Below are 57,671 nucleotides of genomic sequence, written 5' to 3'. Positions count from 1 at the left end.
TCATAACCAACAAGTTGCCTTATTTCATAAACTAGAAAAGTTACGTGACGAATTGATTGAAACAGGTGATGCAGAAAACATTATCGAACTCTTTCCAATAGCAGACAGACAACAACTGCGTACGCTTGCCCGTCAGGCTAAAAAAGAACGAGAATCCAATAAACCACCAAAAACAGCCAAACAGATTTTTCAATACTTAAAAGAATTGAGCAACGCCGAATAATCTTTATAATGTTCGCTCATTTCATATCAGAAACAATATTGTAAATTATTAACCAAGATAGAGGATACAAAAATGGGACTTTTAAATGTACCAGCAGGTAAAGAATTACCGGATGATATTTATGTAGTAATTGAAATTCCAGCAAATTCGGATCCAATTAAATATGAAGTAGACAAAGATACAGGTGCAGTTTTTGTTGACCGTTTTATGGCAACAGCAATGTTTTATCCATGTAACTATGGTTATATTAATAACACATTATCGCTTGATGGCGATCCTGTTGACGTTTTAGTTCCAACACCGTATCCATTACAACCTGGTTCAGTGATTCGTTGCCGTCCTGTTGGTGTATTAAAAATGACTGATGAAGCCGGTCAAGATGCTAAATTGGTTGCCGTACCACATACTAAATTATCTAAAGAGTATGATCACATCAAAGATGTGGATGATTTACCTGAATTACTAAAATCTCAAATTAAACACTTTTTCGAACAATACAAAGCATTAGAAAAAGGAAAATGGGTAAAAGTTGACGGTTGGGAAAATGCCGATGCTGCTCGCAAAGAAATTATTGAATCTTTTGAGAGAGCTAAAAAATAATTAATATTTGCTATCAATTTTCATAATAATGGTTAATTAAAAGCTATAAGTCTTTACTTATAGCTTTTATTTTTAAATAAAGAATAGCAGAAAGTAATTAAATCAATAACAATGCCTTTTTAACAGATGAGATGAAAAATAAGTGAATATCCAATTTAGTGCTATTTAGCTTAGATAATTTGCGCTGGCAATCTTATCTCATAAGGCAAGTTGCAAGCCTTATATGACATAAATGACATAATTAATCACATTGTGATTCACATCTTTAACAGTAAGTTGTAAACCTATAGTTAAAACGTATGTAAACGTTTGATATAAAGAAACGATAAAACAATGTATTCAAAAGAAACCTAAAAGTAATCGTTAATACTAATTTTTAAATTTACATCTTACATGCCTTAATCTGCTTAAATAATCTTTACTTTCGAAATAAATTTAAATCAAAAACCCTTCAATAATTTGCTATTTATCAAATTTAACCATTATATCTAAAAATTTTATAAAAAACTTCATCCTAAGATGAAAAAATTGTCATTAATATCTTGCTTTCGATTATAAATTATGCGGTAATAGTAACAGACTTATGAAGCAATATTTTTTTATGAAAACGTTTAACAATTAGGGGGTGTTTTTAACGCATCATCTAGTTTGTAAGTTGATTAATTTATATTGCATAAAAGTCTATACGTGCCTTAAAGGCAAAATATTAATTATTGTTAGGATATCTAGTAAATGAATAAGAAAACAGGCCAAGTAAAATGGTTTAACGAGAGTAAAGGTTTTGGATTTATCACACCAACCGATGGGAGCAAAGACGTATTTGTTCACTTTTCAGCAATCTCGGGGGAAGGTTTTAAAACTCTAGCTGAAGGTCAACAAGTCGAATTTGCTATTCAAGATAGCCCTCGCGGACCAGCGGCATCAGAAGTTGTCGTAATCTAATTAATATCGTAGTATATATATTAGTGAAAACGCTCATTTTTTAAAAATGAGCGTTTTTATTTTGTAAAGCTATAAGATTTTAGCGAAAAAAAAGTGACCATTTGGTCACTTTTTAGAAAACTAAAAATTAGTCATTATTTTTTAGATACAACCGCAATTAAATCTAAAACTTTATTTGAATAGCCAACTTCGTTATCGTACCAAGAAACTAATTTAACGAAAGTATCGCTGATTTGGATACCCGCTTTTGCATCAAATACAGAAGTACAAACTTCACCTAAGAAATCAGTTGAAACAACATCATCTTCAGTGTAACCAAGAACGCCTTTCATTGGGCCTTCTGAAGCCGCTTTGATCACTTTACAGATATCTTCATATTTAGCAGGTTTTGCTAAACGAGCAGTTAAGTCAACAACAGAAACATCCGGAGTTGGAACACGGAAAGCCATACCAGTTAATTTACCGTTTAATTCAGGAATAACTTTACCTACTGCTTTAGCTGCACCAGTTGATGAAGGGATGATGTTTTGTGCTGCACCACGACCACCACGCCAATCTTTGTGAGATGGACCATCTACGGTTTTTTGAGTAGCTGTAGTTGCATGAACAGTTGTCATTAAGCCTTCAACGATACCAAAGTTATCATTGATTACTTTAGCTAAAGGCGCTAAACAGTTAGTGGTACATGACGCATTAGATACGATATCTTGACCAGCATAATCTTTATCATTAACACCCATAACAAACATAGGCGTGCTATCTTTAGAAGGACCAGTTAAAACAACTTTTTTAGCACCCGCTTGGATGTGTTTACGAGCAGTTGCATCATCTAAGAATAAACCGGTTGCTTCAGCAACAACATCAACACCCACTTCGTTCCATTTTAAGTTTGCAGGATCTCTTTCAGCTGTAACGCGGATTGTTTTACCGTTAACGATTAATTTGCCATCTTTAACTTCAACAGTACCATCAAAACGACCGTGAGTTGAATCATATTTAAGCATGTACGCCATATACTCAACGTCTAATAAATCATTGATAGCAACGATTTCAATATCAGAGCGTTTTTGTGCAGCACGGAAAACAATACGACCAATACGGCCAAATCCATTAATACCTACTTTGATTGTCATAAAAATTACCTTCTTTATTTGTGTTAAATGATAAAATAACTAACAGTAAACTACCAAATTTTTAAGGTTTATTCAAGCTGATTCAGAATAATTGGCAAGAATAAATTAAAATGAAAATTATCTTAATAATCATAGGATATAGGTTAGTTATATTTTATATAAGACTGTGATTGGATTGAACAATGACAATGATAATTTTTAACTAAATTGTCAGAGTTAAATTGATCATAATTAAGGTGCTAAATTTTAGATAATCGCACGATTACATTTAATAGATTAAAAGGTATCAATTAATCCATAGCAGACGTTAAGTTACACTAAAAGACGATTAAAATAAAAAATCCCACATTATCAATTTTGTGGGATTATATTTTGGCGTGATAATTAACAATTATTATAAAGAACTCATCTTATCAATAAATTGTTTTAAATGGTTTCTGATATCCTCACCTTGCGTATAATGTGCTTCAGATTTTAACGTTGATTTGGACTTCCACTCGCCTGCTTGTGAGTTATGAAATTTACTTGGAACATCGCCCGAATAGATATAATCCGTTTTAGAAGAGATGGCTTCGCTTATCAAACGTTTAGAATTACTGATTTCTCCGGTTATTTCGATATCAGTAGTAAAAATGTATTTTTTTGAATTAGTGATAGTCTTTAAGTTGAATTTTTGCTCTTTATAAATTGGAACTTTAATTTTATTACCCTTATCATCGGTTTTTTCGCTCATTCTTTCTACATATTTTTCTGTTTTTACTTCATTTTTTTCATACGGTTTCATATGAATATAGTCAGATTTGGCACTAATATCTATAATGATATTAGCTTGTGAACTATGATCAACAAAGTATATATAATCAGCGTTAAAAACTTGTTTTACCCAGCTAAGATAGTCGGAATCTTTAACATACACATTAACGCGTCCCTTTAATTTACAACGACTCGCTCTAGCGCTGGCATCACGGTATGAACCGAACTGTTCATAGGCTGAATTGGCTGCCTCATAAAATTTAGCCGCTTCACGATAAATTTCGCGTTTATAAGCTATTTTTTCAAGTGACGAGGCTTTTTCATAATACTCTTTTGCTAGCGCAGTAACATGTTTTCTTTTATTATCCTCATAGAGTTTAAAACTATCTTTATATTCGCCTATTGGCTTATAAACTTCCCAAGCTTTAAGATATTCTAGGGATGCTTCATGATAACTACCCTGTTGCGAAAACGTTTTACCTAAATCATAGTGTTGTTTTGCTTCAATATCCAGATGTTGCTTTTTAGCATTTTTATATAACGTAAAAATATCTTTATATTTATACCGTTCTGAACCTTTTAAATATAAGTCAGCTTTTATTTTGTAACTTTCACTATCCGTACCTTTTATCGAATTACCATAATCGTAATACTCTTTTGCAATAAGTTGATCTAATTTACTCACTGGATATTTATTGTTAAAAAATGCGACAGTTTGACTATAAAAACGATTAACTAACACCAAATTGATTTTTCGAAGCGATTCATAACTATCAATACGTGCTTGATAATCTGTACTAGCACTACTATTAATGATTGTCTCGTAATGTTTCATCACATTACTAACCAATCCCCGTAATTTTTCGGCACTTTCTTCATTAAATTTTGCTTCGCCTTTTTCACCAATAGTAGCCGTTAATAAACTAATACTTTCTACATATTTCCCTTCGTTATAAGCTTGATCAGCCGTACGAACATGGCAAGCCGTTAAACAAAACACCAACAAAATCGCTAAAACTATCCGCATATTATTTCCTTTCTCTATTTATTAATTAATTATCAGACAGTTAGAATAAAAACAGTTTGATTTAGTGATCTTATGAAAAAAATTAATCTTATTTTTTTCATTTAATGCTAAATTTTTAAACAATAAAGATGATTAATTTAAGAAATAATAAGACTTTTAAAGCAAATTCTTTATCATTATTAATATTTTTGAAAAGTCATATTATAAATTGAAGAAGTCAATTTTATTGTCAATATTTGCTTCTTTTGCAATCGTTAACTAACGTGATTGAGACAAATTATCCAATTTTTTTGGTTCATGTGTTACCCTTTTAATGACAATGACTAAATATTGCCGTGAGATATAAAACCATCATTTAATCAGTTAATTAAATAAAGAATTCGCTATTTTAGAATATAATTAAACTAGTCTTTTTAAACCTAATTTATAAATAATCTAATATTACTCACATCAAATCCCCTCATTTTCAATACAGCCTATAAAGTGATACAATCATTTAATATTAAACAATGCCTAATACAATAATAAGTTTCACCGATTTATAAGGTTTTAAGACAGTTACCTTGTTACTTAAAAGCAAAATCAAAGATTTTGCGATAAGTGAGTAAGAGTAGATATATAGTAATCGCCTGAGTTTTAGATAAAAAAGAATTGATAATATGACCGAATACGACAACTTCACCGACCACACACCAATGATGCGACAATACCTGAAATTGAAAGCAGAAAATCCGGATATTTTACTGTTTTATCGTATGGGTGATTTTTATGAGATGTTTTATGATGATGCCAAACGGGCTTCGCAACTTCTTGATATCTCGTTAACAAAAAGAGGCTCTTCAAATGGTGAACCTATTCCAATGGCAGGCGTGCCTTATCATGCGGTTGAAAGTTATTTAGCAAAACTCATTGCGTTGGGTGAGTCGGTCGCAATTTGTGAGCAGATTGGCGATCCTGCTACCAGTAAAGGGCCTGTTGAGCGTAAGGTTGTTCGTATAGTCACCCCTGGCACAGTAAGTGATGAATTACTTTTAGAAGATCGAAAAGATAATTTGCTGGCTTCCATTTGGCAGCACAAAAATCATTTTGGTTATGCAACCCTTGATATCAGTTCTGGTCGTTTTTTTGTATTCGAATGTGATAACGTTGAAGCAATGCAAGCTGAACTACAGCGGACAAATCCGGTTGAACTTCTTTATCCTGAAGATTTCGAATCCATGTCATTAATTGACAATCGTAATGGCTTAAGACGGCGCCCATTGTGGGACTTCGATCTTGAAACAGCGAAACAACAGCTTAAGTTACAATTTGGAACGAATGATTTAGTCGGATTTGGGGTTGAGGATTGTTGTTATGCATTATCTGCCGCAGGTTGTTTATTACAATATGTTAAAGATACTCAGCGCACAGCCCTGCCCCATATTCGCTCTATCATTAAAGAGTCAGCCTATGATTTTGTTGTTTTAGATGCAGCTACTCGCCGAAACTTAGAAATCACCGAAAATTTATGTGGTGGCACTGAAAATACGGTTGCCGATATATTAGACAAAACGCAAACCGCTATGGGAAGCCGAATGTTAAAACGTTGGTTGCATTCGCCTATCCGTAATGTGGTTATTTTGCAAAATAGACAAGAAGCCATAAGCGAATTACAACAAGATCTTGGTGATATTCAACCGATCTTAAAGCAAATTGGTGATCTGGAACGAATTTTAGCCAGATTAGCGTTAAGAACAGCACGCCCACGTGATTTTGCTCGTTTACGTGATGCTTATAATATATTGCCAGAATTACAACAATTGTTAAATCATCACTCATCACCTTATTTAATTGCTTTACGAGCTAAAATCAATCAATTTGATCAGATAGCCGATCTTTTAAATCAAGCGATTGTTGAAGCCCCACCCGTTATTATTCGTGATGGAGGGGTGATTGCAACTGGCTATAATGCCGAATTAGATGAACTTCGTAATCTTGCTGACGGTGCAACGAATTATCTGGAACAACTCGAGATTCGCGAGCGTGAAACGCTAGGTATCGATACCTTAAAAGTCGGATTTAATGCGGTACATGGTTACTATATTCAAATCAGTCGAGGGCAAAGCCATTTAGCGCCGATTCACTATACCAGACGGCAAACGTTGAAAAATGTTGAACGTTATATTATTCCAGAATTAAAAGAATATGAAGATAAAGTGTTAACCTCTAAAGGTCGTGCATTAGCTTTAGAAAAACAACTTTACGATCAACTTTTTGAGTTACTATTGCCTGATTTAGCGAATATGCAAATGAGTGCTGATGCAATAGCTGAACTTGATGTACTAACTAACCTTGCTGAACGTGCTTTAACACTTAATTATCAGTGCCCGACATTATCTAATAGTGCAGGAATTGAAATTAAAGATGGTCGACATGTGGTTATAGAACAAGTATTAAAAACACCATTTATTGCGAACTCGCTTTTGCTATCACCAAACCGAAGAATGCTTATTATTACGGGCCCAAATATGGGCGGGAAAAGCACCTATATGCGTCAAGCTGCATTGATTATTTTACTGACTTATATTGGTAGCTTTGTTCCTGCATCTAAAGCCGTGATTGGGCCTGTTGATCGCATCTTTACGCGGATAGGTGCATCAGATGATTTAGCATCCGGGCGTTCTACTTTTATGGTTGAAATGACCGAAACAGCCAATATTATGCATAACGCAACTGAACAAAGTTTGGTACTTATGGATGAAATTGGTCGTGGCACCTCAACCTATGATGGGCTTTCATTGGCTTGGGCATGTGCAGAAAATTTAGCTAATCACATTAAGGCAATGACCCTATTTGCTACTCATTACTTTGAATTAACTCAACTACCTGAACATATGCAAGGTGTCTATAACATCCATTTTGATGCTATTGAACATGATAATACCGTTGCATTTATTCATGAAGTTTCTGAAGGTGCAGCAAGCAAAAGTTTCGGTATCGCCGTTGCGGGTTTAGCGGGTGTGCCTAAAACGGTTTTAAAAAGGGCCAAACAGAAATTAAAAGAGCTTGAAATGATTTCAAAACAGACAGCGAACAGCCATGTTGATAGCTCGCAACTTTCGTTTGAAACTGAATCAGAACCGTCTGAAGTTGAAGAGGCTTTAAAACGTATAGATCCTGATGCATTAACACCGAAACAGGCATTAGAAATGTTATATCAATTAAAAAAATTACTTTGATATACAAATGATTTTCAAGACAATATATTAATCAATTTATTGAACAATATGATTATTTAGTCATATCAACATAACACCGCCAGTTTATCAATACTGGCGGTTTTCGTTTAAGGTCAAATTACTGCCAATATTTCTTTTTCGATGTCTTACCAATACCCGGATTGAGACTGTTAGTCGGATCTAATTGTTGATAGAATTTTTTCAAATCAGCGTTAGCTTGATATAAATGACCAACATTATGTTCAGCAGGATATTGTGCCCCACGCTGATCTAAAATGGCTAACATCGCTTCTTTCACTTTGTGGCAATCTGTTCCTTTTTTGGCAATATAATCTTGGTGAAAAACAGAACAAAAGAAATGCCCATAATATAATTTATGAATAAAATGCTGACTTATATTTTCCGGTAATGTTTCAAACCAATCTTTATCATTACGTCGTAAAGCAATATCCAGTGCAACCAAATCTTCAACTGTATCCGAATGGACACTACGATAAACAGTTGCAGCACCAGCTGTCGCAAAACGATGCAACATCGCCGCTTCTGCTTCTTTCTCATTACAATGAAAATAGTCGCTTTGTTTGTTTTGAAAAAATGTTTGCAAAAATGCCTGAGCTTCCGCTATACCATCATCGGCCATTTTTAAAATAAGATGATGTTCAAAACGATCACGATAATCACGAATAGATTTAGGTAAGTGGTTAGGAAGTAATTTACTCACAGACACCGCAAATCGATCTGAAAAATTATTGGGGAAGAATGGAATTTTTGTACTGACACGATCAACGAAATTTTTAAATGCATATAAGCGAGGAATCACATTTGTCCCTAATTTTTGTATGGCTAAATAGATATGTTTACCATATACAGCAGCGATATCAAATGCATCACGATGAATATATTCGCCCGATACCGGCAAATTTTTAAAGTGAGCTAAAATATGACGTCGGATTTCATCAAGATCATCAGTATTATTAGTACCGATATAAAATACTGCACTATTTTTTTCAAGTGGAAATGTATCTAATCGTACAGCAAATACCATTAACCGACCTGCACTACCCGAAGCTTCGTAATGTCTAGTTGGATCGGCATTAAAACGCGCTGGCGTATCGGCATCAATCTCACGAACATGATCGCAATAATGATGATCGTGTCCTAAACCTGCATCATGATTAATGTCTTTTTCAGTATAAGTATGATTTTGAAGATTTTGTAAGATCGTCTCTGGATCATCACCTAATTCAATCCCTAAATGGTTAACCAGATGCAATTGTCCTTGATCATCTAATTGAGCAAATACGGCCATTTGTGTATAGGCAGGCCCATGCTGGATTAAAGCACCACCAGAATTATTACACACCCCACCCATAACGGATGCGCCAATACAAGATGAACCTATTACCGAATGTGGCCCACGATTATATTTTTTTAACTCTTTTTCAAGTTTAAATAGCGTACTGCCTGGCAAACAAACCACTTGCTCACCATTTTCAATCACTTGAATACCTTCAAGTCGACGAGTACTGACAATTACCACAGGTCTATCATAATCATTACCGTCAGGTGTAGAACCACCGGTTAATCCTGTATTTGCCGATTGAGTAATCACAATGACATCGGCTTCAACACACGCTTTTAAAACTAGCCACTGTTCAACTAACGTACCGGGTAAAACTACTGCAATAGCATCACCTTCCCCAAAACGAATACCTTTACGATAAAGTAAAGTACGGGAAGGATCAGTTAATGTGTGCTTTTTGCCCACAATAGTTTCTAACTTTTCAATCAGTTCTGCCGTCGTATTCTTACTCATATTATCTTCCTTATACCTAAATGGATATCGCTTCAGTATTGATTATATTATAACCATTACTGTTTATTGCAAAGCATTTTAATTATCGTTAATTTTTTATAAGAAAAATAATAATTTTTAGTTATAACAAAGAATTATATAATTAATGAATACCCATTTTTAATATTAAACATTGATTACATATCATTTTTTATATATGTATAAAATAGCATGTTGATTAAACATCTGATTAGATAAAACAAGAAAAGGTCAATTAACAACACAAAAATTATTGAATACTATTTGCAGGACATCTTGGGTGATTAATCACTCGCCTTTGTAGTACTTAAATATCAGTCTGTTTGAGATATTTTACTAAACATTAATAATTTGCTAGAAGCTGTTGACGATCCGCTTTATTAAAGTAAGTCCATGCGACAAAACGGCTAATTTTTTGTCCTTGTGCCATAGGCACAATTTTTGTCTCAATAGCTTTAACGGCTTTTAAGTGTTTTCTAATTACCGGTAATGATTCTTTTTTTGAAACCAATGTCGTAAACCATAAACACTGAGTTTTATAATTGGCACTCTCTTTTATCATATTACTGATAAATGTACTTTCGCCACCTTGACACCATAACTCCATATGTTGCCCACCAAAATTCAGTACTGTTTTTTGTTTTGAATCACCCAATTTTCCTAGATTTTTAAGTTTCTTCTGGGTACTGGTCAAGGCAGCTTGCGCTGACGCATGAAAAGGAGGATTACAAAGGGTAAGCATATAAAACTCTTTAGGCTGAATAATCCCATCAAAAATCGCCAAACAATTTTTTTGCAATCGACATTGAACAGATCCCTTGAGTAACAAATTAGCCTTTGTGATTAATGATGTAACTTTGATGGCTGTTGGATTGATATCACTGCCCACAAATGACCAACCATACTCAGCTCGACCAATGATAGGATAGATCATATTGGCTCCCATACCGATATCCAACACCTGAACTTTTTTACCCGTAATCATGATATGTTGATTATCTTCTGCCAGTAAGTCAGCCAAATAATGCATATAATCGGCTCGTCCGGGTATTGGTGGACACAAATAATCGTTAGGAATATCCCAATAAGAAAGTTGGTAATAGGTCAATAGTAGTGCTTTATTTAACATTCTGACAGCGTTAGGATCAGCAAAATCAATCGATAAATTCCCGTATTGATTCCGTTTAACAAAAGCTGAAAATTCTGGCACAGCTTTAATTAATTGTGCAAAGTCATATCCATGGCGATGTTTATTGCGAATATGTAAAGGCGATGTGTTGATAGTTGGTGATCGGTTTGGCATGTTTATTCCAGAAATATGTACTATTATTTATTATAATGGCGTTTTGCATTGAGAAAAATACAAACATGATGAATTAGGCATCATTCACATAGGTTACTAGCAAATTGCAACTATTAACATAGCAAATATTCAAACTTTTCAGAACTGTAACGGATACAACAATCAGCAATCATTATTACCTTTAAAATATTTGTTATAATAGGTGATAAATAAATAATTAAAATAGATCTAATGAAACAATTAATTAAAATATCACTCGCACCACTGATTATATTAACCTTCATCCCTTTCGACTTGTATGCTGATGATTTTAGTGGTCAACATCTATCACTCTGTTGGGGTATCCCATTTGTTGGTATTTTGTTGTCGATAGCATTGTTACCATTATTGATCCCCCGAATTTGGCATCATCATTATGGCAAGATCACCATTTTTTGGACGTTGCTCTTTATGGGATCAGCATGTTATTTTTTTGGGTGGCAATCAACTCTTGAGCTAACTACTCATGCAATATTCGCTGAATATCTTCCTTTTATTCTGTTATTGCTGGCGCTGTTTACCGTATCAGGTGGTATTTTAATTAAAAGTGAAATAGTCAGTACCCCAAAATTAAATGTATGCTTATTAGCAGTGGGCACTTTATTAGCTTCAATCATGGGAACAACTGGAGCTGCCATGCTAATGATACGCCCCCTTATCAGAGCCAATCGCAATCGAAAACAAGCCGTTCACATTATTATCTTCTTCATTTTTTTAGTGGCTAATATAGGAGGAGGATTGACACCACTTGGTGATCCGCCACTATTTATCGGTTTTTTAAAAGGTGTCGATTTTTTCTGGACAATGAGCCATATGTTATTACCAGTATTGTTAACCTCGACATTATTACTCACGATTTTTTATTTCATTGATCGCCACTATTTCCAATTACAATACGGAAAGCAACATTTAGCCACAATGCCCAAAAATAACAATTCCATAAAGTTTTATGGATTAAATAATGTGTTACTGTTAATCCTGATTATTGCAATGGTTCTATTATCTGGAATATGGCATTCTTCTATAGAGATAACGCTATTCGGGACGCATCTAAGTTTACCTAACCTTGTCCGAGATGGCGTTTTTATCATTATCACCCTAATTTCTATTTGCATAACTCCGAAAAACATTCGCACAGCTAATGAGTTTAATTGGGAACCTATTATTGAAGTAGCTAAACTATTCATTGGTATATTTATTACAATCGTACCAGTTCTGGCCATTTTAAAAGCAGGCAGTGACGGAGCGTTATCGCCACTAGTTTCGTTAGTCAATAATCAACAAGCGCACCCCATTAATAGTATGTATTTTTGGCTTTCCGGGCTCCTATCAGGCTTTTTAGACAATGCACCAACTTACCTTGTCTTTTTTAATTTAGCATCGGGTGATGCAACAATATTAATGACTTCGCTTGAAAAGACCTTGTTAGCCGTATCTATGGGGTCTGTTTTTATGGGGGCTTTAAGCTATATTGGTAATGCACCTAACTTTATGGTTAAAAGTATTGCGACCCAAAATCAAATCGAGATGCCTAGTTTTTTTGGGTATATGAAATGGTCAATTAGCATATTAATCCCTGTTTTTATTGTTAATAATTTATTATTTTTTATTTGACAACGTAAAAATAGAATGGGGTCAGTCAGTGACATCAGATGAATATTGCCTGTTAATAAATCCTAAAAGAACTTTAAATATTTCTTTTTTACTAGTTGAAAACACTTCACTTAATTTTATTTCATCGGGATTAGCATTATTTTTTAATGTTAACCCGATGCCTATCGAAATAATATTAATCCCTAATCACGGGTCGAAATGCACACTTACACATTTTAACAAAAATTTAATTTTTGATTTTAACCACTAATTTCACTGATCAAATTATGATCATAAAAAGATGATTTTTATATATACTTATTAATCGAATAAGAATAGAATTAATCGCCTTTAACGAGTTCCTGACAATAAAATCAATTTAGATACATAATTCACATCAAATTATTATTTAAATGTAAATATTGTTAGGATAATTTTTACGCAACCCGTTAAAGACAAGTAATAAGATCTAATTATAAAAAAAACTTTGTTGGCTTGATTTCTAACAAAGTTGACTAAGAAATACCTTAAAAGGATGAAAATATGAATAAAGTTTACAAAATAGTCTGGCACACCTCTAAACGACAATGGGTTGTTGTTTCAGAGCTGGCAAAAAAAGGGAAAACGAAAAGTTCAAAATTGTTAGCAGTAACAGCATTGGCTTCGCTTTCCGCTAATGCATTAGCTGGTCCTTGCTCAATCAATGTTCAAAACCAAATAAATGTCAATGGTAGTAACTGTGAACTTACTGATGACAGCTATACGGGCATTGAAACTAAAGGGCAAGATAATAAAGTCATTACTGTTGATAACGGCGGTAAACTGACTTTTAATCCAACTAACGGTAAAGTGACCATTACCAGCAAAAACCAAAATCATGCTTTGGTCGTTGGGACGACAGAACCTTATCCTAAGCAAGACCCAGTAAATAATCGTCCAAATTTAGGCGGAACGGTGACCGTTGACGGCGATTTAACGATTAATCTTAACGCTCAAACTTTACCACCAGATGCTACAAAAAAACAATACCGACCAAGTAGTATTTTATTAGGGGACAATAGTGAATTAGTGGTTAATGGTAATTTAAACATCAATCACACCGATTTCTGGCCCGATAAAAATGATCAGTCACAAACCGAATTTGAAACGGGTGCCCCGATCGACGTGTCTTTGACGAAGGCAAACTCAGCACGCATCACGGTAAAAGGAGAAACCAATATAAAATCGAATGGTGACGGTATTCGTAATGGTTCGGAATTAAATGATACCCAATTAGGGGGAATCTTAAATTTTGAGAAAAACGTCAATATTGAAGCAAATTATGTTGGTTTAAAAAACAGCGCAGGTGACACTACATTTCATAATGATCTAAATATTAATATGAAAGAAGGAAAAGGAATTGTTCAAACTTCTGGTTCGATTCATGTGAAAGGTAATCTGGGTGTAGAATCAAATAAATTAAGCGGTGCTAGCCATAACGCCATCGATATTTATGGTGGTGAAATGAATATTGATGGTATAACCACAATTGAATCATATGGTGCAGGGAATCAACATTATGCATCAGGCACTTCATTATATGTCTCAGGACAAGGGAAAGCGTCTTTTGGTTCCGAACTTAACGCAACCACCAATAGCGTCAATTCCAATAATACGGATACCGGTAACGGTGATGTCATAAAACTGCAAGATCTGGGAGAAATTAATTTAGCGAGCAAAACATCCCTTACTGCAAAAGGCGCCGGTAATGGTATAACTATGGGTGGTAATAGTAAATTAAACCTTAACCGAGAAACGACTATTTTTACCGAATTGGGCGATGGTCTCAATATTAATGGTGGCACAATCAATAGTGATAAAGCCGACCAATTAAATATCAGTTCAAATGCGAATAATGGTAATTTAATTAAAGTTACAAACGGTACTGTCAACTTAGCCAAAAATACCACGCTTAATGCTAAACATGCTACTCACGGTATTCATGTTGAAAATGGTACAGTTAATTTGAATCAACAAACCACTATCAATACCCAATCGGGCAACGGTATTCATCTTAGCGGAGGAAACATCATTGCCGCAGATGATTCACAGTTAGACATAACCACGACAGAATCAAGCGCTATTTATCAAACAGGTGGAAATTTAATATTAAAAAATACAAATATTAAATCTCCGCAAGGTTATAAAGCCATTATTCTTGACGGTGGTTCACTATCTAATTTAGGTAAATTGACTATTGAATCCGTGACGGATACGGCAGCGATACATAGTACTGTCGAATCTGGCAAAAAAGCGGTATTTAATAATGCTGGAACATTAGATACCAGTAAAATTGATAATATTCAATCTATTGTTAGTCATGATAAAACAGGTATGTTAGAAATTAACAATGCGAAAACGGGTGTATTGAATGCTAACAATGGTAATCTTTTTACCAACACATCTACAGGAACTATCGTCGTTAATAATGCTGGTAATTTGTATGGCAAGATAGAAACTGGAAATGGTAGCATTAATTTAAATAACTCTGGCCTTTGGGAAATCACTGAACATTCTACTCTAACCAATGTCAAAAATGCCGGAACCATTCACTTTAAACACCCAACATCGCTTAACCGCAGCGCAAGCGAATTCTATTCAATTGATATTGCCGGTGATTATGTTGGTGATCAAGGTACAGTGAAAATGCATACTATATGGAATGCTTCAGACGACCCAAATAATAGTAGCATCAAGTCAGATGTTTTAAATATAAGTGGAACAGCTAAAGGAACAACGACCATCGTTCCATTATCTGCTGATGGTACAGAACGCATTATTGATGGTAATATAAAGCAAATTGAAAAAAGTTTGAATAGTGTTTTAGTTGTCAATGTTGCTAATAGCGGATCAGAAGTTGCCTTTACGGGTAAAGCTCAAACGACCGGATTGACAGAAGTTCAGTTAGCTAAACGTACCGTCGATAATCGAGATGAATACTATTGGACAATGAAAGCAAGAACCAAATCACTTGTCGAAACCAATAAAACTATTTATGCCGATCCAATTGCGGCTTATGCACTTATGCCGAGTGTCAACTTTGAACAAGGATACACAACGTTAGCTAATTTAAGGGAACGTCGTGGAGATATCTATTGCTTGGACTGTGCTACTGACGATAGTCAAAATACTTGGGCTCGAATTTTTGGTAAACATCAAAAACAAGATGGTGAACATCGCCTCAATTTTGAGACCAATATCTATGGTTTCCAAATTGGGCACGACTTCGCCATCACATCGTTGGAAAATAATGGTCTGAATTTATTTGGTGGTTATCTGTCTTACAACAGAGCTAAAACTGATTTTTCTGATAAATATCGTACTAAAGACGGTATCCTTATCAGTAACAAAAAAACAGGGAAAGGCGAATCAGATAACTTCAGCTTGGGTATCACTAATACCTACTATACCGGTACTGGCACTTATGTTGACTTAGTGGGTCAATTATCTTATCTACGCAACAAATATAATGCTCGCACAGGTAAAAATCCATCCACTCAAGATGGTTGGGGTGTAGCGCTATCGGCTGAAGCAGGTCATTCAATTCCATTAAGTGGAACGAATTGGTCTATTGAACCTCAAGCACAACTGACATATCAGTATTTGAAACTTGACAGTTTTAATGATCATATTCGCCATGTCGATCAGAATAATCCTGATACATTACGTGGTCGTGTTGGTGTCATGTTTGCGTATAATGCAACAGATACAGAAGACCAAAAAACGTCAGTATATGGTATTGTAAATATCTTGCATGATTTCTTTAGCCCTGATGATGTAAAAATTGGACGTGATAAACTTAGCGAGAAGTTCAATAAAACTTGGGGAGAAATTGGTTTAGGTTTAAATATTCCAATTACTACCCAAAGTGAACTATATGGTGATGTCCGCTACGAACACAATTTTGGTGGCAGTAAACATCAAAGTTTTCGAGGTAACATCGGTTTAAAAATAAACTGGTAATTATCATCAATCTATTCTGCCACATGAAAGTAATGTTGAATTTATGTGGCAGAATATTCAACGCTTAATTTACTATAATTAATTGAACTAAGATTAGCCTTAAAAAATGGCTTATTGACGTCATCAAAATTGGTTAACAATGACCAATAATGACAGACAAAACGATGTAATATTAAAAATTGTCAATTTAACCTAAGTTATAGGCTATGCAATCGGTAAGAGTAATCTATTTATACTGTTGTTTAGGATATGAAGGATAGAAGACAAATTTAGCGGTGTTAAATCGTTTTAAATTTTACTTTACTGGATCGTACAACATTATAAAACCAATGATGTACGATCCTTTTTATTATTAATCGTTAATATTCCATACTACCAACGGATCATCATTCCAACATTCCCTGATAGACCTTGACGATGAGTACTACCAAAGTTATGTTCATATCGAACATCACTATACAGATTCATGTTGGTCACTATAGGTAACTGCATACCGATACCCATTTCTCCCCAAGTTCGTGCAAACTTTTCGTTGATATGATTACGACCGATATTGGTTTTTTCTGGATTCACGAAATCATGCCATAAATTTCCAATAACATAAAAAGATTTGCGTTGACTAAATTGGTTATCATCATGATAGGATAACTTTAAGCCTAAACGACTACGTAAACCGTCTTGTCCATTTTGATCAACATGACGAATACCATCTTTAAAGTGACTTAAATTGATATGTTGGTAAATCAATTGTGCTTGTGGTTCTATTGACCAATTTTTATCAAACACTGAAATAGCGTGCCCAACTTCAGCAGAAACAGCAGCAGCCCAACCATGTTGACTATCTGGATTATGGCTATTTTTAGCATGATATTTGTTAGTTAAATAAGATAATTGACCTACTAAATCTAAGTAACTCCCACCTTGGGTATAGTAAGTGTTCGTTAAGCCAAAACTAAAGCTTTCTGATTTACCATTACCTGTTTTTTTATCATGTGTGATAACGCCATCTTTTGCATGATATTTATCTGAAAAATCAGTATTGGCATTACTATAGGCAAAATAAGCACCTAACATCATGACATCTTGACTATCTGTCTGTTTAACAAAAAAATCATGACCAATTTGTAAACCATAAATATTTGTATCAAGATTTAAACGTTGTTTACCATCTTGTTTATGATGTTTCCCAAAAAAACGTCCCCAAGAATGATTTCCATTAATTTCACTACAATCATAACAAGTTATGTCACCTCGACGTTCTCTGAAGCTGGCTATACTAGAATACCCTTGTTCTAAATTGACACGAGGCATCAATGTATAACCTGACACTGGATTTGCGTAAATTAACTTATCAAATTTAGCATTTTGAGCATCTTTGCCTGATTTCGAATTAGCTGCCATAGTCCAAAAGTATTCATCGCCACTCTCTGTTGTGCGTTTGGCTAACTGAAACTCAACAACGCCATTCGTTTTTGCTGTGCCACTAAAGGCTTTTTCGTTATTTTTTTCGGCAACATAAATGACAGGCGTTGTATTTATCGCTTTAGTGATTGATTTTATATCACCATCAATAATATTCTCTTTACCATCATTAGAAACAGGAACAACAACGGTATGCCCTTTAGCTGAACCGGCAATTTTTATTGTATCAGATTGAATATTTTTATCGCTTTCATTATCAGTAGCTCCCCATACAGTACGCATTTTCACGATACCTTTTTTTCCAACATAATCACCCTTCACATCCATAATATGAAATTCAGTTGGCGATTTATGAGCAAATGAAATGAGACCTGAATTGATGACATTATTTAAATTTGAGTCGCCATTAATATACCATTGACCACTATTATCAAGATTTATAATACCTACATTAGCATCCATTGTTCCGCTAAGTTTACCTGCATTATTAATATTAATTGTACCTGGTGTGATATTTTTAAATAATGAACCTTTATCAAAAGAAAGATCCCCATTATTGCTATTATTCACAATAAACGTTCCTGTTCCTTCATGAATAAACATATGTTCAATTGATGTCGAAGCGGGATCAGCTCTAAGTGTTCCATTATTGTTAAATGTTGTCGTATCATCACCCATGACAGCTGCATGGACTATTGACACATCATTATTTGAATTTAAGGTGATAATTCCATTATTCGTTAAGGTTCCGTACCATAAATGGATACCCTTTCCTGCGGTAGTAATTGTCGTATTTTTATTTAATGTTAGATTACCAGAATACTTTTCATTTCCATCTTTGTTGCCTAGGCTGATTCCAATACCACTGACTTGACTGTTATTAATGATTAAATCATTATTAAAGGTAATGTTTCCACCATTACGTATCGCATCTGCTCCATCAGTGTTAAACGTTGCAACACCATTGACCGTTACCACATTGTTATCTTTTACAACTTCCAGTGGTGCACCAGTAGGGGTTTTTTTAGTTATCGTTAAATCACCTTTAATTAAAAGGGTACCCTTATTGTACATATAAATACCACGAGAAACTTTATTACCGGTAATAATTTCCAAATCACCATTAAATATTGTTGTCCCGCCTTCTACTTGTGGTCCGCCATTACCGCCACCTATCGCTAGCGTGTGATTACTTGAATAAGAAGGGCTTATCATTTTTACCTTATCAGCGGTAAATATTGCTGTTGTATTTTCACCTTCAATGCGTGATAAATTAGTTCCGTAGTAATCACCGTTTGAAAATTCACATGTTGAACCTTGGTTAGCATACGCTTTGTTACCGGCATAACAATCAGCATAAGAAATATAGGGAGCGCCCATTAATGCTGTTAATACTAATATTTTTTTAAATTTTGATTTTCCATGTCGTAATACTTCCGAAGTCATAATCCAACGTTGTAGTGCAACATTCCACTTTAATCTATATTTTTGATCCATATTTAAAACAACTCTCATTTAATCCCATCAATTAATTTTGTGTAAAACACAAAATTTCCATCTTGCCTTAAGCTTATTTATATATCGGTCATAACACTTAAATTCTTTATGTTTTTTTTCAACTCACCCCTTAAAACCATAACCAACTGATTAATATTTATTTTTTACTTTGCGCTGAATACTACATTACCTATTTTTATTTACATGATATTTTTAACTCAAATAAAAAAATTTATTGATATTGAGAAAAATGAATCAGTAATGACAACTTAATATCCAAATTTTATATGCTATAAAAAAATATTTACTTTTTTTATAAATAGAATTTAATATCAAACTCTAATGATTGTAAATAATTATTTATTTATGTATAGATTATGTTAATTCATTAACAATTATTTAATTTAGATAATCACAATAATTCCCAAAAATCATTTTAGAAAAGATAAGTTGTTTATATTGACGCATGTCAAAATGAGGTTGCAATTGAATTTATAATAAAAATTTCAGTCATTTTTTTAACTAAATGATGAACGCAAAAAAAGGCATTTTTTAAAAGCATCAACTAAATTAACATGAATATTTTAACCTTTTAACTTTTAACTATTTCATCAATAACTGTTTTAAATTGACAGCGAATTTACCCCAGCATCCATCAACATTCATTAGCAAATTTTTATTTAAATGCGTAATAGCTCATCCTGCTTGAGGCTTTAAATAAAACGTCTGGTTAAGTTCAAATATGTTTTCTTAATCCACGCAAAAACGATCATTTTATTACTCATAATAAAGCGAATAAACAATAAGGCTTCAGTTTTGGTTTTAGTTCGTTTTATACTTTCATAATAATTATTGTTATAATGACCTATTTTTACAATAATTTGAGAGTGACTTATGTTAAATCAGCTTAAAGCAATTATTCAGTATCTTCTTCCAAAACAGTTTTTAACAATTATCTTTGGATGGTTAGCCAAAAAACAGTTGGGAAAAGTCACAACATGGATGATTAAAGGCTTTTGTAAGTTATATCAAGTCGACTTAAGTGAAGCAAAGTTCACTAATGCCGCAGACTATAAAACATTTAATGACTTTTTTGCGCGGGAATTAAAAGAAGATGCTCGCGAAATTGATACGGCTGAAAATTCAATTATCATGCCCGCCGACGGCGTGTTAAGCCAATTTGGTACAATTCAAGATAGCCAATTATTACAAGCAAAAGGACATTTTTATTCACTCGAATCTTTGGTTGCTTGTCATCCAGATATGATTAAGTACTTCCAAAATGGATCTTATGCCACCACCTATCTATCGCCCAAAAATTACCACCGTTTCCATATGCCATGTGACGGTACATTACGCGAGATGATCTATGTGCCTGGTTCACTTTTTTCAGTCAGTAAAGCCACAACAGAAAGCATTCCGAATATTTTTGCGCGTAATGAACGTGTTATATGCCTTTTTGAAACAGAATTGGGGCCAATGGCACAAATATTAGTCGGGGCTACGATCGTCGGAAGTATTGAAGTAGATTGGGCTGGAATAATCACACCACCACGTGAAGGAATCATGAAACGTTGGACATATTCTGATGAAATTAAACTCAGCAAAGGTCAAGACATGGGATGTTTCAAATTAGGTTCAACCGTTATTACATTATTTGCTTCAAATGCGATTGAATTTTCAAACGATCTTAAAGTTGGGGATGTAACACGTGTAGGTCAAAAATTAGCTGAAAGGATTTAACAATATGTGGATGCGTGGATTATTGTGTTTGTTATTAATGGTTTTTTCTTCAACCCTATTCGCTGAAGAAAAAATAACGACTATTGATGATGTTCAACAACTTACTGAAATCGTTGATAAACTCAACGAGACTAATGAAGATCTTCGCCAAAATATGGAAAGCCAAAAGATTCATTTAACCAGTATAATTAACGAACAGACAAATATATCAACGCAAATCTCTCATGTTCAAAATACCCTAGCTACTCTCGATGAACAAGGGGAGTGGCTAAGCTTTTCAACGGCATTAGGTGAAACATTACGTCAACAATTATTACGTTTACCTGAAAAACCAAAATCTTTAGCGCTCGACGCAGAAATAGCCAAAGCAAAAGTTCAACAACTTAATTACAGTAATGTTCTTAAAAATTTGGATAATTATCCAAATTTATCTAATCAAATTAACGCTGGAAAACAAGGCTCGCAATATCGCCGTCTATTACGTGAACAAAGCGAGTTACTTAAGACGTTAATCGCAGGTACAGATACCACGATTTTAGAATTAACCAAATTAAAAATTGCCAATAAGCAATTAATTAATGCTATTGACGAAGTGAATGATGCTGCTCATCGATATTTCTTTTGGGTTGCTGATGTAAATCCCGTATCATTGAGTTTTCCGTTACAATTAGCTAAAGACGTCAATTATGTTATTTTTTCGATCGACTCGCTTTCACAATTATATAAAGCGGGAATCCAAATACTGACGACCCCGAAAACGCTTTTTTTACTGATTTTATCGATATTATTTGTCGTTGTGCATTTTAAAATGCGTAAAAAATATTACGCATTTTTGAATAAATCTGCCTCCCGTGTGGGTAAAGTAACGCAAGATAACTTTTCATTAACTTTAGAAGTCGTCATATATTCTTTAATCATGGCTTTACCGATTCCTATTTTATGGGCAGTCTTTGGCTATGCATTACAACTCAACTGGGATTATCCTGTTGCCGTTGCGTTAGGATACGGTGTTAATGCTGCTGCTCCAATTTTATGGGTATTTATCATCACGGCACATCTGGCATCACAAAACGGCTTGTTTATTAGTCATTTTGGTTGGTCATCTAAAAAAGTCCGTGCAGCCATGAAATATTATCAATTATCGGTATGGCTTGTCATACCATTGGTAATGGTTGTCATGAGCTTTGATCAGTTCAGTAATCGTCAATTTGCCGCAACTATTGGGCGTATTGCGTTTATCATTCTTTGCTTTGCGTTAGTGTTTATGACTAACTCTATCCACCGAGCAGGCGTTCCACTTTATATTGATAAAAAAGGATCGGGCGAAAATTTATTAAGCCGTATCGTTTGGCTAATACTTCTTAGTGCGCCATGGCTTGCCATTATTGCTGCTTGTTTGGGTTATCTATCAACGGCACAAGTTTTATTAGGTCGTCTTGAAGCATCGGTCGTGATTTGGTGTGGACTTCTCGTTATCTATTTTATGATTCGTCGCTGGATGTGGATACAAAAACGGCGTATCGAATTTGAACGAACTAAACAACGCCGTCTTGAACGTCTGCAACGCGCTAAAACACCCGAAGAAGATCTGGCTGACAACGTTGATGAGCCTGTTATCGATTTAGATGTGATTAGTGCACAATCTTTACAACTTGTGCGTTCTATCATCATGTTAATTGCTTTAATTAGTATGATTTTACTTTGGTCTGAATTACATTCAGCATTCGCATTTATGAATAATATCAAACTTTGGGGAACTACCACGATCATCAATGGTACCGAAGTTGAACAATATATTACTTTAGGCGCGGTATGTATTGCTATTTTGGTGATGACAATTACCGTCCAATTAGTTAAAAATCTACCTGCATTACTGGAATTGGGAATATTGCAACACTTAGATTTAGCACCGGGCACCAGTTATGCAATATCAACCTTATCAAAATATATCATTTTAATGATTGGCTCCATGATGGCCTTTTCATTTATTGGGATAGATTGGTCGAAAATACAATGGCTTATAGCGGCACTTGGTGTTGGTTTAGGTTTTGGTTTACAAGAAATATTTGCAAATTTCATTTCGGGATTAATCATTCTTTTCGAAAAACCAGTCCGAATAGGCGATACCGTAACAATCAGGGATCTGACTGGTAATATCACCAAAATTAATACTCGAGCCATCACTATTGTTGATTGGGATCGAAAAGAGATTGTGATGCCGAATAAAGCATTTATCACCGAACAACTCGTTAACTGGTCATTGTCAGATTCTATTACACGAATTGTACTCACTATACCGGCTACAATTGATGCCAATAGTGATCTGGTTATTGAATTACTTCAAAAAGCCTCGGATAAATGTGAATATGTGCTTAAAGACCCTGAACCGCAAGTTTTTTTAGTGGATATTCAAGAAGGTATTCAATTATTTGAACTGCGTGTTTTTGCTGCTGAAATGGGACATCGCATGGTGTTACGAAGTGCAATCCATAAATTAATCCTAGAAGCCTACCGTGAAAACGGTCTGACACTCCCTTTCCCACCATTACAAACCAATTTAGAGGCACTGGGTCGCAAAAGTGGGCGTCGTAGTTATACTGTAGGAACCATTTAACCAAAAAGTGTCTCTAACCAAGGCACGCCAAAGGCGCCTGGCGCTAACAGAACAAATGCCCATATCGGTGCTGAGGTGATGTTAGCTAAATTAAACTTAGTTGTTGGCATATGCATTGCGCCAGCAACTAACGGCACTACGGCTCTTAACGGACCAAAAAAACGCCCGATAAAAACCCCTAACGCACCATAACGTTGAAAAAATTGCTCTGCTCGAAAAACCAATTTAGGATACTTTTTAAGTGGCCAAGAATGGATAACTTGATGATGATAATGTTTACCTAACCAATATGAAATTAAATCACCCAAAATGGCTCCTAGCGAAGCAGCAATCAATACCGGTACGAAAGCGAGTGTACCTGTTCCAATTAATGCACCTACACCTAATAATATAGCCGTTGCTGGAACCACTAAAGAAATAATGGCAAGCGATTCACCAAATGCTAATAAAAATATAATGGGCAAAGCCCAGATTTGATGATTTTCAATAAATTGCATTATGGTGTGTGTAATTTCATTTAATGACATAATTGCATCACAAATTTTCAATTGATTATGGTGACCTATTTTATCATAATAAGTAATTATTAGCGTTAAGTTATCAGTGCATTATGAATTATCTTACAACTATTTTTAAGTATGCTAATACCCTATTTTCAACAAATCCAGATAGCGTATAATAGCTAATCACTTAGCCATAACGTTTTATAAAAGACAGATAGCCAGAGAAAGTCTATGACAATCGGTTTAGAACATATTACCGTTGAAAAATTTAACAGTAATCAACCCATCCATTCAGAACATGATGTTTTAGCTATAGAAACCCCTGTTGCATTGGTATATAACGGTATTTCACATGTTGTCATGATGGCAACCCCTAAAGACCTTGACTATTTTGCTATCGGCTTTTCATTAACAGAAGGTATTATTCAATCCCTAGATGACATCTACAGCATTGACATTATCAAAGTGACAAATGGTTTTGAAGTGCACATTGAGCTATCATCACGGCGATTTTTTGAGTTTAAACAAAAGCGCCGGAACTTAACAGGTCGAACAGGTTGCGGTATTTGTGGTACGGAACAGATTGAACAAGTCTGTAACATCATGCCTACCTTGTCATCCACTCATTGCATTGAGTTATCCTATTTTAATCAAGCATTGTCAGCATTAAAACGTGTTCAAACTGTTGGTGAACAAACGGGTTGTACGCATGCTGCAATATTACTTGATTTAGCAGGTAATTTTATTGCTGGTTTCGAAGATATAGGTCGACATGTCGCATTGGATAAATTGTTAGGCTTTCGAGCGACACAACTTAAAAAAAATCCGAATTTTCCTCAAGGTGTTATTGTTGTTTCAAGTCGAGCCAGTTATGAAATGGTACAAAAAACTATTCATTGTGGAATTGAAATATTGATGGCGGTATCTGCTGCAACCTCGATGGCAGTCGAAATGGCCAAGAAAAGTAATCTAACCTTAATCGGTTTTTTCAAAAATGATAAAGGTGTGATTTATTCAGCTAGTCACCGAATACGTTAAAAGGTGAACAATGCGAGTTTAACGATAAATTTTTATGTGATCTTTTTCGCGTTTTAAAAAAAAGATGATTAATTATTTTTTTAGATATGACATACTACGGCGATTTTAAGAATGTGCCAAAAATAACAACGCCATCACACATTCTCAAAATGAATTTATTAATAATACATTAATCTTGAAAAGATGAATTAGCTTCATCAAAATTTATTCTTACAAACATCTACAGACAATTTAAGGATACATCCATGCATCAAACATCTGATATTCAACAAGCGGTCAGCTATATTCAACAAAAAACCAATAAAAAACCAACTATCGGTATTATATTAGGTTCAGGATTAGGCCCTTTTGCCGATACGCTTGAAGATGCAATCCATATTCCTTATGACACAATCCCTCATTTTGCAAAATCAGCTGCTGTGGGACATTCTAATGAGTTAGTTATTGGTCAAAGCGGCGATAAAACAGTAGTTGCCATGAAAGGACGTTTTCATTACTACGAAGGATTTTCGTTAGATCAAGTGACCTTTCCGGTGCGAGTCATGAAAATGCTGGGCGTTGAAAAACTGATTATCACCAATGCTTGTGGTGCAGTGAATACCAGTTTTAATCCTGGTGATTTAATGCTGATTACTGATCATATTAATTTGACGGCAGATAATCCTTTAATTGGCCCGAACAACGATGAACTAGGTGTACGTTTTTTAGATGTCAGTGAACTTTATAATAAACAATTACGTGCAACCGTTTTAGACGTTGCCAAAGAACTTAATATTACCTTACGCCAAGGCGTTTATGCTTGGTGGACAGGGCCAACTTATGAAACACCAGCAGAAATTAGAATGATTCGGGTATTAGGTGCAGATGCAGTCGGTATGTCCACTGTGCCTGAAGCCATTATTGCTCATCATTCGGGAATTAAAACGATAGGCATATCCTGTTTAACGAATATGGCTTGTGGTATTTTGGATCAACCATTAGGGCATGAAGAAGTGATTGAAACAGCAGAACGTGTAAAATCAACGTTTTTACAATTAATTACCAAAACGATAGCACGCTTTTAATCACTGTTTTATTGTGTTGATGTTGTATTAAGGGTTTACTTTGTAGGTATCTGTAATGAACATAAGCAATAGATTGAAAATAATGTTGTTTTTCCAATACTTTATTTGGGGAAGCTGGCTGGTTACCTTTGGCTCTTATATGAGTCATACTCTCCATTTTTCAGGGACTGAGATAGGATTAGTGTTTAGTTCAAAGGGACTTGCCGCATTAATCATGCCATGCATTATCGGCATTATTGCAGATAAATTTTTACAACCTAAATACCTTTTCATGCTATGTCATACAATCTGTGCCATTGCACTTTTTTATGCAGCATCAATCACTCAACCTAATCCATTATTTTGGGTAATGTTAGCGAATGCTTTAGCATTTATGCCCACTATCGCTTTATCGAATTCGATCAGTTATCACTGTTTAGACAACAATAATATTGATTCATTAAAAGCTTTTCCTAAAATAAGGGTTTTTGGTACCGTAGGCTTTATTATAGCAATGTGGATAATAAGCCTACTTAAATTAGAACAGAGTCATGCACAACTCTATGTAGCCAGTATCGCATCAATCATACTTGTCATTTACAGTTCGACACTACCTAAAATAACGATTCATAAAAAAATAAAACAGTCATGGCATTCTCGATTAGGATTAGACGCATTTGTACTTTTTAAAAAACCGACAATGGCGGTGTTTTTTTTATTTTCGGTATTAGTAGGCGCTATTTTGCAAATAACCAATACTTTTGGTACCACCTTTTTGCGTGATTTTAATAAGATTCCGCAATTTGAAAATAGTCTAATTACACAGTACCCGGCTATTTTATCTTCAGTTTCACAAATGGCAGAGGTTGCCTTTATCTTAACTATCCCATTTTTTCTCAAAAAATTGGGGATAAAAAAGGTCATAATGATAAGCTTAATCGCTTGGACTTTAAGATTCGGACTATTTGCATTTGGTGACCCAACACCATTTGGTTTTGTTATGCTCATGTTATCCATGATTGTTTATGGTTGTGCATTTGATTTCTTTAATATTTCCGGTTCAATTTTTCTTGAAAAAGAGGTTAATGCAAGTATACGAGCCAGCGCACAAGGTTTATTTATGACTATGGTAAACGGTGTCGGGGCTTATTTAGGTTCAATTATCAGTGGTTTAGTTGTCGATATGTGTACCCATAATAATGTAAAAGATTGGCAAGCAATATGGTTAATTTTTGCGTCTTATGCACTCATTTTAGCTATCGTGTTTTACTTTAGTTTTCATGATGACCATATAAGCAATAAACAAATTAAACAATAGGATAGTCAACTCATATAATGGATTATAACAACATGTTTATCTTCTAAATCGAATCAGTTCGTATTCATTATCATCACTCATTTAATGAACTTGAATAAACGACAGGGCTAATCCCCCTGTGATTATGTTTTACATCGAAAATTATCGATGAAGTTTTTTGTTACAAAAGTATTGAGATTCAAATATGAAAGAAAAATTTTTAGGCAGTTTTCTAGTTTTTTTAGGGGCATGTAGTTTTGGTGTCCTCTCTTCTATTGTAAAAACCGCTTATCAAGCTGGATATACATTAGGTGAAGTTACCGGTGTGCAATGTTTTTTGGGTATGCTGATACTATGGGGAAGTCACCTAATCGTTAAAAGCTTAGATAAACCCAAAGCAACCCCTGTTAAACATTCTCCTTCTACCCCAAAATGGAAAGTGTGTGCTGTTGGAATTTTTCCCGGCTTAGTTGGTATCTGCTACTATCAGTGTGTTCAATTAGTTCCGGCATCAATAGCCATTATTCTACTGATGCAATATTTATGGATCAGTATCATTATTGATTTTGTCATATTTAAAAATAAACCCAGTAGCGTTCAACTTTTGACAGTAGGCATTATCATCATCGGTAGTTGCTTAGCAGCAGGCGTTCTTAATCAAGACATTCATTTAAATTTTTCAGGCTGTTTATTTGGATTTTTAGCCGCTTTAATGTATTCCCTTTTTATCACTACCAGTAGTAATGTGGGTAACGATTTACCAAAGCTTGAAAAAAGTGCCTTAATGATAACGGGTGCATGTATTATTACGTTTTTAATTTTTCCACCGTTATTCTTTTTTAAATACAGTATTTCAGACCCACTTTATGTATTAGGATTCTTATTGGCGTTATTAGGAACCGTTTTACCGCCCTTTTTATTTTCGGTTGGTATGCCAAAAATTGGCATTTCATTTAGTGCGATATTATCGGCAGCTGAACTTCCGATAGCCGTGACCTGTTCTTATTTCTATTTGAAAGAATCTGTCTTGTTAACGCAATGGATCGGCGTCATCATTATTCTATCAGCCATTGCATTGTTAAATCTGAAAAATCTTAAGAAAGGCTCATAACGGTGTTATAATTTACGAATAAGACTAATTCGCTTTATATATACAAATTCTGACATCAAGGCTTAAACATAACGTTTAAGCCATTTAATAAAAATATCCGCTTTCGGATTATATTTGGTTTGTGGTCTTAAAATGTAATAACGCTGTTTACATAATAATTCCATATCAGGAAAAGGCATAACCAACTCTTTCGTTTCCAAATATTTACTAATTAACTGTTTTCGTCCCATGGCAATACCGGTATGGTTAATAGCGGCAATAATAGCTAAATCAGAACGATCAAAGATGATTTTGGGGATATCATTAAGTTCAAAAGGTAATGAAAAATTATTTGCCCATGACTTCCACTCTTCTAAGTTGGAGTCATGTCCCCAAGCTTGTCCGTCATGCAACAAAGTACAATTGGTCAATTTATCCACATTACCATATAAATCCTGTTTAAGCGCATAAGCGTGGCTACAGACTGGAATAATGGTTTCATTCATCAAATGGTCATAACGAACTTCTTCATAGCGTAGCGCATCAAAATAGATGGCAAGGTCAATATGATGACGATTAAAATTACTCACTTCATTACCGGACAAAATATTCAAACTGATATACGGATACTGTCGAGTAAATTCAGCAAGTTTAGGGACTAACCAACATTGAGTAAATGACGGTTTTGCATAGACCGTTAATGTTCCAGCTGCCTCTTGATTCGTTATTTCCAGAATTTCTTGATTCAAACTACGAAGCGAATTTTTTACTGCACTAAAAAGATTTTTGCCATTATAAGTCAATTCAATACGACGATGAAAACGCTGAAATAACTTAAAACCTAGCTCATCTTCTAATTTATTGATTTGATGACTGACAGCACTTGGGCTAATACAAAGCTCTTCTGCGGCTAAAGCGAATGATAAATGGCGAGCTGCTGATTCAAAAGTATGTAGTTTAGCTAATTGATAACGATTAACGATACGGCTTTGTGCCAAATATTTATTTTCATCATACATCTGTAATTCTCCTGTACTTCGACGGTCAAACTTCAGTTAGCTGTTTTTCAACTTTCATCTTTACATTTACAAACAATAATATGTAGGACAAGTATTGAAAAGAAGGACTTGCTGGTTTTAAATTACTTTTTTAGATGAATCCAGTTCATGTTAAGTTGTTTATTTATCATTTGTCAAATATTAATCAAAAACATCTAATAATAACAGTATTTAACAGCTTAAAAAGACGGCATTTTTAATTCAAAATTTATAATTTTTACTAAATTAATCATTAGTATAACGTAGATTGAAGTTTTTGTCGTGAATTGTTATTCATTTATCTGGTCTTATTAGCCTATTTAGTGAGTTAAACCGGCTTAAAAGAATGGTGATCGATAAAATTGAGATGAATGTAATGAGTTTGTTGTAGTCAATATTGGTTAGACAACTTAGCCGTTAATTTAAGTTACTGCTATATAGTCATCCTAATATTTTAATAAGAATGTGAGAGTGAATAAGATCGAATAAATATTAAATTTAAATGCGTCTAGCAAAATGTCTTATCCATTTTTTATGTTTAATTTAAACATATTCCTCCACAATCTTTATTGCAATGAACAATTTCTATGCTTTTGTAACCTTAATAGTTTGATTTGTTATACTTGTTTCTACATTTTTATTTTTTAAATCAATAAAATAATATAGAGGAATAGGATTATGATGTTTCAAGACCTTGAAAAACGTCTACTAAGCCACCATTTAGTGATTAGTCTTGTTAAATTGGCAATATTTTCTTGGTCTAAACGAAGAATAACCGTTTTAACTCAAAAATTATTTTTTCAAGTATTAACAAAAATAGGCGTAATGGAATGTGATCAACAACTAGTAAGAAGTACTTCTTATCACGAGAAATCATCTCCAAAAGCGGCTGTAACAAAAGGAATTATTAAGCCAAATAAAATTATCATATCGAACACAACATTATTTCCAGAAAAACACTATCATCTCGACAGTTTAAGTAATTATTTGCTTAACAATATAGTTATTTTCTTAGGAAAGCTTATACCTATGTCGATATTTTCTCATTATGGAGATCAAGCTGAATTTGATTTAAAGAGTGATATGAAAACGAGTTAGCCGAACAGAATTGGTAATTTTATTGGTATTTTTATTCGAAATTAGTGTTAAGTTCTTGGTTAGTTTTATCCATTATAAAGTGTATTAGTAATGACAGGAGGCATTAAATTTTAATTTTCGTCTTGTAAAAATAAAGTAAATAATAATTTTTTAACTTGATTTATTAATTGTTGAATAGCATTTAATCGACTTGTTATAAGGAAATTACAAAAAAACTGGAAGTTAGTTATTTTATACTGATGTAGCGCCGTAACAAGAAGTATCTTAAGAAAACAAGTAACAATCGTTTTTTTCATTGTCCGACACATTGTTATATTATTGTCCTGAAATAGAAAGGAAGTTATAGAATGAAGACACATAAAAAACCATTATTTACCTTAGTACAAAACAGTGAATCAGTAACAAAACAAAATACTTTAAGCTATTTAGACTCTAAACTAAATTATCCGGATTGCGTAGATGAAATCATTGCATTACGTATTAAGGAGCTTAAATTACATCATACTGAGTATAAAGAAAAAGAGTACAACGAAAAAAATACTTTTCGTAAAAATAAAGAGTTTTCATTTATATTTGGGGAAATATTTGAATCCGAACACCATGAGAAACAAATCGGTATGTTAAAAGATGAGATAGCTTTGGCTAAAGAGTCCAATAAAGTAAAGGAATTACTTGGTACTCGATTGAAAGAGATGGCTAAAGTATACCCAGATGTGGAACTTGATCTAAGTGATGTTGATGTGATCCCAACACAAATAAAAGAACATTTGTTTGCTCCACCTTTAATCTTAACTGAAGATAATGCCATTATGCTTTGGGATGATTAAAAAATAGTTTTAACAATAATTAATACTAGGTCTAATAAATTACAGGGTATAAGCCCTGTAATTTATTTAATAGGTTTGTTAGAACAAATACTAATATTTATCAGTGCTAACTGTTAAAGGCACTTTCACCATGGCTGTTAATATCTAATCCTTCACGTTCATGCTCTTCTGATACACGTAATCCAACTGACAAATCGGCAATTTTATAACCAATCAATGCGATAATAGCTGTCCAAACAACACAGGTAATCACACTCATTAATTGGATACCTAATTGGCTTAGCATATTCATGCCTTGGGCATAACCAATGCCGCCTAACGATTCTGCTGTAAATACACCAGTTAGCAAACAACCTACAATACCACAGACGCCATGTACCCCAAATACATCACAGGTGTCATCAATTTTTAACCTTTTTTTAAGAGAAGATACACCCCAAACACCGGCAAAACCACAAATCAAACCAATTAACATTGCGCCACCAACGCCGACAAATCCTGCGGCTGGCGTTATGCCAACTAATCCAGCAATAACCCCTGAAGCAGCGCCTAAACATGATGGTTTACCTCGCAATACCCATTCGGCAATGGTCCACGCTAAAACGGCGGCTGCCGTTGCTGCGACCGTATTAATAAAAGCCAAGCTGGCAATCTCATCGGCTTGTGTTGCCGATCCCGCATTAAAACCAAACCAGCCTATATAAAGAATTGCTGCCCCTAAGTACACATAAGGTAAATTGAAAGGTTTTAAGGGCTCACGATTATAACCGATACGGTTTTTAAGCAGATAGGCGCCAATTAATCCGGCAACGGAAGCATTAATATGAACCACCGTACCACCAGCAAAATCTAATGACCCTTCATCGCCTAATATCCCCCCGCCCCAAACCATATGAGCCATCGGTATATAGGCGAATGTAAACCAAATTACCATAAAAATTAATACTGCTGAAAATCGAATACGTTCCGCAAAAGCCCCCAGTATTAAACAGCAGGTAATACAGGCAAAAGAGCCTTGAAAAGCGATCCAAATCAGCTCATAAATCGTTCCCGACAAGTCCGTTATCTTCACACCAATCAATAAAAAATGATCGAAATTACCAAAAAACCAATTTCCCTGACCAAAGGATAAGGTATAGCCATACGTTATCCAAAGTACGGTGATTAATGAAAAGGTAACCAATACTTGTGACAACATGGATAACACGTTTTTAGAACGTAATAATCCACCATAAAAAAGTGCAATACCCGGTACAGACATAAATAGTACCAGTGCAGTACAAATCATCATAAAACCATTATCTGCTTTATCAGCAATAGGAACTTCATTAGCCAATACTGAACCAGAAACCAATAATCCAAACACTAAACTTAATTTTTTTAACATAATATAATCCCTATTTATAGTGCTAACTCATCGGTTTCACCTGTTCGGATCCGAACGACATGCATCAATGGCGTAACAAAAATTTTTCCGTCGCCAATTTTGCCGGTATAAGCTGCCTGACAAATTGTGGTAATAGCTTCGTCGAGTTGATCGTCACTGATCGCTAACTCTATTTTTACTTTAGGTAAAAAATTAACAGTGTATTCTGCACCTCGATAAAGTTCGGCATGACCTTTTTGCCGCCCAAACCCTTTTACTTCTGTAACAGTTAATCCAGTGATACCAATATTTGAAAGTGATTCTCTGACCTCTTCTAATTTGAAAGGTTTAATCACAACAGTCACTAATTTCATCTGTGTAACTCCTCATCTTTTACTATGGGTAATCAACATAATGCAAAGGTTATGCCAGCTTTGATTAAGATTAATTTGTTGTGATTTTAGATAAGTAATGATGAAGCGTTATCATGCAGGTATAAAACATGAATTGTATAACAAATGATTGAGCTGACAAGCTCTATTGGGTTATCAAGAAAATTTAACTCGATAGCGTTTGATGCACTATTCTGGTGCTATTGCGTTTTTGTAGTGCCTTTTAATCTATTCATTAATTTAATTAGAAGGTCACCATTAACTTGCGGTATTCATCAAAAGCAAAGTGATCAGTCATGCCACTAATATAATCTTGCAACAAACGACAACGATAATAGAACTCCCAACTTTGAAAAGTGTCTTTCGTTTCATCTTTATTCTTAATAGCTTGTTGATAAGCATCCCGATGTTTAGCGGAAAGTTTATGATAAAGCCGTGTTTCAATCGGGTATTCTTTGTGATTATCGTCTTTTACTAATTTTAAAAAATCATGGGTTGGCATATCGAGTAAAGGACTATAGATATCTAACAATCCACTGATAATTCGGTGACCTTGTAATTCAATATTTTCAACAGATTCATGATTAAAAACATATTTAACTCCAACCGTTTTAAAGATATTTAATAATTTATATTCAGCCCCGTGACCTTCCAACAGCGCATTATTAAATGAACCATGGTATATCTCCTCGATATTTTCAATAAAGCGCTCAGCAGCATGAGGGACGAGTTTTGTGATAGTGTTAACACGTAAATACATGAAAAATTGCCCAATAGCTATCGCATTAAATTGATTTTGTCTTAGATTTTCATATGAACGCTCGACAACTTTATCAAAAAGATCACCAGGTTTGGTTGGCCCCCAAGCGTCCTTTAAATATTCATAAAGTTGTTGTACAGAAAATAATTTTTTTTCTACCGCATCTTCAAGATCGGCAATACAGTAAGAGATATCATCTGCTGCTTCCATAATATAAGTGAGTGGATAACGGTGAAAAGGTTTAATATCAAGTTGTTCAGATAACTCTTTGATAAAAGGCTCTTCAGATAAGTAATAACCCGGCTTTTTCATCAAATAGGAGAATTTAACAGGAACTTCACGCAACCAATAGGCAGGTTTGGAATATTTTAATATTGATGCAATTTGCGAATAAGTAAGATTTAATCGCAAAATGGTATGAACTAATCGTATGGCTTGTGCATTACCTTCAAAATTGCATAAGTCTTGACGGATTTTACTTTTCAACTCCTGAAGCTCAGTATTATCCGTTTTTTGTATTTCAAGCACAGGATAATAAGATGATGCATGAATTTTTAATCGTGAACCAAACCATTGGTTAATTGCTTTTTCACCAAAGTGTCCGAAAGGAGGATTACCAATATCATGCATTAAACAAGCCATTTCAACCAGACTTTCAATCGGCATAATAACTTGTTCTAATCCCAATTGTTCCAGTTTTCCGGCGTTGCTAAGACGATGAATGATCTCTTTAACAATATAACGCCCTACCTGTTGTACTTCCATGGAGTGGGTTAATCGTGTTCTGACAACTGAATTACGCTCTAATGGAAAAACTTGTGTTTTTTGCTGTAAACGGCGAATCGCAGCAGAGTTAAGGATCCTTCCTCGATCGCTTTCGAAACAACGAATTATTGAGTAGAGATTGGTTATCTTTTCTCGGGTTTTGCTTGCGCTACGTTGATAGTTAATTTTTTTATTGAAGTCGATCATACTCAATCCCTTGTATTCATATTATTATAATTTCTGTTTCACCCATTCAATAGCCGATTGATATTCCACTGGTAATAACGATATCAAACTAGCTAAAGATTGCTTTAATTTATCTGGATTATCATGTGTTAAATTGATATGCCCTACTTTACGCCCAACTCGGACTTCCTTTTCGTACCAATGCAGATGCACTAAATCAATCGATAACCATTTTTTATTGAGTTCTGTACCGATTAAATTCACCATAATTGAAGTGGTAAAGACATCTGGCTTAGGTAGTGGCAATCCTAATAAAGCCCTTAAATGCAGTTCAAACTGACTAATTGAAGCACCATTTTGTGTCCAATGTCCACTATTATGCACACGAGGCGCCAGTTCGTTAATGAGCAAATCATTACCCATCACAAAACACTCCATCGCCATGACACCCACATAATTTAGTTTATCCATTATGGCCGATAGCATTTGCTCAGCTTTTGACTGTAATGTTTTGTATTCATCGGGTAAGACAACACTCATTTTTAAAATGCCGTCTTGATGTAAATTGTTAGTCAACGGATAAAAAACCTTGTTCCCATTAGCATTACGAGCCCCAATTAGTGAAACTTCTTTCTCAAATTTAATGGTTTGCTCAACGATCGCATGACCATAGATTTCATCCGGTATATTGACATTGTTCTGATCGGTAATCCGCCATTGACCACGACCGTCATATCCGCCTGTTCGACGTTTAACAATCAAACGTTGTCCTAACTGTGCAAACAGATTTGTCCACTGTTGTTGATGTTCAAGTGAATGCCATTTCGCTGTTGGTAGACCAAGTCCATCGAGTAACTGTTTTTGCGTTAAACGATCGGCAATAATAGGGAATACATGGCGATTAACAAATTGAGGATGGTTAGCTAAAAGCTTGGTAAAAGGCGTATCAGGCCAACGTTCAATTTCAGCAGTAATCACCGACTGTTGATAAGGAATTGAATCGGGTTCAACATCTATGCCAACAGGATAGACTTTTATCCCTAAAGGCTCACCAGCTTGTCTTAACATTCGTCCTAATTGCCCGTTTCCAAGTACACATACCGTTTTCATTGTCATGTTAATCTTCAACTCGCGGATCGGGATGATTAAGGACATCATCCGTTTGACTTAATCGCCAAAGGGATAATCGTTGGAAAATATCGGCATCATGCAAGGAAAGAATTTGCGCCGCAAGTAAAGCGGCATTTGCTGCCCCAGCTTTACCAATCGCTAGCGTACCAACAGGAATGCCTTTAGGCATTTGCACAATTGAATAAAGACTATCTACCCCACTTAAAGCTGCGGTTTGAACAGGTACACCCAGTACAGGGACAAGCGTTTTAGCCGCTAACATACCCGGTAAGTGAGCTGCACCGCCAGCACCAGCAATAATCACATCAATGCCCTTTTGCTTAGCGTCCTGAGCAAATTGAAACAGTTTATCTGGAGTACGATGAGCAGATACGACTTCAACATGATAAGGAAGACTGAGTATATCGAGCACGTCTGCAGCATGTTGCATCGTTGCCCAATCACTTTTGGAGCCCATAACAATAGCAATTTTAGGTTGAATACGCATAGAAAATTGTATGAATATTTAAAAGATTAAGTAGATAAAGTATACACTAAAATTTTATGAATGGGGATAAAAAGGATCGTTAAGGATATACACCATGCTACCATTGCCTACATAACAAAGGTAGCATGTGCATCAATTTTAATTTACGCTTTAACCGCAGCAATAACTTTTATTTCAACCAGATACGCTTCTACCATCAGCGCACAATGTACCGTACAACGAACGGGCGCACTGCCTTTTGCTACCCATTCATCCCATGCTTTATTCATTGCGATAAAATCACTTTTGTTGGCAAGAAAAATGGTAACATCTAAAAGCTGTGTTTTATCACTATTTGCTCTGGCTAACATATTATCTATTTCAGCCAGTGCACTTTTAGTTTGTGCATAAGCATCGTCGATTAAGTTAGTCGGTACACTGGTATAATAAATTACATCATTGTGTATTACCGCTTCAGACCAACGTTCTGCTGGATCAATTCGTGTTATTGCCATCATTTATTCCTTATAAGATGATTAATTAAGAAACCTTAATAAAATCTGCACGTAATTTTTTTATTTCATCACGCAACACACCTGCTTTTTCAAATTCAAGATTTTGTGCTGCTTCATACATCATTGCTTCTAGCTCTTTCACTCTGGCTTGAACCTCTTTGACAGAGACATAATGATACGGTTTACCCGGTTCAAAAGCTTGGACTTTCGCCGTTGATTTTTTAGTGCTTAATCCTGCTTCTAAAATATCTTTAATCTCTTTACGTACTGATTTTGGTGTAATGCCATGTGCAGTATTAAAATCTTCCTGTTTTTTTCGACGTCGAGCGGTTTCATCAATGGTTTTTTGCATTGCTGGCGTAATTTTATCAGCATACAAAATCGCTTTACCATTTACATTACGCGCGGCACGTCCTACTGTCTGAATTAAAGAACTTTCAGAACGTAAAAAGCCCTCTCGGTCAGCATCTAAAATCGCAATAAGCGAGACTTCAGGAATATCTAATCCCTCACGTAATAAGTTAATTCCAACAAGCACATCTACCTTGCCTAACCGTAAATCCCGAATAATCTCCATGCGTTCAACCGTATTAATATCAGAATGCAAATACTTCACTTTCACATTATGCTCCGATAAATAATCGGTTAGATTTTCTGCCATTTTTTTGGTTAAGGTGGTAACTAATACCCGCTCTTCATTTTGCATGCGGATTTTAATTTCCGAAAGCAAGTCATCAACTTGCGTTGCCACCGGTCTTATTTCAATAATAGGATCTAGCAAGCCTGTTGGTCTAACCACTTGTTCGATGATTTCGCCACCCGATTTTTCGATTTCATATTTTGCCGGTGTTGCCGATACATAAATTGTTTGCGGCATAATATTTTCAAATTCAGAAAATTTCAATGGACGGTTGTCCAACGCTGACGGCAAACGAAAACCATATTCAACCAAATTAAGTTTACGTGAACGGTCGCCATTATACATTGCACCTAGTTGGGGAATAGCAACATGGGATTCATCAATAAACAATAATCCGTCAGCCGGTAGATAATCAAATAACGTTGCCGGCGGATCGCCCGGTTTGCGCTGTGATAAAAACCGTGAATAGTTTTCGATACCCGAGCAGTAGCCTAATTCGGTCATCATCTCAATATCAAATAACGTACGTTGCGTTAAACGTTGTTCTTCTAACAGTCGTTGATTATCAAGTAGTACTTTCTGACGCTCTTTAAGTTCGAGCTTAATTTGAGCAATCGCATTTTCCATAATGTTTCTTGGTGTAACATAGTGGGTTTTTGGATAGATAGTTATACGTGATACCTCATTAACGCTATTACCTGTCAATGGGTCGAATAATGTAATTCGATCGACTTCATCATCAAATAGTTCTACCCTTACCGCAAGTTCATCCGAATCAGCCGGAAAAATATCGATGACATCACCACGAACTCGGAAAGTACCACGACTAAATCCAAGGTCATTACGCGTATATTGTAATTCAGCCAAACGGGTTAATATCGAGCGCTGATCGGTAATCGTACCTTTAGTTAAATGCAAAATCATTGACATGTAAGTTTCTGGCGCACCTAAGCCATAAATCGCTGATACCGAAGCGACTATGACGACATCACGACGTTCCAATAAAGATTTTGTTGCCGAAAGTCGCATTTGTTCGATATGTTCATTAATCGATGCATCTTTTTCAATAAATGTATCGGTTGAAGGTACATAAGATTCTGGCTGGTAATAATCATAGTAAGAAACAAAGTACTCAACAGCATTTTCAGGAAAAAAAGCTTTCATCTCGCCATATAACTGTGCAGCAAGTGTTTTATTTGGCGCTAAAATAATCGTTGGGCGATTATGTTTAGCAATGACATTTGCCATTGTAAACGTTTTACCTGAGCCAGTCACGCCTAATAATGTTTGATGTGCTATTCCGTCATCAAGATTTTGATTAATCCTTTTAATCGCTTCTGGCTGGTCGCCGGCAGGTTTAAAATCGGAACACAATTTGAATTTTTTCATTACGTCGTAACCTAAAATTTTACCTATTAATAAAAATTATCCCCAAAAGGGCTTGACCTTTTAAAATGTTATATTTTTTGTTCAGTTAACATAAATTCAATTAATCGCCGCTTACTAATGACAACTTGATTTATGATAACTTATTGATATTATTAATTTCATTCCATTACGCTTACAATCTAAACAGTTCAATACAAAACCTTATAGAAACTGAGTTTTTTACTGTTTTGAATAAACTACTCACAGAGTTATCCACAGGGTTGGGGGATAACTCCATAAGTATAGTCTTTTTAAAATTTTTTCAAATTTCAACAAAAAATTTAGGGATTAAATCGCCTTTATTTAATTGTTTTTTTCTATTTTTAAATAGTTTTTAATAGCAAAAAACTAACAAACTAATGAATCTCTTCAACCTTATATTGATAGTTAACATCAGTTGTAGGTACAAAAGTTAATCGATGAGTGATGCATTTAGGGGCATCTTCAGCATGATGAGACACAAATAACAATTGTGTATGCCCATCAACAATTAAGCAATCTATCCAACGTTTGACTAATTCTCGATTTAAATAATCTAATCCTTGTAAGGGTTCATCCAATATTAATAATGTAGGATGTTTAACCAATGCTCTGGCAATCAAAACTAAGCGCTGTTGCCCCCAAGAAAGCGATTGAAACGGTTTATTAGCCTGAGAATATAAACCAAGTAGTTGTAGCCATTTATCCGCTAGCTTATTTTGTTTATCACTCGCTGTTCGATAAACCCCAACAGAATCAAAATAACCGGACAAAAGGACATTTTTAACGCTGGTACTCACTCGATAGTCTAAATGGAAGCTACTGCTGACATAGCCTATATGACGTTTTATGTCCCAAATGGTTTCACCAGAGCCACGTTTACGCCCAAAAAGTGTCAAATCATTGCTGTAACCTTGAGGATGATCGCCTGTGATTAAACTTAATAGTGTCGATTTACCGGCACCATTAGGCCCGATAATTTGCCAATTTTGATGCGCTTTAACCTGCCAAGTTAATCCATTAATCACCGCTTTATCGTCATAATAAACATAGCCGTTATTTAAAATGATACGATCTAAGTGATCGGCAAGTTCAATAGGTGATTCATCTGCTTCTGGTAATGACATATCAGGCAGATTTTCCAAATTAACCAGCTGCTGGATTATTTCATCCTTTAATATTGTATCTTTTTTACCCATTTTCAAGAGTTGACAATCGGCTAATAGTCCAATATTTTCAATGAATGGGGGAATATCATTAAATCGATTTAAAACCAATATGATAGTAATTCCTTGTTTGACCAACCCCTCAAGGATTTGAGATAAGTTTTCACGTGATTGCACATCTAATCCGTCAAAGGGTTCATCTAAAATCAATAAATCGGGTTTTACCATTAACGTTCGACAAATCAATGCTTTGCGGGTTTCACCAGTTGACAGATATTTAAATCGACGGCTTAAAAGTTCGCTAATACCAAATTGTTGCGCTAATTGCTGACACAAAGATTCATTTGCATGGGCTTGTTGAATAATTTGCGAAGTCGTTAATCCAGTATCGTGCTCACCTTCACTTAACATATCTGTATTATTTCGCTTCCATTCGTCATCAATCAATTTTTGCAGTTGCTCAAACGAGATATGGGCAATGGATTTAAATTGGTTAACAATTATACCAGATAATAGGGGTAACTCTCCAGCGATAGCTTTCACAAAAACCGATTTACCGCTGCCGTTACGACCAATACACGCTAAACTACTGCCTGAGTTGAGCGTCAAAGATTCAATATCAAATACACGATAATCACTAATCTTATAAACCGCATTTTCAATTCGTAACATGGATACCTCCATTTATTCAATATTATATTAAGGTAGCGATAATAATGTGCTGTGGATCAATAGACAGCATAATCTTCTTGTCTTTAGTTATTGCCAATTTTTCTATTTCTTGGGTTAATTTGGTCGCATAAATGGCAAGCCCAGAGGGCAATAATAATTGAATTTCACTCCAATGTTTATCGCTTTTAATTTGCACCACTTTTGCCGATAAACAGTTTTCATTGAGATGATTAAATTCAATGGCAGGGGCTTTAATGAGTAACATAACAGTTTTATTTGGACTCAATTTTAATCGTTGCACGCTTGATTGGGTAATATTAACTTTCAATTCAGTTTGATTATCGCTTAATAGAACGGTGATATAGCCAGCGACCTCATTGATCTCTAATTGCTTAATACTACCATATAACTGATTACGTGCACTGGTCTGCAAAGATAACTTTGCTGTCGTTTTTAAAATATCATCGAGTGGAACTTTATCATCACTCAATATATTAAAAGCATTTTGCTGTAATTGCGTTAGCAACTCATAAAGCTGAATAAATCTTACTGCATAAGGACTAAGCTTTGTTCCACCGCCCTTCTTGCCACCAATTGAGGTAATAAAAAAAGGAGTCGGGGCTAACGCATTCATTTCATTAATAGCATCCCATGCAGTTTTGTAACTCATGCCGACTTGTTTTGCAGCCTGACTTAATGAGCCTGTTTGCTCAATCGCTTTAAGTAAGGCTATTCGACGAGGATCGACAAACCGGTGTTGATTCAGATTTAATGTCAGTAAAATTTCAGGATAAAACATGATGTTAGCCATTATTGCGCTTATTTCAAAGCGACCCGTCACCAAAAGATTTCTGTTATTGTAAACGCTTTTTAGCCATTCACCAAAAAATGAATCGATCTTACTAATTGATTGATTAGCAATAAAATGACTTAGCAATTTCCCTATACCGTTAAACACGCTTTCGATTGTCGAATCAATCCTAAATATCAAAAAGTTTAATTGTACTTTATTAACGAATTTTGATAGCATCGCTATATAATATTTTATATAACGATTAGCTATCTGTTATGACAACTTTAGTTAAACCAATATGATAGGTCATATTAAAACAACCTATATCGAGCGAGGAAGAGGATGAACAAATACATAAAAACATTGTTAGCCGTAACACTGTTGACAGCAACCACTCTATTTAGCGTTTCTGTTTCAGCCATTGAGAAGATAACTGTTTTTGCTGCGGCTTCACTGACGAACGTTATGCAAGATATTGCAAATGAATATCAAACCGATCATAAAAATGTTGAGATTGTGTTTTCATTTGCCTCATCATCCGTGTTAGCCAAACAGATTGAACAAGGTGCACCGGCTGATATTTTTATGTCTGCCGATCAGAAATGGATGACTTACTTGATTGATCATCATCTTGTTAACCATAAAGATAACTTACTCAAAAATGCTTTAGTACTTATTGCACCAAAACAGTCTTCGATTGATAAAGTTGAGATTAATTCTACAACGAATTGGAATGCTATTTTGCCTAAAAATGAAAAACTGGCTATTGGCGATCCCGATCATGTGCCAGCAGGACTTTATGCTAAAGAGTCATTAACAAATTTAGGGGTATATGATCAATTATCCCCTCAGTTTGCACCGGCAAGTAATGTTCGTGATGCTTTAATGTTAGTTGAACGCAACGAAGCCGTACTTGGGATTGTCTACAGCACAGATGCTAAAGTAAGTAATAAAGTGAAAATAGTAGGGACGTTTCCTGCCAATACATTTACCTCGATTGAGTACCCGATCGCTTTATTGAAACCTGAAGCACAAAATTTCTATCAATATTTGCAATCACCCAATGCTAAAATAATTTTTGAAAAATATGGATTTATCACGCAATAACACATTATCACTATGCTACTGACAGACTTTGAATGGCAAACCTTATTGCTAAGTTTAAAAATTGCAGGCGTAGCCATTGCTTGCAGTTTACCCATCGGTATTTTCACCGCATGGATTTTGGCTCGATGCCAATTTTGGGGAAAATCTTGTTTGGATAGTTTTGTTCATCTTCCTTTAGTTTTGCCACCTGTAGTGTTGGGATATTTGCTACTGTTGACCATGGGCAAACAGGGAATAATCGGTAAATGGCTTTATCGTTATTTAGATATTAGTTTTAGTTTTAATTGGCAAGGGGCCGCGTTAGCTTCAGCCGTGGTTGCTTTTCCCTTAATGGTACGTTCAATTCGCTTGGCGATAGAATCGATTGACTACCGCCTTGAACAAGTTGCTCGCACGTTAGGTGCAAAACCGTTACGAGTGTTTATAACCATAACATTACCATTAGCCTTTCCTGGTATTTTAATGGGCATAATTCTTGGTTTTGCTCGCTGTTTAGGTGAATTTGGTGCAACGATTACCTTTGTTTCAAATATACAGGGTGAAACCCGTACATTGCCTTTAGCCATGTATACTTTATTGCAAATACCAAATGGTGAATTCGCCGCTTTTCGACTTTGCATTATCTCCATTATCTTATCGCTAGTGGCGTTATTCTTATCTGAAATATTAAACCGCTGGCATAAAAAAAAGATAGCAGGCTGATAAATGATGTTAAATCTTGATGTAAAAAAACAACTTCCCCGTTTTTTATTTGAATTTAAACTTCAAATTCCTTGTCAAGGTGTGACTGCCGTATTAGGGGTATCGGGTGCGGGTAAATCGACACTGATTAATTTGATTAATGGTTTAATTAAACCTGACCATGGTTTTATCCAACTTAATGGCACAACCTTATATGATGAAGAACAAAAAATTTTTGTTTTGCCTGAAAAAAGAGATATTGGCACCGTATTTCAAGATCCTTTGCTCTTTCCCCACTACCGGGTCATAAAAAACTTAACCTATGGTGCAAAAAAAATCACAATGTCACGATTTGATGAAATCGTCGATGTACTCAATATTCGCCCTTTATTATTACGCTATCCAGCCATGTTGTCAGGCGGTGAAAAGCAACGAGTCGCTATTGGTCGAGCACTCTTAACTCATCCTAAACTATTATTAATGGATGAGCCTTTATCAGCGTTAGATATGCCGCGTAAAAAAGAGATGTTAAGCTACATCGAAAAATTGGTTAATGAACTAAACATCCCAATAATTTATGTCACTCATAACATAAACGAAGTCAAACGTATCGCTCACGATGTGGTCATTTTGGAACAAGGAAAATTATTAGATTATGGAAAAACCGATTCTATTTTGCAAAGCGCTTATTTACAAGAGTGGTTATAAAGAGTTAATTGAGCACTATCTTTTTCTTGTTTAATATACGAAATACCATCATGCCATGCACCCAGTACAAGCCTTTTTACAGGTTTATTGTCCACTAAAAAATCATGAACAGCAGGTTTATGTGTATGACCATGCACCATAATATCTGCATGATAGTGTTTCATCATACTGTCAACCGTTTGCTGATTAACATCCATAATATACGCTGATTTAACTTGATTACGTTCACGACTTTGTTGTCTTAATTTTGCAGCAATTTTCAAACGGATGAATAATGGCATCATTAAAAAGAGTTTTTGCAACCATCGGTTATGCATCACTTTACGAAACTTTTGATATTGAAGATCATCTGTACAAAGCAAATCACCATGTAAAAAAACAATTTTTCCGTTCTGTTTTGCTAAGCAATTTATATCTGGTAATAAAATCATATCACAAGAATCTGCGAATCTTTTACCTAATAAAAAATCACGATTACCATGAACAAAATATTTTTTAATATGACGTTGAGAAAGTAATTTTAATGCATCTGCAACTTGATTTTGTAATTTAGAATTAACATCATCACCCACCCAATAATCAAATAAATCACCTAAAATGTAAAGTTCACTGTATTCAGGTAATGTGTCAAGAAACGAGAAAAAGCCTGCGCTAATATTAAATGAATCAGCCACAGGCTCACTATCTGATAAATGGATATCAGCGATAAAGTAACGGACAGGATTATTCAACCGTGACACTCGTAATAATCACGTCTTCAACTGGAACATCGGAATGCATACCATTACGTCCCGTTTTAACCGCTTTGATCTTATCAACGACATCAAGTCCATCAACCACTTCGGCAAAAACACAATAGCCAAAACCGTTAACATCTGCTGAACGATAATTTAAATAATCATTATCAACCACGTTGATAAAAAATTGTGCTGTAGCTGAATGCGGATCTGATGTACGTGCCATCGCCAATGTACCACGATTGTTTTTTAATCCATTTGCGGCTTCATTTTGAATCGGTGCTTTCGTCTTTTTTTGTTTCATACCCGGTTCAAAACCACCACCTTGAATCATAAAATTATTAATAACACGATGAAAAATAGTGTTATTATAAAACCCCTCTTTACAATACTCGACAAAGTTTTTAACCGTTTCCGGTGCTTTATCATCAAAAGTATTAATTTTTATATCACCATATGTAGTGTGAAATACGATCATAAATGTTCCTTATTTTCATTTTTATTTAATGTAAATCTAACAAATAAACCTTAAATGAGTTTCGATTAATTGAACTCAATTACTTAATTTTTCACAAGCTTGAAGTGTATTGCTCATTAACATAGCGACCGTCATTGGCCCTACACCACCGGGAACAGGTGTTATCCAACCCGCGCGTTTTACGGCAGTATCAAATTCTACATCGCCAACAAGCTTACCGTCAGGTAAACGATTAATACCGACATCAATAACAATAGCGCCGGGTTTAATCCATTCGCCTTTCACATAATTGGCAATTCCGACCCCAGCGATAACAATATCAGCATTACTAACATGCTTTGCTAAATCGACCGTTCTACTATGTGTAATTGTCGTTGTGCAACCCAATAAAAGCAGTTCTAACGCCATGGGACGACCAACAATACTTGAAGCACCAACCACAGTGGCATTTAATCCAGATAAATTGATACCGGTCGATTCAAGCATTTTAACCACACCATAGGGTGTACATGGACGTAAAAGTGGATCACGCTGTAACAAATGACCAATATTATACGGATGAAAACCATCAACATCTTTATTCGGATCGATTCGTTCAAGCACTTTAGTTTTATCAATATTTTCAGGGAGAGGAAGTTGCACCAAAATACCATGCACATCAGATCGCTGATTTAATTCATCTATCAATGCTAATAATGCTTCAGTTGTAGATGTGGGAAAATCATAAGCAAATGAAGCAAAACCAACATCGTCACAAGCTTTTTGCTTATTGTTTACGTATATTTTTGATGCAGGATCTGAACCGACTTGAATAACAGCAAGCCCAGGAATAGATAACCCATTTTCAACCCGAACTTTTACCTTATTAGCAATTTCGTTTCGTATTTGTTGTGCTAACGCTTTACCATTAATTATATGTGCAGTCATGAGCTTCTATACTTACTTATTTTAAACACTAAAGTCTTTATTTTCGCAAAAGTTGTTATTAATGTCTATTCACTTATCGTTTGCTTGACTAAGTTGAGATAATATCTGTTTATATTGTGTATCAACATTTGTAATTACCGAACAAATTTTACTATCAAAAGCTTTTAATTTTGGTTTTTGAGTTTTCCACTCATTTTTCGATATTTGTTTAATTCCCCCATAATTTTTGAACAGGCGAAAATGCAAAATACTATTACCGACAATATTATAAAAAATTCGTTGCCCAATCTGTTCACCATCTTTTTTTAAATTATTAAAATTTTTATAATAAAAATGGGTTTCATTATTTTCAGTGATAATCGATTGGTGTAATAAGTTTACTAATCGTTTATATAATTTTTTGAGTTGTTCATGTAATCCGCTATCATCATCCAATTTTGTAATAATGGCTTTTTTGAAGGTTGTATTAACTTCATCTAACAAGTTCAATGCTTGTTGTTCTAATTCTGGAAGTTGTTGACGTAAAGCACGCTGAAATTTTAATGCATTTTGCTTCAATTGAGGAGAAGGCGAAACCGACTGATTATTGAAAATAATCTTTCCTGTTGGTGAAATCAATAAATCATTTTTATCATTAAAAATATGGACATTCTGTTTACTTATTACAATGTCATAGCTGGGTTTTACTGCACATTCTTGGTTAGCAGCAAAAACAGTGAATGAATTAAACAATAATAAAAACAATAGCTTTTTTAACATATCAACGTTTATATATTAAGATTAGTTAAATTATAACCAGACTTTAAATAAAAAAACATAACAAAATTTTTATTTGCCATAATAAAATGATCAATTACATGACATAAAAAAACGCCATTAACAAAACCATATTTAGCATAATAACAACGAAACTTATCTTTATAAACAATATTAGTTTAAAACTAGGTAAACACGTTTTTTAATAATTAACCGTTGTTAGAAATAATTAATTTAAAATCAGACGTATTCATTAATCTTAACAGCTAATAATAAATTATTAATAGGTTTAAACTATAAAATTAAATATGATTTAGTGCTTTTTTTTCTAGAAAAGTTAAGTATAGTAACTATTATTAAATAACATATAACCGAGGTGACCAATGTTTACTGTAATTTTTGGACGTTCAGGCTGTCCTTATTGTGTACGGGCAAAAGAATTAGCTGAAAAACTGTCTCAAGAGCGAGATGATTTTTCTTATCGTTATGTCGATATCAATGAAGAAGGTATCACTAAAGAAGATTTATCAAAAAGTGTTGGCAAACCTGTTGAAACAGTACCTCAAATCTTTATTGATGAAAAACCGATTGGCGGTTGTACTGATTTTGAAGCTTATGCTAAAGCACACTTAGGATTATTTAAAGAGTAGTTTAAACACTTTTCCTTGATTGGTTATTAATACTATGCCACCGTTTCAGTGGCATTTTTTTTAACGCCCTGGCAACTTCTTCCAAGTAACTTCGTTACGCAAATAAGTTGGTTCGACATCTTCAACATTCACTAACTCTTGTCTTTGCCATTTTTGGTTGGCAATAACAATCAAATCTTGTGCATGAGGTAACAAAAGATCGCTGCTTTTAATATCTGTTAACATTTCAGGATAAGTTTGCCAACCGGTACCTGCGCTATAATAGCCAGCTGTACATTTTCGTTTGACTTTATCAGCGACCTTTTCAGGAGCAATCACGCATTCATCGATCATGGCTTGCCATTGCTCATTAACATATTGATATTGTCCTAAATAAACTTCGTTCATTCTGGCATCGATTGCGGCAATTACGTTTTTGGCTTGATTCAAACGTAAAGCGCCTTGGGCTAACGTCATCAATGTCGAGACACCAATCATCGGTCTGTCAATGCCTAACGCTAATCCTTGAGCAACGCCAATACCTATTCTTACACCCGTAAAACTACCAGGACCTTGTCCAAAAGCGATAGCATCAACTTGTGATAATAGGCAATCGGATTGTTTTAATATTTTATCCACCATAGGCAGTATCTGCTTGGTATGATCTCGAGCAGAAACAAGAAAATCATGCGTGATTTCATTTTGATATAATAGCGCAACTGAACACGCTTCAGTTGAGGTATCAATGGCTAAAATAGTACTCATTTTTTTCCAAAATAGTCCGTTTTTAAAAGCTAGTGTTTGGCAAGCAAAAAATCAATAACTTTGTTCAGATCACGTGTTCGTGGCGACGGTGGCAAGCTATTAAGAAATATTGCGCCATAAGGTCTCATGACTAAACGATTATCACAAATAATGATTGCCCCTCGATCATCATGATGACGAATCAATCGCCCTACCCCTTGTTTTAGCGTGATCACCGCTTCGGGTAATTGCACATCATTAAAAGCATCGCCACCTTGTAATTGGCAATCTTCCATGCGAGCTTTAATCAAGGGATCATCCGGTGATGTAAAAGGTAATTTATCTATAATAACACAAGAAAGCGTATCCCCTCTAACATCAATTCCTTCCCAAAAACTACTGGTTGCAATCAATAGCGCATTGCCACTATTAATAAATTGTTCTAGAAGTTTAACTTTACTGGTTTCACCTTGAACTAATACTGGTAACGCTGTCAGTTCCCGAAACTGCTTGGCTAACGCATTCATCATCGCATAGGATGTACACAGAAAAAAACATCGCCCATTATTCGCCTCAATCACTGGTAACAGTAGCTCTACCAATTTTTCTGCAATGCCATGTTCATTGGGTGAAGGCATATAACGAGGAACGCACATTATCGTTTGGTGCAAATAATCAAACGGACTTTCTAATATTAACGAATCCGCATTTGTTAACCCTAAACGCTGGGTAAAATAGTCAAGTTGATTATTTACAGACAAGGTTGCTGACGTAAATATCCAGCTCCCTTTGCGTTCTGTTAGTAATTCCGTAAATTTATCCGAGACAGATAATGGCGTTAAAGCAAAGACAAAATGATGATGAGTGCTTTCATACCAATAACTAAAACCAGTCACATGGGTTTCAGTTAATCTATTAAGCAACGTTTTATATTGATTAACACGCTCAAAACAATTATCTAAAGTTGATGATCGTCCGACCGCTAATAATAAAACCTCATGACAAAAATTCAACGTATCAAAAAGGTAAGCTATCTCTTTTTTGACTGGTTCTTGATTGAATAAAAACCGCAGATTTCCTTTAGGTGCTTGTTGATTAATCACAAGACGTAAATCTTGCGTACATTTTTGCAATTTATCGGCACACTGCTGCAACTGCGACATATCTTTAACTTCAGTTCGATAGGTAAGATTAATCTCTTTAGCTAAATCAAAAAGCTGTCGACTGGTTAGTTGTTGCCCAAAATAGTGACAAGCAAGATCGGGTAATTGATGTGCTTCATCAAAGATCATTACCTCCGCTTTAGGGATTAACTCCCCAAAACCGGTATCTTTCACAACAACATCGGCTAAAAATAGATGATGATTCACAACGACAATATCAGCGTTCATGGCTCTTTTACGCGCTTTAACCACATAACAATCGTTGTAATGTTCACAATCACTACCTAAACAACTATCATTAGTGCTGGTTAATATAGGCCATATCGCATTGTCTTCTGTTACCGTCGTACATTTACTAATATCACCATCTTTAGTTTTGATTGACCAATTTTTAACGCGAGCTAAATCAACCCGTAATCCTTTATCAAGGTCACCGGCTGCCGCGTATTGATGATATAATCGTTCCAAGCAAAGATAATTTGCTCGTCCTTTCAATAACGAAATTTTACCGGTGTAGTCTAATGCTTTTTTGATAATGGGCAGGTCTTTACTAAATAACTGCTCTTGAAGATTTTTCGAACCGGTTGAGATGATAACTTTTTTATCGCTCCGTAGCGCAGGAACTAAATAAGCAAATGTTTTTCCGGTACCCGTTCCCGCCTCAACAACCAATGATTTTTGTTTTTTAATTGATTCAGAAACTTTACTTGCCATATGTCGTTGTGGCTCTCTTGCCACAAAGCCTTGAATAGTTTGAGCAAGCAAACCATTTTCAGAAAAATCATCAATCACTTAAATGCACCTAATTTAAAAAGATAATTCAGTTTATATGTAAACGCTAGAAAGTTTATTTAAGGAATAATTCAATATAAAGAAAACATAGTATTTTCATAAAAAAGGGATGAATTGATTGTATTGGAATTGAACAACCCGTAACTTAAATAACCAATATACTATACCAATTATTTACAGCCAGCACTAGATATTATTAAAAACTTGAGGAAAATTACTTAATCAACCCGCCCCTTAATGATATGACGATAAAACGGTTTATTAAGGGACGATGTTGTTAATATGATTAAAAATGCTATTGCCCAAAAAGCGTAAACTTTATTGGTTATTTAACCATTTCATGTATTCGGTCGTACCTTCGGTCACCGATTTGAACTGAATCGGACAACCTGAATTTCTAAATTTGGTTAAATCAGCTTGGGTAAAACGTTGATAACGTCCTTCTAAATGTTCCGGGAACGGTATATACTCAATTTCACCTTTTTTATGATAGTTAAGTACCGCATCAGCTACTGTTTGGAATGATTCAGCTTTACCAGTTCCACAGTTATAAATGCCTGATACTTTATTTTCCCAAAACCATAAATTAACATCAACCACATCTTCCACATAAATAAAATCACGTTTGAAAGTATCACTTCCGGCGAATAATTTAAGTTTTTCGCCTTTGTGAAGCTGTTCATTAAGATGATATGCAACGCTTGCCATACTACCTTTGTGTGTTTCACGAGGCCCATAAACATTAAAATAGCGAAAACCACATACTTGTGATTTAGCCGTTGGTAATACTTGTCTTACGTATTGATCAAATAAAAATTTTGAATACCCATATACATTCAACGGTTTTTCATAAGCTCTATCTTCGATAAAGTTGTCGCTACGACCACCATAAGTTGCAGCAGAAGAAGCATATAAAAATGGTATATCAAATTCTAAACAGTAGTGTAGTAGATCTTTAGAATATTGATAATTGTTTTCCATCATAAATTTGCCATCCCACTCAGTCGTTGAGGAACATGCACCTTGATGAAAAATGACATCGATATTTAAATTTTCGTTGGATAAAATGGCGACAATAAAATCATCTTTATCCATATAGTCAGCAATATCGAGATCAACAAGATTTGAAAATTTTGTCCCATCTTTTAAGTCATCAACAACAAGGATATCTTTAAATCCTTTTTTATTTAGACCTCTTACAATATTACTACCAATAAATCCTGCTCCACCGGTCACAACAATCATAATAATTACCTTTTTAATTAATGAATAAAGATATTATATTGTATAATATCGTTATTTTCGAGTGTTCTTATTCAATCAGATTTAAATATTCTTTATTTGTTTTTCATAATTTGAAAAACATTTTATCTTATTAATGGTTATGTTTTACTGATACAAATTTTGGTACAATAAAAAAATCAAGACAAAACAATTAGACCTAGCCGATGCTTAAAAAAATTATCAATACAATTAGCAAATTAAACAGAAAACGAAATTATTTATTCAAAAATGTAAAACTTTTTATTTTGTCCTTTAAGCTGAAACGGTCTCAATTAGATTTATCAAAAATAGATAAAGTCACCATTCAAGCATGTAAAAATGGACTTGGCGATGCTGTTATCATATCAGGACTGCCTAAAATTCTCGCCACTCACGGTTTTGAAGTGACAGTGCTGACAAAAAAATCCAATGCTTTTTTATTTGAATCTAATCCCTATGTCAGTCAAGTTATTTGTCTTGACAGACCATTAACCAAATCACAGATTCGTGTTTTAAAATCTTTAGAATGCGATCTATTTATTGATCCAAACAATAGAACCAGTTATTCCAATTGGATTTTTAAGATCATCAAGAAAATAAAACCTAAACATACTATTGGCTTTAACTATCCCAATTGTTACCGTGTATATGACTCAATCATCACCTATACGGATTTTAGTGCACATTTTAGTCAAAGATTTAGGTATATTTTAAATAGAATTAATATACAAACAAGCGAAAATGATTACAAATATGATCTTCATTATTCCGATGAATATGATTTACAAGTTGAAGGTCTTTTATCTAATTATCCATCTAAAAAGATCTGTATTTTTAATCCTTATGCATCCTCAGATCGCCGAAGTTTTTCAAGCAAACAGGCACAAGATATTATAGATCTTATGTCGAGTTACCCCAATATAGTAACCATTGTCGTTGGTTTGCCAGATAAAATCAGTAAATTACATCCATCACCAAATATAGTAATTAATCCACTCAATCATTTTTTTCATGCTGCGTCGTTAATTAAACATTGTGATTTTGTTATTTCGGTTGATACCTCTATTGTACATCTTGCCAATGCTTATAATAAACCTTTAATTAGTGTTTATAGTTCTGAGATTGATACTTTTGATCCCCGATATAAAAATAACGATGTGTATAAACCTAATTATGAAAATGCAATACAGATCATTGCACCCGAAAACTCAGCCCAAAATTTAGATATAATGAACTTAAAGCACTATATAGATCAGCTGACAATAAATCTTTAAATCAGATTTCACTTAAAAAATATTATTGTCATGAAGTTTATATAGCGTAAGCTTACTCAGTTATAATGAATTAAAAACATCGTTATAAGCCTGTTTTTCGAAAATATCCGTATCAAGAGCACTATCTAAAGACATATTTTTAACCTCTACTTTTAACGCTTTCATGACAGAACTTGCGTGCTCAAAAGCAGGGAGAATATTTTTTTCAAAATCAGATGCTAATTGTGAATAGGTGATATTGTCTGGTGTTTCATAAAATCGAGGTAAATGGAAATTATTTAAATCAACACCAGCTAAATAAAGTTGGTTAAAACCTAAGTAAACGGCTATTTGAAGCGCCCAATAAACAACAGTTTTAGCCGGAAATACGCCATTGACAATATTTGTCTCAAAGGCTAACGGCTCATGTTCCCGATGATCATTATGATAGAAGTAAATACTTTTATTTCGGGTAGGATCATTTTCAATTTCAGACAATGTTTGGATTGGTTGATAAGTCAGTTTGAACGCATCTTCAATTAACGCAACTTTACAACAGATGGATTGGTTACCGAAAAGGTTTATGATTTTCACTAAACCATCAACTTGCAAAAATAAGAGAAGATCTGGGTTAGCAATAATTTGTTCTACAATCTCAGGTCGTTGAGAAAAAAAGTGAATATCCGTGATAACGTAAAAATTAAAGTTTATCTTGTCCTTTAGACAATATGAGCCATTTACCCCTAAAGTTAATACCGATGGAGAGTGTTTAAACGTTATTTGATTAATGGATGGCCCAGAAGCAACCATGACTAATTGACCGGTAAAGGCATGTTTTAATGACTTAAGATCGATGATAGGAATCGAGATCCCTTTATAAGCAAAATCGACTATTTGCCCACAATCCCCACGAGAGATTTTGACATGAGGCCAACGTTTACGGTTATGTTTATAACGCTTAGAGTGCGTTAGTCGATAGATTACTTTAAACAATTCATCACTTAATTTCATTTTGATTAACTTTATTTTTTGTTTTTAAGTTTAATATACATAAATGCATATTTTAAGGCTTTTAATACATGACCACTTTTAAAGAATTTTTTTACATAGACACGGCAATCAGTTGGTCTCATTTTATCTTGATAGCTGTCTAAACAACTATCTCGCCATGGCGTAAAATGTTTATAAAAAAGATACCAATTCTGGGCAGCACCCACATGCTCATGGTACCAAGGTTTTCTCGCTCCCGTAAAATGAATAAAGTAAGGTAAATTTTTTTCAGTTTCAAAAAACTTATCTTTATTTTTTTCGTTAATCCATGTGAATAAGTAGTTCCAACTAGGATCAACGATTAACACATCATTTTGTAATACCATGTTAAGCGCATCTTGATCAGGATAACGCAACTGACCTTTATGCAATAATAAAAGCGTATTTACTTTATCTTCGGTGTTAAAATCATTCCAATTTTTTACATTAATGTATAAAAAACCTGAATTAAAATAATGTGTAGTCGACAAGTTTAATCGTTGAATATTTTTAGAAACGTTTTCATTATTTAATGAATCAATACCGGCCGCACACACGACATTATCGATGTCAATATTATTTATTGCAGATATATCTTTGAAACAAAGGATGTCAGCATCTAAATAGATTAATTTATCCACTTTTCCATTTAATAACCGCGGGACAAGTAGTCGAATAAACATGGAACGATTAAGATGCTTTATCGCATGTTCGTTATCATATTTGTCCAAACATGCTTCAGGTATAGGATAGACGATAATATCTGAGCTTAAACGACTCAATTGATCAATATCGTCTTGTTCGACATCATAAAGAAAAACATGAAATTTTAACGCATTATTCAAATTGTTAAAATAGATTGATTGAATAGCTATCGCTACATATTTTAAGTAATTTTTATCTGAGCAAAAAGCGATGTTAATCGTATTCTGTTTATTCATCTAAATTATTTCCATGATGCACCATTTACTACAAATAATATTTTTAAATTAAATATCTTGCAATTATTCTTTTTACCCTCAAAAATCCAATAGTAGCGACTTTTCCGGTTTGACTAATACAGCTTTTGATTATAGTTTGCGTTCACTTAATTTATTGGAATTGTTTACCTGTATATAAATTAAAGTATATTCCTTTTTTCTCTAATAAAGCTGCGTGATTACCTTGCTCGATAATATGTCCATCATCAATGACTAGAATCTCATCGGCATTTTCAATCGTTGAGAGTCGATGTGCAATCACTAAAGATGTTCGGCCTTTTTGTAATTCATCTAACGCTTTTTGAATGGCACGTTCAGATTCCGTATCTAATGCAGAAGTCGCTTCATCTAAGATTAAAATAGGGTTGTCACGCAATAATGCTCTTGCAATAGCGATCCGCTGGCGTTGACCACCTGATAATAATACGCCACTTTCCCCAACTTTGGTGTCAAAACCTTTTTCAAAATTCATAATAAAATCATAAGCGAAAGCCTTTTTAGCGGCTGCTTCTATTTCAGCTTGTGAATACTGATCAAGTCGACCATATGCAATATTATTGGCAATGGTATCATTAAACAGAAAAACATTTTGCGAAACTAATCCAATTTGGTTTCTTAAACAAAATAGAGTTAAGTCTTGAATGTTATGTCCGTCAATCAATATTTCACCTTCAGAAATATCATAAAAACGTGTCAGTAAATTTGTGATCGTCGTTTTCCCTGAACCCGAACGCCCAACAAAAGCCACGGTTTTTCCTGCCGAAACAGTAAAGCTAATATCTTGGATCGCAAGTTGTTGTCGGGTTTCATAACCAAAACTAACATGCTTAAATTCAATATCCCCTTTTACACGTTCAATGTTAAGTTTACCCGTGTCTTTTTCGACAGGTTGCTCCAAAATGGAAAAGAGTGTTTGACATGCCGCCATACCTTTTTGAAAACTCGCATTCACACTAGTCAAACTTTTAATAGGTTGCATAAGCGCAACTAAGGAAGAAAAAACAACCGTAAACTCACCCGCTGTGATATTTAAATCTGGATTACTTGCCGTTAATAAAACAAAAGCAATTGCAAATGAAATAACTAACTGAACAATTGGGGTAGAGAGCGCTGAAATAGAGACAAGTCTCATACCGTCACGACGAAACTTATTACTTATTTTAACAAAATTGTTCGACTCTTCGTCTTGTGCACCAAATACGATGATCTCACGATGTCCTTTTAACATTTGTTCAACAGACATGGTGACATTACCCATTGAATTTTGCATATTTTTAGCTAATCGTCGGAATTTCACAGAAATAAACGTAATTAAACCAATAACAATGGGAGTAATGATGATCAGTGACAATGATAATTGCCAACTGTTATAAAACATCGTATAAAATAATCCACAAATAAACGCTGATTCCCGAATAATGATAATTAAAGCATCGGATGATGACGAGGCTACCTGATCGGTATCGTAAGTTATACGAGACAATAATCGACCATTCGAATTTTGATCGTAATAACTAACCGGCGCATCGACAAAATGGTTAAATAACCTTTGTCTAATCCGCATGACAATTTTTCCAGAGATAAATGCTAACGAAACCGAATAGCCGTAGTTAGCGATACCTCGTAATAAAACCAACCCAAAAATATAGAGGGGAGCCATAAGTAAAAAACTTTTATCACCATCACTAAACCCTCTATCTAAAAGGGGTTTTAATATTGCAATGAGTGATGTATCGGCAAATGCACTTAAGAAAAGTAATAATACAGAGACAAATAAAATGAGTTTATGCTCAATAATATATGGCCACAGTTTCAAAAACGTTTGCCATGTTGATGAATCTTTATCGAGATCATGCTTTTCTTGTTGATGTTTTTTAGTCATATTGTTCTTCATAAATAAATTAATGATATTACGCATTAAATTGCATTTTATGCATTTGAGAATAAATACCATTCAGCGCTAAAAGTGATTCATGATCGCCATCTTCAACGATTTTTCCCTCATCAATAACTAAAATTCGATCGGCTTTTTCAATGGTTGATAATCGATGAGCAATAATGATAGATGTACGATTTTTTTGCAAAATTTCAATCGCTTCCTGTACCAATCGTTCGGATTCATTATCTAATGCTGAAGTCGCTTCATCTAAAATTAAAATCGGGTTATTACGTAACAGAACTCTGGCAATTGCAATCCGTTGTCGCTGCCCTCCTGATAGCAATACGCCGTTATCACCAATTTCAGTATTAATACCTTGTTCTAATTTGTCAATAAACTCTAAAGCATTT

Annotated in this window: 46 protein-coding genes (2 of these 46 running past the window's edge); 19 read left to right on the top strand and 27 right to left on the bottom strand. The window is 34.6% G+C overall.

Going from position 1 to position 57,671, the window contains the following annotated elements; all coding sequences use genetic code 11:
• The 3 genes from yjgA to J3U14_RS01170 form a co-directional block, all read left to right on the top strand.
• A protein-coding gene (gene yjgA / locus J3U14_RS01180; RefSeq protein ID WP_267351374.1) for a ribosome biogenesis factor YjgA crosses the window boundary here: on the top strand, positions 1 to 223 show its end. 311 nt of this gene lie to the left of the window's left edge; only the last 223 of its 534 coding nucleotides appear in the window; its start codon lies beyond the left edge, outside the window; the stop codon is at positions 221 to 223.
• Positions 224 to 295: 72 nt separating this feature from the next.
• A complete protein-coding gene (gene ppa, locus J3U14_RS01175) occupies positions 296 to 823 on the top strand; it encodes an inorganic diphosphatase (protein ID WP_065559243.1) in 528 nt (175 codons plus the stop codon).
• Positions 824 to 1,555: 732 nt separating this feature from the next.
• Positions 1,556 to 1,765: a cold shock domain-containing protein gene (locus tag J3U14_RS01170; protein WP_065559242.1), complete on the top strand. Its 210-nt coding sequence runs from the start codon at positions 1,556 to 1,558 to the stop codon at positions 1,763 to 1,765.
• A 134-nt stretch (positions 1,766 to 1,899) separates the two neighbouring features.
• Here J3U14_RS01170 and gapA read toward each other — a convergent pair whose 3' ends face one another.
• Together gapA and J3U14_RS01160 are read right to left on the bottom strand one after the other, a co-directional pair.
• Entirely contained in the window at positions 1,900 to 2,898 is a 999-nt protein-coding gene (gene gapA / locus J3U14_RS01165) for a glyceraldehyde-3-phosphate dehydrogenase (protein ID WP_065559241.1), read from the bottom strand.
• A gap of 394 nt (positions 2,899 to 3,292) precedes the next feature.
• Positions 3,293 to 4,678: a hypothetical protein gene (locus J3U14_RS01160; protein WP_267351371.1), complete on the bottom strand. Its 1,386-nt coding sequence runs from the start codon at positions 4,676 to 4,678 to the stop codon at positions 3,293 to 3,295.
• A gap of 659 nt (positions 4,679 to 5,337) precedes the next feature.
• Here J3U14_RS01160 and mutS point away from each other — a divergent pair.
• On the top strand, positions 5,338 to 7,896 hold the full coding sequence (gene mutS, locus J3U14_RS01155) for a DNA mismatch repair protein MutS (protein WP_267351369.1): 2,559 nt from the start codon (positions 5,338 to 5,340) through the stop codon (positions 7,894 to 7,896).
• Between the two features lie 118 nt (positions 7,897 to 8,014).
• On the opposite strand, the gene dld is transcribed toward mutS, so the two are convergent.
• Together dld and rlmF are read right to left on the bottom strand one after the other, a co-directional pair.
• Positions 8,015 to 9,712 (bottom strand): D-lactate dehydrogenase, encoded by a 1,698-nt coding sequence (gene dld, locus J3U14_RS01150; RefSeq protein ID WP_267351367.1) that lies wholly within the window; start codon positions 9,710 to 9,712, stop codon positions 8,015 to 8,017.
• A gap of 361 nt (positions 9,713 to 10,073) precedes the next feature.
• Positions 10,074 to 11,033, bottom strand: a complete 960-nt coding sequence (gene rlmF / locus J3U14_RS01145) for a 23S rRNA (adenine(1618)-N(6))-methyltransferase RlmF (protein WP_267351366.1) — start codon at positions 11,031 to 11,033, stop codon at positions 10,074 to 10,076.
• A 231-nt stretch (positions 11,034 to 11,264) separates the two neighbouring features.
• On the opposite strand from rlmF, the gene J3U14_RS01140 reads away from it, so the two are divergent.
• The gene (locus J3U14_RS01140; RefSeq protein ID WP_267351364.1) at positions 11,265 to 12,686 is read left to right on the top strand and encodes a sodium:proton antiporter; all 1,422 of its coding nucleotides are present in this window, start codon (positions 11,265 to 11,267) and stop codon (positions 12,684 to 12,686) included.
• Between the two features lie 522 nt (positions 12,687 to 13,208).
• Positions 13,209 to 16,667, top strand: coding sequence for an autotransporter outer membrane beta-barrel domain-containing protein (locus J3U14_RS01135; protein ID WP_267351362.1), 3,459 nt, complete (start codon positions 13,209 to 13,211; stop codon positions 16,665 to 16,667).
• A 372-nt stretch (positions 16,668 to 17,039) separates the two neighbouring features.
• Here J3U14_RS01135 and J3U14_RS01130 read toward each other — a convergent pair whose 3' ends face one another.
• Positions 17,040 to 19,586, bottom strand: a complete 2,547-nt coding sequence (locus J3U14_RS01130; RefSeq protein ID WP_267351345.1) for an autotransporter outer membrane beta-barrel domain-containing protein — start codon at positions 19,584 to 19,586, stop codon at positions 17,040 to 17,042.
• A gap of 894 nt (positions 19,587 to 20,480) precedes the next feature.
• On the opposite strand from J3U14_RS01130, the gene asd reads away from it, so the two are divergent.
• Complete coding sequence (gene asd, locus J3U14_RS01125; RefSeq protein ID WP_267351343.1) at positions 20,481 to 21,329, top strand: archaetidylserine decarboxylase; 849 nt, start codon at positions 20,481 to 20,483, stop codon at positions 21,327 to 21,329.
• A gap of 4 nt (positions 21,330 to 21,333) precedes the next feature.
• Positions 21,334 to 23,943, top strand: coding sequence for a miniconductance mechanosensitive channel MscM (mscM, locus tag J3U14_RS01120; RefSeq protein ID WP_267351341.1), 2,610 nt, complete (start codon positions 21,334 to 21,336; stop codon positions 23,941 to 23,943).
• Here mscM and J3U14_RS01115 read toward each other — a convergent pair.
• Positions 23,940 to 24,470, bottom strand: a complete 531-nt coding sequence (locus J3U14_RS01115) for a DedA family protein (RefSeq protein ID WP_267351339.1) — start codon at positions 24,468 to 24,470, stop codon at positions 23,940 to 23,942. The two genes, mscM and J3U14_RS01115, sit on opposite strands and share 4 nt — an antisense overlap.
• A 207-nt stretch (positions 24,471 to 24,677) precedes the next feature.
• Between J3U14_RS01115 and fdhD the strand changes: the two genes are divergently transcribed.
• The 4 genes from fdhD (at position 24,678) to J3U14_RS01095 (ending at position 28,935) form a co-directional block, all read left to right on the top strand.
• Complete coding sequence (fdhD, locus tag J3U14_RS01110; protein ID WP_267351337.1) at positions 24,678 to 25,484, top strand: formate dehydrogenase accessory sulfurtransferase FdhD; 807 nt, start codon at positions 24,678 to 24,680, stop codon at positions 25,482 to 25,484.
• A gap of 245 nt (positions 25,485 to 25,729) precedes the next feature.
• Positions 25,730 to 26,548, top strand: a complete 819-nt coding sequence (locus tag J3U14_RS01105) for a purine-nucleoside phosphorylase (protein WP_267351335.1) — start codon at positions 25,730 to 25,732, stop codon at positions 26,546 to 26,548.
• A gap of 55 nt (positions 26,549 to 26,603) precedes the next feature.
• Entirely contained in the window at positions 26,604 to 27,845 is a 1,242-nt protein-coding gene (locus tag J3U14_RS01100; protein WP_267351333.1) for a nucleoside permease, read from the top strand.
• A 184-nt stretch (positions 27,846 to 28,029) separates the two neighbouring features.
• On the top strand, positions 28,030 to 28,935 hold the full coding sequence (locus J3U14_RS01095; protein ID WP_267351332.1) for an EamA family transporter: 906 nt from the start codon (positions 28,030 to 28,032) through the stop codon (positions 28,933 to 28,935).
• A 62-nt stretch (positions 28,936 to 28,997) separates the two neighbouring features.
• Here the strand turns inward: J3U14_RS01095 and dsdC are convergent, their stop codons facing one another.
• On the bottom strand, positions 28,998 to 29,933 hold the full coding sequence (dsdC, locus tag J3U14_RS01090; protein ID WP_267351330.1) for a DNA-binding transcriptional regulator DsdC: 936 nt from the start codon (positions 29,931 to 29,933) through the stop codon (positions 28,998 to 29,000).
• 696 nt (positions 29,934 to 30,629) lie between these two features.
• Between dsdC and J3U14_RS01085 the strand changes: the two genes are divergently transcribed.
• Positions 30,630 to 31,049, top strand: a complete 420-nt coding sequence (locus tag J3U14_RS01085) for a hypothetical protein (protein WP_267351328.1) — start codon at positions 30,630 to 30,632, stop codon at positions 31,047 to 31,049.
• Positions 31,050 to 31,396: 347 nt separating this feature from the next.
• Positions 31,397 to 31,876, top strand: coding sequence for a hypothetical protein (locus tag J3U14_RS01080; RefSeq protein WP_267351326.1), 480 nt, complete (start codon positions 31,397 to 31,399; stop codon positions 31,874 to 31,876).
• 106 nt (positions 31,877 to 31,982) lie between these two features.
• Here the strand turns inward: J3U14_RS01080 and amtB are convergent, their stop codons facing one another.
• The 9 genes from amtB to J3U14_RS01035 form a co-directional block, all read right to left on the bottom strand.
• Positions 31,983 to 33,263, bottom strand: a complete 1,281-nt coding sequence (amtB, locus tag J3U14_RS01075) for an ammonium transporter AmtB (RefSeq protein WP_267351324.1) — start codon at positions 33,261 to 33,263, stop codon at positions 31,983 to 31,985.
• A gap of 14 nt (positions 33,264 to 33,277) precedes the next feature.
• Positions 33,278 to 33,616 (bottom strand): P-II family nitrogen regulator, encoded by a 339-nt coding sequence (glnK, locus tag J3U14_RS01070; RefSeq protein ID WP_220216771.1) that lies wholly within the window; start codon positions 33,614 to 33,616, stop codon positions 33,278 to 33,280.
• A gap of 262 nt (positions 33,617 to 33,878) precedes the next feature.
• Positions 33,879 to 35,372 (bottom strand): dGTPase, encoded by a 1,494-nt coding sequence (dgt, locus tag J3U14_RS01065; RefSeq protein WP_416380155.1) that lies wholly within the window; start codon positions 35,370 to 35,372, stop codon positions 33,879 to 33,881.
• A gap of 18 nt (positions 35,373 to 35,390) precedes the next feature.
• Positions 35,391 to 36,455 (bottom strand): 5-(carboxyamino)imidazole ribonucleotide synthase, encoded by a 1,065-nt coding sequence (gene purK / locus J3U14_RS01060; RefSeq protein ID WP_416380156.1) that lies wholly within the window; start codon positions 36,453 to 36,455, stop codon positions 35,391 to 35,393.
• A 7-nt stretch (positions 36,456 to 36,462) separates the two neighbouring features.
• Positions 36,463 to 36,963 (bottom strand): 5-(carboxyamino)imidazole ribonucleotide mutase, encoded by a 501-nt coding sequence (purE, locus tag J3U14_RS01055; RefSeq protein ID WP_267351318.1) that lies wholly within the window; start codon positions 36,961 to 36,963, stop codon positions 36,463 to 36,465.
• A gap of 143 nt (positions 36,964 to 37,106) precedes the next feature.
• Complete coding sequence (locus J3U14_RS01050) at positions 37,107 to 37,457, bottom strand: RidA family protein (RefSeq protein ID WP_267351316.1); 351 nt, start codon at positions 37,455 to 37,457, stop codon at positions 37,107 to 37,109.
• 25 nt (positions 37,458 to 37,482) lie between these two features.
• Positions 37,483 to 39,486: an excinuclease ABC subunit UvrB gene (uvrB, locus tag J3U14_RS01045; protein WP_220216767.1), complete on the bottom strand. Its 2,004-nt coding sequence runs from the start codon at positions 39,484 to 39,486 to the stop codon at positions 37,483 to 37,485.
• A 395-nt stretch (positions 39,487 to 39,881) separates the two neighbouring features.
• Complete coding sequence (gene modF, locus J3U14_RS01040) at positions 39,882 to 41,354, bottom strand: molybdate ABC transporter ATP-binding protein ModF (protein ID WP_416380154.1); 1,473 nt, start codon at positions 41,352 to 41,354, stop codon at positions 39,882 to 39,884.
• A 10-nt stretch (positions 41,355 to 41,364) separates the two neighbouring features.
• Positions 41,365 to 42,279: a TOBE domain-containing protein gene (locus tag J3U14_RS01035; protein ID WP_267369544.1), complete on the bottom strand. Its 915-nt coding sequence runs from the start codon at positions 42,277 to 42,279 to the stop codon at positions 41,365 to 41,367.
• A 198-nt stretch (positions 42,280 to 42,477) separates the two neighbouring features.
• Here J3U14_RS01035 and modA point away from each other — a divergent pair, with 198 nt between their 5' ends.
• Genes modA through modC form a run of 3 tightly spaced genes read left to right on the top strand, consistent with a single transcriptional unit; the run spans position 42,478 to position 44,631 of the window.
• Complete coding sequence (gene modA, locus J3U14_RS01030; RefSeq protein ID WP_267351311.1) at positions 42,478 to 43,242, top strand: molybdate ABC transporter substrate-binding protein; 765 nt, start codon at positions 42,478 to 42,480, stop codon at positions 43,240 to 43,242.
• 12 nt (positions 43,243 to 43,254) lie between these two features.
• Positions 43,255 to 43,944, top strand: coding sequence for a molybdate ABC transporter permease subunit (gene modB, locus J3U14_RS01025; protein ID WP_267351309.1), 690 nt, complete (start codon positions 43,255 to 43,257; stop codon positions 43,942 to 43,944).
• A 3-nt stretch (positions 43,945 to 43,947) separates the two neighbouring features.
• On the top strand, positions 43,948 to 44,631 hold the full coding sequence (gene modC / locus J3U14_RS01020) for a molybdenum ABC transporter ATP-binding protein (protein ID WP_267351307.1): 684 nt from the start codon (positions 43,948 to 43,950) through the stop codon (positions 44,629 to 44,631).
• On the opposite strand, the gene J3U14_RS01015 is transcribed toward modC, so the two are convergent.
• From J3U14_RS01015 to J3U14_RS01000, 4 genes are all read right to left on the bottom strand, one after another.
• Entirely contained in the window at positions 44,610 to 45,371 is a 762-nt protein-coding gene (locus tag J3U14_RS01015) for a UDP-2,3-diacylglucosamine diphosphatase (RefSeq protein ID WP_267369542.1), read from the bottom strand. The two genes, modC and J3U14_RS01015, sit on opposite strands and share 22 nt — an antisense overlap.
• Positions 45,355 to 45,846 (bottom strand): peptidylprolyl isomerase B, encoded by a 492-nt coding sequence (ppiB, locus tag J3U14_RS01010; protein WP_065559211.1) that lies wholly within the window; start codon positions 45,844 to 45,846, stop codon positions 45,355 to 45,357. The genes J3U14_RS01015 and ppiB overlap by 17 nt, the downstream gene beginning before the upstream one ends.
• A gap of 75 nt (positions 45,847 to 45,921) precedes the next feature.
• On the bottom strand, positions 45,922 to 46,773 hold the full coding sequence (folD, locus tag J3U14_RS01005) for a bifunctional methylenetetrahydrofolate dehydrogenase/methenyltetrahydrofolate cyclohydrolase FolD (protein WP_267351302.1): 852 nt from the start codon (positions 46,771 to 46,773) through the stop codon (positions 45,922 to 45,924).
• A 69-nt stretch (positions 46,774 to 46,842) separates the two neighbouring features.
• Positions 46,843 to 47,532, bottom strand: coding sequence for a DUF2884 family protein (locus J3U14_RS01000; protein WP_267351300.1), 690 nt, complete (start codon positions 47,530 to 47,532; stop codon positions 46,843 to 46,845).
• Between the two features lie 380 nt (positions 47,533 to 47,912).
• On the opposite strand from J3U14_RS01000, the gene J3U14_RS00995 reads away from it, so the two are divergent.
• Positions 47,913 to 48,179: a GrxA family glutaredoxin gene (locus tag J3U14_RS00995; RefSeq protein ID WP_220216757.1), complete on the top strand. Its 267-nt coding sequence runs from the start codon at positions 47,913 to 47,915 to the stop codon at positions 48,177 to 48,179.
• A gap of 60 nt (positions 48,180 to 48,239) precedes the next feature.
• On the opposite strand, the gene tsaB is transcribed toward J3U14_RS00995, so the two are convergent.
• The 3 genes from tsaB to rfaD all read right to left on the bottom strand — a co-directional run bounded on the left by tsaB (position 48,240) and on the right by rfaD (position 52,102).
• The gene (gene tsaB, locus J3U14_RS00990; RefSeq protein WP_267351297.1) at positions 48,240 to 48,923 is read right to left on the bottom strand and encodes a tRNA (adenosine(37)-N6)-threonylcarbamoyltransferase complex dimerization subunit type 1 TsaB; all 684 of its coding nucleotides are present in this window, start codon (positions 48,921 to 48,923) and stop codon (positions 48,240 to 48,242) included.
• 29 nt (positions 48,924 to 48,952) lie between these two features.
• A complete protein-coding gene (locus tag J3U14_RS00985) occupies positions 48,953 to 50,857 on the bottom strand; it encodes an ATP-dependent DNA helicase (RefSeq protein ID WP_267351295.1) in 1,905 nt (634 codons plus the stop codon).
• 318 nt (positions 50,858 to 51,175) lie between these two features.
• Positions 51,176 to 52,102: an ADP-glyceromanno-heptose 6-epimerase gene (gene rfaD / locus J3U14_RS00980; protein WP_267351293.1), complete on the bottom strand. Its 927-nt coding sequence runs from the start codon at positions 52,100 to 52,102 to the stop codon at positions 51,176 to 51,178.
• Between the two features lie 284 nt (positions 52,103 to 52,386).
• Between rfaD and J3U14_RS00975 the strand changes: the two genes are divergently transcribed.
• A complete protein-coding gene (locus tag J3U14_RS00975) occupies positions 52,387 to 53,394 on the top strand; it encodes a glycosyltransferase family 9 protein (RefSeq protein ID WP_267351291.1) in 1,008 nt (335 codons plus the stop codon).
• Between the two features lie 60 nt (positions 53,395 to 53,454).
• On the opposite strand, the gene J3U14_RS00970 is transcribed toward J3U14_RS00975, so the two are convergent.
• From J3U14_RS00970 to msbA (J3U14_RS00955), 4 genes are all read right to left on the bottom strand, one after another.
• Positions 53,455 to 54,384 carry a hypothetical protein gene (locus J3U14_RS00970; RefSeq protein WP_267351289.1) on the bottom strand — a complete coding sequence of 310 codons (930 nt, stop codon included), beginning with the start codon at positions 54,382 to 54,384 and terminating at the stop codon, positions 53,455 to 53,457.
• Between the two features lie 11 nt (positions 54,385 to 54,395).
• Positions 54,396 to 55,343, bottom strand: a complete 948-nt coding sequence (locus J3U14_RS00965) for a glycosyltransferase family 8 protein (protein WP_267351288.1) — start codon at positions 55,341 to 55,343, stop codon at positions 54,396 to 54,398.
• Between the two features lie 151 nt (positions 55,344 to 55,494).
• Positions 55,495 to 57,264: a lipid A ABC transporter ATP-binding protein/permease MsbA gene (msbA, locus tag J3U14_RS00960; RefSeq protein WP_267351286.1), complete on the bottom strand. Its 1,770-nt coding sequence runs from the start codon at positions 57,262 to 57,264 to the stop codon at positions 55,495 to 55,497.
• A gap of 28 nt (positions 57,265 to 57,292) precedes the next feature.
• Positions 57,293 to 57,671: the 3' portion of a lipid A export permease/ATP-binding protein MsbA gene (gene msbA, locus J3U14_RS00955; protein ID WP_267351285.1), read on the bottom strand. It continues 1,358 nt past the right edge of the window; the window shows 379 of its 1,737 coding nt (coding positions 1,359-1,737); its start codon lies off the right edge, out of view; the stop codon is at positions 57,293 to 57,295.

Source organism: Gilliamella sp. B3801, from assembly GCF_026536645.1.
GTDB classification, from domain to species: domain Bacteria; phylum Pseudomonadota; class Gammaproteobacteria; order Enterobacterales; family Orbaceae; genus Gilliamella; species Gilliamella apicola_I.
This window is presented reverse-complemented; position numbering and strand designations above follow the sequence as displayed.

What these genes read in the sequence shown, in the direction of transcription:
- modB (WP_267351309.1), top strand. Translation starts at nt 43,255, where the DNA reads ATGCTACTGACAGACTTTGAATGGCAAACCTTATTGCTAAGTTTAAAA.
- amtB (WP_267351324.1), bottom strand. Translation starts at nt 33,263, where the DNA reads ATGTTAAAAAAATTAAGTTTAGTGTTTGGATTATTGGTTTCTGGTTCA.
- ppa (WP_065559243.1), top strand. Translation starts at nt 296, where the DNA reads ATGGGACTTTTAAATGTACCAGCAGGTAAAGAATTACCGGATGATATT.
- tsaB (WP_267351297.1), bottom strand. Translation starts at nt 48,923, where the DNA reads ATGAGTACTATTTTAGCCATTGATACCTCAACTGAAGCGTGTTCAGTT.
- folD (WP_267351302.1), bottom strand. Translation starts at nt 46,773, where the DNA reads ATGACTGCACATATAATTAATGGTAAAGCGTTAGCACAACAAATACGA.
- J3U14_RS01170 (WP_065559242.1), top strand. Translation starts at nt 1,556, where the DNA reads ATGAATAAGAAAACAGGCCAAGTAAAATGGTTTAACGAGAGTAAAGGT.
- fdhD (WP_267351337.1), top strand. Translation starts at nt 24,678, where the DNA reads ATGACAATCGGTTTAGAACATATTACCGTTGAAAAATTTAACAGTAAT.
- modC (WP_267351307.1), top strand. Translation starts at nt 43,948, where the DNA reads ATGATGTTAAATCTTGATGTAAAAAAACAACTTCCCCGTTTTTTATTT.
- J3U14_RS01080 (WP_267351326.1), top strand. Translation starts at nt 31,397, where the DNA reads ATGAAGACACATAAAAAACCATTATTTACCTTAGTACAAAACAGTGAA.
- J3U14_RS01095 (WP_267351332.1), top strand. Translation starts at nt 28,030, where the DNA reads ATGAAAGAAAAATTTTTAGGCAGTTTTCTAGTTTTTTTAGGGGCATGT.
- J3U14_RS01115 (WP_267351339.1), bottom strand. Translation starts at nt 24,470, where the DNA reads ATGTCATTAAATGAAATTACACACACCATAATGCAATTTATTGAAAAT.
- dsdC (WP_267351330.1), bottom strand. Translation starts at nt 29,933, where the DNA reads ATGTATGATGAAAATAAATATTTGGCACAAAGCCGTATCGTTAATCGT.
- msbA (WP_267351286.1), bottom strand. Translation starts at nt 57,264, where the DNA reads ATGACTAAAAAACATCAACAAGAAAAGCATGATCTCGATAAAGATTCA.
- gapA (WP_065559241.1), bottom strand. Translation starts at nt 2,898, where the DNA reads ATGACAATCAAAGTAGGTATTAATGGATTTGGCCGTATTGGTCGTATT.
- rlmF (WP_267351366.1), bottom strand. Translation starts at nt 11,033, where the DNA reads ATGCCAAACCGATCACCAACTATCAACACATCGCCTTTACATATTCGC.
- asd (WP_267351343.1), top strand. Translation starts at nt 20,481, where the DNA reads ATGTTAAATCAGCTTAAAGCAATTATTCAGTATCTTCTTCCAAAACAG.
- modA (WP_267351311.1), top strand. Translation starts at nt 42,478, where the DNA reads ATGAACAAATACATAAAAACATTGTTAGCCGTAACACTGTTGACAGCA.
- J3U14_RS00965 (WP_267351288.1), bottom strand. Translation starts at nt 55,343, where the DNA reads ATGAATAAACAGAATACGATTAACATCGCTTTTTGCTCAGATAAAAAT.
- purK (WP_416380156.1), bottom strand. Translation starts at nt 36,455, where the DNA reads ATGAAAACGGTATGTGTACTTGGAAACGGGCAATTAGGACGAATGTTA.
- rfaD (WP_267351293.1), bottom strand. Translation starts at nt 52,102, where the DNA reads ATGATTGTTGTGACCGGTGGAGCAGGATTTATTGGTAGTAATATTGTA.
- J3U14_RS01105 (WP_267351335.1), top strand. Translation starts at nt 25,730, where the DNA reads ATGCATCAAACATCTGATATTCAACAAGCGGTCAGCTATATTCAACAA.
- J3U14_RS01000 (WP_267351300.1), bottom strand. Translation starts at nt 47,532, where the DNA reads ATGTTAAAAAAGCTATTGTTTTTATTATTGTTTAATTCATTCACTGTT.
- J3U14_RS01160 (WP_267351371.1), bottom strand. Translation starts at nt 4,678, where the DNA reads ATGCGGATAGTTTTAGCGATTTTGTTGGTGTTTTGTTTAACGGCTTGC.
- J3U14_RS00970 (WP_267351289.1), bottom strand. Translation starts at nt 54,384, where the DNA reads ATGAAATTAAGTGATGAATTGTTTAAAGTAATCTATCGACTAACGCAC.
- mutS (WP_267351369.1), top strand. Translation starts at nt 5,338, where the DNA reads ATGACCGAATACGACAACTTCACCGACCACACACCAATGATGCGACAA.
- J3U14_RS01050 (WP_267351316.1), bottom strand. Translation starts at nt 37,457, where the DNA reads ATGGCAATAACACGAATTGATCCAGCAGAACGTTGGTCTGAAGCGGTA.
- ppiB (WP_065559211.1), bottom strand. Translation starts at nt 45,846, where the DNA reads ATGATCGTATTTCACACTACATATGGTGATATAAAAATTAATACTTTT.
- purE (WP_267351318.1), bottom strand. Translation starts at nt 36,963, where the DNA reads ATGCGTATTCAACCTAAAATTGCTATTGTTATGGGCTCCAAAAGTGAT.
- dld (WP_267351367.1), bottom strand. Translation starts at nt 9,712, where the DNA reads ATGAGTAAGAATACGACGGCAGAACTGATTGAAAAGTTAGAAACTATT.
- modF (WP_416380154.1), bottom strand. Translation starts at nt 41,354, where the DNA reads ATGGAGGTATCCATGTTACGAATTGAAAATGCGGTTTATAAGATTAGT.
- J3U14_RS01135 (WP_267351362.1), top strand. Translation starts at nt 13,209, where the DNA reads ATGAATAAAGTTTACAAAATAGTCTGGCACACCTCTAAACGACAATGG.
- uvrB (WP_220216767.1), bottom strand. Translation starts at nt 39,486, where the DNA reads ATGAAAAAATTCAAATTGTGTTCCGATTTTAAACCTGCCGGCGACCAG.
- J3U14_RS01100 (WP_267351333.1), top strand. Translation starts at nt 26,604, where the DNA reads ATGAACATAAGCAATAGATTGAAAATAATGTTGTTTTTCCAATACTTT.
- J3U14_RS01085 (WP_267351328.1), top strand. Translation starts at nt 30,630, where the DNA reads ATGATGTTTCAAGACCTTGAAAAACGTCTACTAAGCCACCATTTAGTG.
- J3U14_RS00995 (WP_220216757.1), top strand. Translation starts at nt 47,913, where the DNA reads ATGTTTACTGTAATTTTTGGACGTTCAGGCTGTCCTTATTGTGTACGG.
- mscM (WP_267351341.1), top strand. Translation starts at nt 21,334, where the DNA reads ATGTGGATGCGTGGATTATTGTGTTTGTTATTAATGGTTTTTTCTTCA.
- J3U14_RS01130 (WP_267351345.1), bottom strand. Translation starts at nt 19,586, where the DNA reads ATGGATCAAAAATATAGATTAAAGTGGAATGTTGCACTACAACGTTGG.
- glnK (WP_220216771.1), bottom strand. Translation starts at nt 33,616, where the DNA reads ATGAAATTAGTGACTGTTGTGATTAAACCTTTCAAATTAGAAGAGGTC.
- J3U14_RS01140 (WP_267351364.1), top strand. Translation starts at nt 11,265, where the DNA reads ATGAAACAATTAATTAAAATATCACTCGCACCACTGATTATATTAACC.